This is a genomic window from Pseudomonas sp. LARHCG127 (assembly GCF_052871455.1).
The window spans coordinates 236,403-293,683 of sequence record NZ_JBIXJT010000003.1 but is presented as its reverse complement, the minus strand read 5'-3'; the positions used below and the strand labels follow the sequence as shown (position 1 = coordinate 293,683).

Sequence of the window (57,281 nt, the reverse complement as noted above, 5' to 3'; positions counted from 1 at the left end):
GCGTGGTCAAGCATTGGCACGACCACCGTTTCGAAGGGTTGCTGTGCACCTACCTGGAAGAGCTGGGGGACGGTCATCCGTCACAGAACCACGTGGTGCTTTATCGCAAGCTGCTCGCCGAACACGACCTGTCGGACGCCCCGGACATCGACGATGACCTGTATCTGCAAGGCGCCGTGCAACTGGCCCTGGGTTATGCCGGCGACGAGTACCTGCCGGAGGTCATCGGCTACAACCTGGGCTACGAGCAATTGCCCCTGCATCTGCTGGTCAGTGCTTACGAGCTGAGCGAGCTGGACATTGATCCGTACTATTTCACCCTCCACGTCACCATCGACAACGCCAGCACCGGCCACGCCCACAAGGCCGTGCAGTCGCTGTTGCAACTGATGCCGATGGAAGCCGACCGGGAGGCCTTCTGGCAACGAGTCACGCTGGGTTATCGCCTCAATGACCTGGGGCAGGGCAGCCGGGCCATCATCGGCGCGTTCGACCTGGATCGCGAGGTGCTGGACATGCTCGAACGCAAGCGCCCGTTCGGCCAGCACATGCACTCCGACTACTGCAAGTTCGAAGGCAAGACCGTCAACCAGTGGCTTTCGGAACCGGGCCAGTTGCAAGGGTTCCTGGCCGCGATGCAAAACAAAGGCTGGATCAAGCGTCATGAAGATCCGCAAAACAGCCGTTTCTGGACGCTGATCGATGGGCCAGGCGCGGCCATGTTCGGGGTGTTCAGCCCCTACGAAAAACAACTGCTGCGCGACTGGATTGCCGGTGACTGGCGGGATGAGGGCGCGAAATCCGCTGCCCGGCGTGGTTCGGGCGCCGTGTGTGAGCCCGTGACGCCGATGGACGATCCCGATGTGCAAAGCCTGCAACTGGCGCTGCAAGGCCGCACGCCGGACGAGCAGATGCAGGCCCTGGTGCCCTGGCTTTGCGCCCGCTGCCACAGCCATCCGGCCGGACTGTTGGCGACTCGCCGGTTCATCGAACTCAAATCCGCACTTCGCTAGGGAGCCCTGCATGACTGAGGAAGCACGCCTGTCCGAACCGGACCTTGCGCTGTTACAACTGGGCCGACGCCTGCAAGCCGACGGCTACCGTTTCGTCACCCCGACGCCGCTGACCCACGAACGGGTCAACCAGCGGCCCGGCAATGAGCGTTCCAAGACCTTGCGGGACGTGTTCGGCTGGTCGCGTCCGTTTGCGCCGGGGCTGATCAGCGCCGACGAACAGCGGCAACTGCAAGACGCCCAGGTGCTGGAAGCACGCGATGGCTTGCTGTATAGCCGGGTGCGCTGGTCGAGCCTGGATGGCTTGCTGTTTGCCCATTCGCAATTTCCCACCCAGGCCAATGATGCGGTGTTTTTCGGCCCTGACAGCTACCGCTTCGCCCAACTGATCCATACTCATCTGCAGCAGAACTTCACCGCCGTGCAGCGCGCCGTGGACATCGGTTGCGGCGCCGGTGTCGGTGCCATCGTGATTGCCCGCGCCCGCCGTGAAGCGCAAGTGCTGGCCGTGGACATCAACCCTCAAGCCCTGCGCCTGTGCGCGGTGAACGCCGCGCTGGCGGAGGTGGCCAACGTCGAGGTCAGCCGCAGCGACGTGCTGCAAGACGTGGTCGGCGACTTCGACCTGATCGTCGCCAACCCGCCATACATGGCCGATCCCGCCGAGCGCGCCTATCGCCACGGTGGCGGAACATTGGGCGCCGGGCTGTCGCTGCGTATCGTCGAGCAGGCCTTGCCCCGGCTCACACCGGGCGGCTCGCTGGTGCTCTATACCGGCGTGGCGATGGTGGACGGACGCGACCCGTTCCTGGAAGCGCTGGGGCAGTGGCGTGACTCAGCGGATTTCGGCTGGACCTACAAGGAATTGGACCCGGACGTGTTCGGTGAGGAATTGCTCACGCCGGGTTATCAGGACGTGGAAAGGATCGCCGTGGTGGCGTTGGTTGTAACCCGCATTGGCGCAGGTCTCGGCGGGGCTATCGGAGGGACTATCGATGAACAGGCGCATGAAGTTCGGCGTTGAAGAGGAGTATTTCATCACTGATTTGCAAACCCGTTGCATGCCGGGTGAGCCCCCCGCGCATGTGATCGCGGCGTGCCAGGCCGAGCTGGGCAAGCATTTCGCCCATGAAATGTTCCAATGCCAGGTGGAGATGGCCTCGCCCATCTTTCGCAGCCTGCCCGAAGCGGCCGATTACCTGGCCCAGGTGCGCAGCGGCCTGACCAAGCGCTTGGCCGAGCATGGCCTGGGCCTGCTCAGCGCGGGCTCGCATCCGATGGCCACCCAAGTGCTGCAGCCCACCGATGAGCTGCATTTCCAGCAATTGTTCGATGACTATCAGCGGGTGGCGCGGCGCAGCGTGCTCTCGGGCCTGCACGTCCACGTGGAAGTGCCCGCGACCCAGGACCGGGTGCGGGTGATGAATGAGATCCTGCCGTGGTTGCCAATGTTCTTGGCCCTGAGCGCGTCGTCGCCATTCTGGAACGGTGGCAACAGTGGTTTCAGCAGCTATCGACAAGTCGCTTGCGATGAATGGCCGCGCATGGGCGTGCCGGAGTATTTCGAAGATGAATCGGCGTTTGCCGGCTACGTGGACATGCTCATGCGCACCGGTTCCATTCGCCAGGCCAGCGATTGCTGGTGGGTGATACGACCTTCGTCACGTTATCCCACGCTGGAGCTGCGCATTTGCGATGCCTGCCCTCGGGCAGAGGACGTGCTGTGCCTGGTCTCGCTGTTTCGCCTGATGGTGGCCCATGCCGTCACGCTGCGCCGGCCCGGCGCCCACTACAGCCAGATGTCCCAGTGGATCCTCAAGGAAAACCGCTGGCGGGCCAAGCGCCACGGGATTCTCGCGGAGTTTATCGTCGAGGGGCAGGAGCAACCGATGCTGATCGGTGAATGGCTCACCCTGGCGGAGCAGACCTTCGGTGAAACCGCTGCCGAGTTGGGCGTCCAGGACGTGTTCAAGCAGGCCCGCCGGATCGTCCAGGAAGGCTCCAGCGCCGATCGACAGATCGTGCTCTACGAACAAGGCCTGCTACTGGGTGATTCGGTCGAACAGGCCTTGAGCCGCGTGGTCGATCAGTTGCTCGCGGAAACCGCCGGGATGCCCGTCGCCGATCCAGCGTTGCAGCAAGTGGCAGGTGGTCCATGAGCAGCAAGACCCTGGATGACTACAACCGCATGCGCGATTTCGCCGCCACCCCGGAGCCGGCGGCGAAACGCTCACGAAAATCGGCAAAAAGCGCCCATGCCCTGCAGTTCTGCATTCAAAAGCACGATGCCACGCGGCTGCATTATGACTTCCGGCTGGAGCTGGACGGCGCGCTCAAGAGCTGGGCAGTGCCCAAGGGGCCCTCCCTGGACCCGAAGGCCAAGCGCCTGGCCGTGCATGTCGAAGATCATCCGCTGGATTACGCGACGTTCGAGGGCAGTATTCCCGAAGGCCACTACGGTGCCGGTGACGTGATCGTCTGGGACCGGGGCGTCTGGATTCCCCAAGGGGATCCCCACGAGGCCTATGAAAAAGGCCGGCTCAAGTTCGAGCTGCAAGGCGAAAAGCTCAGCGGCCTGTGGAACCTGGTGCGTACCCACATGCCCGGCAAGCAAGAGCAATGGTTCCTGATCAAGCATCAGGACCCGGCCGCCCGCCCCGAGAGCGAATACGATGTGGTCCAGGCCGAGCCGGACAGCGTGCTCAGCGATCGCACCATCGTGCCCAAGCGCCGAGGCAAGGCCGCGGCGGCCAACGCGGTGAAAAAACCGGAAAAAGCCGCCCAGCCTAAATCACCGAAACGCACCTCGAAAACCACCCTCAGCGGCGCAGTCGCCGGGCCGCTGCCGGAAACCCTCAAGCCGGAGCTGGCGACGCTGGTGGAAAGCGCACCCGACGGCGAATGGCTCTATGAGATCAAGTTCGACGGTTACCGGGTCATGGCACGCATCGAAAACGGCGACGTCAGGCTGCTGACCCGCAACGGCCATGACTGGACCCACAAGTTGCCAAGACAGGCCGAGGCCTTGGCCGCGCTGGGGCTGGAATCGGCCTGGCTCGACGGCGAGATGGTGGTGGCCAACGACGACGGCGTGCCGGACTTCCAGGCCCTGCAAAACGCCTTCGAGGCCGGCAGCAGCGGCAAGATCGCCTATTACCTGTTCGACATGCCTTATCTCAATGGCATGGACTTGCGCAAAGTGCCGGTGCAAGAACGCCGGGCCGCCTTGGCCGCGGTACTGGAGCCCAACGAAAGCCCCTTGCTGCGGTTTTCCGATGCGTTTGAGGAAACCCCCGATGCGCTGCTCAACAGCGCCTGCCAGATGAGGATGGAAGGGCTGATCGGCAAGCGCGTCGGCAGTGCCTATGTGTCCAGGCGCAGCAATGACTGGATCAAGCTCAAGTGCAAGAATCGCCAGGAGTTCGTGGTGGTGGGCTTCAGCGATCCCAAGGGCGCGCGAAGTGCCTTTGGTGCCTTGCTGCTGGGGCTGCACGATGCCGACAGCGGCCAGTTGCGCTACGCCGGCAAGGTCGGCACCGGGTTCAACGAAACCACCCTTAAAAGCATCTACCAGCAGCTGTTGCCCCTGGAGACGAAAAAGCCCGCCGTGGTAAATCCGCCCACCGGCTACGAAGCCAAGGGCGTGCACTGGCTCGAACCGACGTTGTTGGCCGAGGTGGCTTTTGCCGAAATGACCAAGGAAGGCTCGGTGCGCCATGCGGTTTTCCATGGCTTGCGTGACGACAAGCCGGCCGAGGCCATTACCCAGGAGCTTGCCAAACCCGTGAAGAAAACCACCGCGACGAAGAAAACCAGCACCCAGGACGCGCCTGAAGCGACGCCGGCCAAGGGCAAGTCGAAGACAAAAGCCAAGACGCCGGCGATGGACGGCAAAGTGCGTATCACCCACCCGGACCGGGTCATCGACGCCAGCAGCGGCACCACCAAGCTGCAATTGGCCGAGTACTACGCCAGCGTGGCCGAATTCATCCTGCCGGAGCTGGCGGAGCGCCCGGTGGCCCTGGTCCGGGCGCCGGAAGGTATCGCCGGCGAGCTGTTTTTCCAGAAGAACCCCGAGCGCCTGGCGATTCCCGGCATCACCAGCCTGGACAAGGAGCTGACCGGGCAGCCGGTGATGATCATCAACAACGCCGAGGCGCTGATCGGCGCGGTGCAGATGAGTACGGTGGAACTGCACACTTGGAATGCCACGTCCGTCGACCTGGACAAGCCCGACCGTTTCGTACTCGACCTTGACCCGGACCCGGCGCTGCCCTGGAAAAGCATGGTCGAGGCGACGCAACTCACGTTATCGGTGCTCGATGAGCTGGGGCTCAAGGCGTTCCTCAAGACCAGCGGCGGCAAGGGCATCCATGTGGTGGTGCCGTTGACGCGCAAGCTGGGTTGGGATGAGGTGAAGGGCTTTAGCCATGCGATTGTCAGTCATATGGCCAAGTTGTTGCCGGACCGGTTCTCGGCGGTCTCCGGGCCGAAGAACCGGGTAGGGCGGATCTTTATCGATTATCTGCGCAATGGGCTGGGGGCTACCACCATCTGCGCGTATGCCGCTCGGACTCGGGAAGGGCTGCCGGTGTCGGTGCCGATTTTTCGAGAGGAGGTGGCTGAGCTCAAGGGGGCCAATCTTTGGAATGTGCACAATGTCCATGAGCGTCTGGCGGAGGTTGGGCACGAGCCTTGGGCTGGGCTTAAGAAGACCCGGCAGAGTATTACGGCTGAGATGCGTCGGCGTATTGGTATGAGGAAGATTTAAGGTATTGGGGTGTATATCCGTTACATCATGTGACTGAACCACCGCCATCGCGAGCAAGCTCGCTCCCACATTGGATCTTCAGCGGGCACGAAGTCCATGTACACCGTGAAATCTGTGGGAGCGAGCTTGCTCGCGATGAGGCCGGCACATCCAACATCTTTATTGCCTGAGAGCGCAGCCCGACTCAATAAACCTGCGAACGCAACAACTGCTCAATCGTATCAATCAGCTCATCATAGGAAACCGGCTTGCCAATGTGCTGATCAAACCCCGATTGCCGGGACTTCTGCATATCCACCGACGCCCCATACCCCGTCAACGCAATGGCCGGAATGTGTTTGACATGGGGCAACTTGCGCAATGCCTGCATCAGCTCATGCCCGTTCATCACCGGCATGCCCAAGTCAGAAATCACCACATCGAAACGGGCGTCCCGGGCGCTTTGCAAGGCCTCTTGCGGCAGGTCGAAGGCGAGGACCTGGGCGTCTTCCATCTCCAACAGCAGTTTGAGGGTATCCAGCACTTCGGGAGAGTCATCCACCAACAGCACGGTCAGGCCGCTCAGACGACCGGATTGCTCACTGCTGGGCGCTTGCTTGGCTTGTGGTTCTTCGAGCTTGCTCAAGGGCAAGCGAATGGTAAAGGTGCAGCCCTTGCCCAACCCATCGGACTTGACCTCCACGCTGCCGCCATGGGCCTCGGTCAACTGCCGCACCAGGGACAGGCCGATGCCCAACCCTTCGCGTTGATGGGTCGCGTGTTGGGTCTCGGCCTGGCCGAACAGGTCGAATACTTCGTTCAAATGCTCGGCCTCGATGCCCACGCCGGAGTCCTTGACGTCCAGTCGCGCCATGCTGCCGTCCTTGCTGGCGATCAACTGCACGCGGCCACCGTTGGGGGTGAACTTCAGGGCATTGTTCACCAGGTTCCAGATGACCTGCTCCAACCGGGTCGGGTCGGCGTTGACGATCAGCTCGCCGGGCCCCTCGGGCAATTCCAGGGTCACCTTGTTCGGGTGATTGTCATTGATCACCACCGTGTAGATATCCTGGAGCACCCGGCCCAGGTCCACGGCCTGGCGCTTGAGCTTGAGCTTGCCGGTGCGCACCCGGGCCACGTCCAGCAGGTCATCGATGATCCGTGCCTGGCTGGCCACGGCGTCACAGATGGTGTTGACGGCCTTGGCCGCGGCGCTGACGGTCTTGGTCACTGGCAAACGCCGCAACAACTCGGCGTTGAGCTGGATGAGGTTCAGCGGGTGCTTGAGTTCGTGGGACATGACTGCGAAGAACTCGTCCTTCAGGTGGCTGGTGTTCTGGGTTTCCATCAGCCGTTGGGTCTGTTCCTCGTGCAGGCGCTTGTGCCCGGTCAGGTCGCGGGCGATTTTCACGTAGCCCTGCTGGTGGTCGCCTTGTAGCAAGGTGACCTCGCCACTGCAGAAGAAGCGGCTGCCGTCCTTGCGCAGGTGCCAGCGCTCGTCCTCGCTACGCCCGTTGGTCCGGGCCAGCCTCAATTCGTTTTCCGGCACGCCGTCGGCGCGGTCCTGGGGCGAGAAGATGAAGTCGTAATAGGCGCCCTCGGCTTCGGCCTTGGAATGGCCGAAAATCAATTCGGCCCCGGTGTTCCAGCGGGTGATCACGCCATGTTCATCCAGCAGGATGATCGCGTAGTCCCGGGTGCTTTCGGCCACCAGTCGCATGCGTTCTTCTCCCAGGCGCAGTTCTTCTTCGGCCGCCCGGCGCTTGCTGATGTCGATGAAGGTCAACACCGTGCCGTCGATGTGGTCCTCGCTGGAGCGGTACGGCAGCAGCCGGGCGATGTACCAGCGGCCGTCGTTGCTGCTGACTTCCCGTTCGATCATGTTCAAGGACTCGAACACTTGCGTGGCGTCCGAAGCCATGTCGGCGTAATCCAGGCGATGGGTGATGTCCAGCAGCGAGCGGCCGGTGTCCACCGGCAGCATGCTGAAGATCTCCGTGGCCCTTGGCGTGAACCACTTGATGCGCACGCTGCGGTCGACGAACACCGTGGCGATGTCGGTGGAGGCGATCAGGTTGGTGAGGTAGTCGTTGATCTTGTCGGTTTCTTCGACCTTGGTCTTGAGCTCGTAATTGACCGTCAGCAGTTCTTCATTGATCGACTGAAGCTCTTCCTTGCTGGTCTCCAGCTCTTCGGTGGCCGAGCGCAACTCTTCGTTGATCGCCTGCATTTCCTCATTGGAGGCCTTGAGTTCCTCGCTGGAGACTTCGGCCTGCTCGATGGTGTCCTGCAGATGCAGTTTGGTGCGCTGCAGTTCCCGTTCAAGGTTGGAGAGGACCTGGTTTTCGGTCTGGTCGGTGTTGGATTCAAGCTGTTCGGCCGCGTCGACTTCCACCTCATCGAACACCACCAAGACAAAGTCACCGTCGGACTGGTCGTCGCGATAGGGCTGGGCCAGCAGATCCACCAGGAACCGTCGGTCATTCCGCTCGAGGTTGACCTGGCGCGACTTGACCGCCTGGCCACTTTGGTTGACTTGGAACAGGGTGGTGCGGATTTCCAGGCGCAACTGCGGATTGATCAGCGTCAGCAGGTTGCGCGACATCTCACCGCCGACATGGCGCAGGAAGCGACCGGCGCTTTCAGAGATGTGCAGGATGTCGGCGTTGGCGTCGACGATCATGCTCGGCGGCGCGGAGCGTTCGATGGCGCGCAGGTGGATGTCGGCAAACGACACCTTGCGTATCGGGGGGGCCAGGGGCGTCGTCGGGGAGGCCGTCGTGCGCACATAACCGCCGCGAGGCATGGTCGGTGTACGGCGGCTGCTGGCGGTGCCGTACTTGCTGCGGAAGATCCGGTTGCGCTTGTCCACTGGCGTAAACAGCTCATGGCAGGCATCGGCCGACTCCGACGAACCGAGGAACAGATAGCCCCCCGGTCGCAGGGCGAAGTGGAACATTTGCAGGATTTCGCGCTGGACCTCGCGGTCGAGGTAGATCAGCAGGTTACGGCAGACGATCAGGTCGATCTGCGAGAACGGCGGATCCGACAGCAGGTTGTGCTTGGCGAACAGCACCCGCTCGCGGATCTCCTTGCGCACGCGGTAGTTGTGGCCATCCTTAAGGAAGTATTGACGCAGCCGGGTCGGGGGCACGTCGGTGATGATCGCCTCTGGGTACGCGCCGTTACGGCCCGCAGTAATGGCGCGTTCATCGATATCGGTGGCAAACACTTGCAGCTTCGCGGGACTGGCGTCATGCACCAGTTGATCGCTGACCAGCATCGCCAGGGTGTAGGCCTCCTCACCGGTGGAACAGCCCGCCGACCAGACGCGTACTTCCTCTGGAGGCACGCTGCCGGGCTCGACGGGTTGGAGCAGGCTGGGCAGCACGTCCCGCTCCAGGGCTTCGAATGCCTCACGGTCACGAAAGAAGTTGGTCACGCCGATCAGCAGGTCGCCGAGCAAGGCCTTGGTTTCATCCGGATGGTTCTGCAGGTAGCTGTAGTAGGACGGTAAATCCGCCTGGGCGGTGACCTGCATCCGCCGTTCGATACGGCGCAGCACCGTGGCGCGTTTGTAGTGCTTGAAGTCATGGCCGGTACCGGCGCGCAGTTGCACTAGGATGTCATGCAGTGACTGCTCGGCCGCGGCGGCCTCGCGCTCGGAGGTCGGCGGCTGGGTGTGAATTTCCGGGTCATTGGCGGTGGGCAGGCGGATTGCCTGGGAGTTGTGCCACAGCTCCAGGAGCTTTTGCGGTATTTCCGCCACTGGCAGCACCAGATCGACCATCTGGGTATCGATGGCCGCCTGGGGCATGCCATCGAACTCGGCATCTGTCGGGGATTGGGCGATGGTCACGCCGCCTTGTTCCTTGATTCTCGACAGGCCCACGACGCCGTCGGAGCCGGTGCCCGACAACACCAGGCAAAAGGCCCTTTCCTTGTGCACATCCGCCAAGTCGCGGAAGAACAGGTCGATGGCCACGTGCCCGCCCTGGCGGGGTTCGGCCGGGGTGACATGCAGATAGCCGTCATTCATGTGCAGGCTTTGGGCGGGGGAAATCACGTAGACGTGGTTCTTGCGGATCGGCACCGTTTCGGTGACCTGCAGCACCGGCATCTTGGTCGTTTCCTGGATGATCTTGCCGGCCAGGCTCTGATGGTCCGGCGCCAGGTGCAGGACGATGACGAACGCCATGCCGTTGTCCTTGGGCATGTGCTCGAAAAACTGCTTGATGGCCTGCAAGCCGCCCGCCGAAGCGCCGATTCCCACCACCGGGAAGTTCAGGTCACTGGGGCTCAGCTCTCGTCGCTGTGGCACGTTGGGAGAGCGCTTGCTTGGCGATGACATAATTCTTGGCCTTAAAGGGCGGGGCAATCCAGTCCCGCCACATCGAATTCAGGGGGGCAAAACTCGCAGGATAATCCGGTTGCACAAAGATTGCGAAGACCGGGCACTGCAAAGCCGCCGTCACCGGCATTGTGCGCCCCGAAAACGCCCTCAGCCCACCGGCACACGCAGATATTCCGGCTGCAGGTAGTTGAACCAGAGCAGGATCATTTCCACCAGGATCGTCACCAGGACCAGCAAACCGACGCCCCAGACACTAGCCGAATACAGCAGGCCCTGTTCTTTCTTGAGGCCCATGAACTTGGGCAATCCGACGAACAGCAGGAAGGTCGAGTAGGCCGACGCCAGCAACAACACCGCCACGGCCAGCCAGCGGCTCGGATACAACCCGAAAAACCCGGCCAGGAAGTAGGGCGTGGCGGTGTAGGCGGCGAAACCAATGCATTGGTTGACCGTCGGACGCACCTCGAAGGTCCGGGACATCCAGCGGATGAACAGCCCCATCAGCGTGACGCCGACCACGATGGTCAGGTACAGCAGCGCACACAGCTGGAACGCGCTGGCACTGCTGAGTCGTACCGTTTCGTTTTCGGCCAGGCTCCAACCGGTCCAAGTGGTGCCGATGAACAGGCACACCGCTGGGATCAGCGCGAGCAACAGCAAGTGAGCCAGGTAGTGGCGTGGATGCGCCTGTTCCTGTTCGCGAATGTCGGCCCAGGCGAACTCAGGATGCGTGAACAGTTTGACGAAAGGTGCAGACATGACGACCTCCTGATCAGGACGGCCCCTGCATGAGGCCCATGTAGGTTTGAGGTACGGCTACAGACAGGGGTTTCATTTATTTCCAGGATCTGGCTGACGGTGCGATAAAGGGAATGAATCAAAACGGCAGGGGTCAACCCATCAGCATCCCTGAAGGACCGTTTGCCATGACTGTTGCCCAAACCCTGGTTGATTATCTGCGCGAACATGACCTGCGCCTGACCACGGCCGAATCCTGTACCGCCGGGCAGATTGTCACGCTGCTGGCCGAGGTGCCCGGCAGTGGTTCACTGATCGAAAGCGGCTACGTGGTGTATTCCCCTGAAGCCAAGCAGCGCTTGCTCGGTGTCAGCCCACGCACCATCGAGACGTTCAATCTCACCAGTCGGGAAGTCGCCGAGGAGATGGCTCTTGGTGCCTTGCGCGATGCCAATGCCAACGTAGCAGTGGCGACCACCGGCCTGCTCGGGCCAGAGGATAAGGACGGTATTCCCGCCGGCACCGTCTGTTTTGCCTGGGCGTTCGAGGTGAACGGCCAGCGCGCCTTGTTCAGTCGCCGCGAGCGGTTCTTCGGCAACCGCAGCCAAGTGCAATTGTGGGCCGCCGAATACGTGTTGCAGCAATTGCCCACTTTTCACCACCGCGCCGTGGCGGGTGAGCGTCGATAGGGGCCGACCATGACCGATCAAGACGAGCAGGACGATCACCGCAGCCGCCAATTCCCGGTGCGCGAAGACATGGTCTTCCAGCACAAGGTCTGGCGTTTTGAGCGAGTGGGCTGGTACGTATTGGTGCTGCTGGTGATCCTGACCTTGCTCGGCCTGTTTTCCCGAGGCCCGTTGAGCGACCGGGAGTTGTACAGCAGCGACGGTAGCCTGGGCGTTGAATACCAGGCGTTCCACCGCAACGGCTCCGCGAATGCCATGACCATCCGGCTCAAGGGCCAACCCAACGCCGTGCTGGAAGTGGCGTTGGGCGGCGATTGGCTGGAAGGTTTCGAGGTGCAAGCGCTGCAACCGCCACCGATGCGTTCGGCGGGCGCGGGGCAGGGCATGACGCTCTGGGTCCAAGCGGACAAGCAAGGCCAAGCCAGCCTGTATCTGTCATTGCTCGGCGAAGGGTTCGGCACCTATCACAGCCGCATCGCCACCCCTGGCGGTGCCACGGTCAGTTTCAAACAGTTCATATTTCCTTAGGTGACTTATGGATTCGGTACTGCGAGCCGCCGCGTTGTATGCGGCATTGATGGTGTTGTTCAAGATCGCCGGACGGCGTTCCCTGGCCGAGATCACCACGTTCGACTTCGTGTTGTTGATGATCATCGGCGAGGCCACTCAACAGGCGCTGTTGGGCGATGACTTCTCGATGACTAACGCGCTGATGGTGATCGTGACGCTGATTGCCATCGATGTCGGTTTTTCATTGCTCAAGCTGCGCTCCCAATGGGTTTCACGGCTGATCGATGGCGGCCCGACCATCATCGTCGAGGACGGGCGCATCCTCCGTGGTCGGATGCGCCATGCGCGGTTGATCGAGGCGGACATCATGGAGGCCGCGCGCTCCAGCCAAGGCATCGAGACCCTGGAGCAAATCAAGTTTGCGATTATCGAGCGTAACGGGAAGATTTCGGTGATTGCCAAGGAGCCGTCCTGAGCACCGTCACTAGACACTTTTTGTGGCAAGGGGGCTGTTGTGGCGAGGGAGCTTGCTCCCGCTGGGTCGCGAAGCGGCCCCCAACGACCAGACAACTCGGTGTTGGCAAGAATTGAGGGGCTGCTTCGCAGCCCAGCGGGAGCAAGCTCCCTCGCCACAGGTAAAACACAGGTAAAACGCAGGTAAAACATTGCGCTTTGCTTAAAGCATCGGCTTGCCCCCGGTAATCCCATAACGGGCCCCGGTGATGTAGCTGGCTTCGTCCGAGGCCAGCAGCACATAGATCGGCGCCACCTCAACCGGCTGGCCAGGACGGCCAAGGGGTGTCTGGGAGCCGAAATTCTGCACTTCTTCCTCGGGCATGGTCGCCACGATCAGCGGCGTCCAGATCGGTCCCGGCGCCACGCTGTTCACCCGGATGCCCTTGGGCCCGAGCATTTGCGCCAGGCCGCCGGTGAAGTTGGCGATGGCGCCCTTGGTGGTGGCATAGGCCAGCAGCGTCGGCTTGGGCATGTCGGAGTTGACCGAGGTGGTGTTGATGATCGAACCACCAGGCTTCATGTGCGGCACGGCGGCCTGGCAGATCCTGAACATCGCCGTGATATTGATATCGAAGGTGCGCACCCATTCCTCGTCGGGAATTTCCTCGAGGGTTTCGTGAGTCATCTGGAACGCGGCGTTGTTGACCAGGATGTCGATACGCCCGAAGCGGGCGACGGTTTCATCGACGATCTTGCGGCACAGGCCTTTGTCCGCCAGGTCACCGGGCAGCAACAGGCACTGGCGTCCGGCTTGTTCGACCCAGCGCGCGGTTTCCTTGGCGTCTTCGTGCTCGTCCAGGTAGGCAATCGCCACGTCCGCGCCTTCACGGGCGAAGGCTATGGCGACGGCGCGACCGATGCCGCTGTCGGCGCCGGTGATCAGGGCGATCTTGTTCGCCAGGCGTCCGGAGCCGGTGTAGCTCTGTTCACCGCAGTCCGGGTACGGATCCATTTTGCGCTGGGTGCCGGGTACCGGCTGGCTTTGTTTCGGAAAAGGCGGGAAAGGGTAGTCGGCCATTGTCGTTCTCCAGTTGGGTTGCGATGGAGGGTGGACTTTGGGGTGTCGGGCGGAGTTCGGTCGGATTGTCCGGTCAGTCGATGAGCGTGACGAGGGCTGTTTCGTCGGTGAATAGGCGGCATCGGGCGAACATTGGAGGTTGCGGTATTCTCCAACCCACGTACGGATTTGAAAGAGGAGCAGGGCCATGTTCAGCCACATCCAGATCGGCGCCCGCGACCTGCCGAAAATGGTCGCTTTTTATGACGCAGTCCTCGGCTGCCTGGGACTGGAGCGCATGGCGAGCGAAAACGACTCGGGCCCGCCGGGGGAAGGCTGGCGCCAGCCGGGCAAGCACTGGCCCCAGGTGTTTGTCCAACTGCCGTTCAACGGCTTGCCCGCGACCTGGGGCAATGGCATGCAAGTGAGCTTCGCCGCCGACTCCCCGCAAACCGTCCGCGCTGCCTGGGAACAGGCGATGGCCATGGGCGGTACCGACGAAGGCCCACCCGGTCCGCGGCCGCAATATTGCGAAGGCTATTTTGGCGCGTATTGCCGCGATCCGGAGGGGAACAAGCTGTGTTTTGTTTATGCGCCGGATATGCAGGAATAAAGCGCCGATCCAACGCGCGCAGAAGCCCCTGTGGCGAGGGAGCTTGCTCCCGCTGGGCTGCGCAGCAGCCCCCTCAATTCTCACCAACACCGAGTTGTGTGGTCGTTGGGGGCCGCTTCGCGACCCAGCGGGAGCAAGCTCCCTCGCCACAGAGGCTTCTGCGTCGCCGGTTGGATCAACCCCTGGCTTTCAGGCTGCGCTCCATCCGCGCAATCCCTTCCTCCAGCAGCGCCCGCGGGCAGCCGAAGTTCAGGCGCACGAACTGCCCGGCATCGTCACCAAAATCCAGCCCGGCACTGAGCCCGACCTTGGCTTCCTTCAAGAAGAATCCTTGCGGGTCATCCAGCTCCAAGCCTGAACAATCCAGCCAGGCCAGGTAAGTGCCCTGGGGCACGGTCATGGTGATGCCCGGCAGGCGAGTGTTCACCGCCTCGACCAGGTAATTACGGTTGGCTTGCAGGTAGGCTTTGAGGGCTTCCAGCCACGGGCCGGCCTCGCTGTAGGCCGCGCGGGTCGCTTCCAGGCCCAGGGCATTGACGCTGTCGACCATGCCTGCCCGGGCGCTGTTGACCCGTTCGCGCAGCTTGGCGTTCTGGATGATCGCGAACGAGGTTTTCAGCCCCGCGATGTTGTAGGCCTTGCTGGCGGACATCAGGGTGATGGTGCGCTCGGCAATCTCGGGGCTGAGGGACGCAGTCGGTATGTGCACGCGACCGTCGAAGCACAGTTCGGCATGGATCTCGTCGGAGATGATCCAGGCGTCCTGCGCCAGGCAAATGTCGGCCACGGCCTGGAGTTCTTCACGCTCGAACACTTTGCCCAGCGGGTTGTGGGGATTGCTCAGCAACAAGGCGCCGCCGCCCTGCAACGCTTCGCGCAACGCGGCCAACGGCGTATGGAACTCACCGTTGACCGGGGTGAACGGCAATTCCACTTTGTTCAACTGCCAGTGACCAGGGGCGTGGCGCAGCGGCGGGTAGTTGGGCACCTGCACCACGACGTTCTGCCGGGGTTCCACCAAGGCATGCAGCGCCATGTTGAAACCTGGCTCGACGCCGGGCAGGAACACGATCTGCTGAGGCTCGACGCGCCAGGCGTACTTGCTCCACAGGTCAGCCGTGATGGCTGCACGCAGATCGTCCTGGGCGACGCTGTAGCCGAGCATCGGATGTTCGAGGCGCTTGTGCAGTGCGTCAATGACCATCGGCGGGGCGGCGAAATCCATGTCGGCCACCCACATCGGCAACACATCCGCCGGGTAGCGGCTCCATTTGGTACTGCCGGTGCCGTGGCGCTCCAATACGGTGTCGAAATCGAAAGTCATGGGGGTTCCATCAGTCAGTCATGAGATGGCGGACATCATAAAGCAAAGGCCGCTGAGAAAAGCTTGGTGGCGCAGTGCCACTAATTGATGATAATCAGTTAAAGTTCCCTCTCGAAACGCCGCTAAGCCATTTACGGCATTTGGTAACGGACCTCCAAGTCTTTGAAAAGGACGACCCCCATGACATCGCCCGTGCGCTTTAACGACCACCACCGTAAAGCCGACCGCATCATGCTGGGGCTGCTTTGGCTGGCGCTGCTGTATTCCCTGCCTGGCCTTCCTGCACTCGACGTTCACCCAGGCGTTGCTGGTGGGGGCGACCACCTGCGTGGCGAGCACCGGGCTTTATCGCGTCCTGGCGGGCACGCGGGCCATGCGCTGCGTCATTGCGGTGGCGTTGATGGTCATGGCGGCGCTGCATATCAACCAGACCCACGGCGTGACCGAGTTCCACTTCGGGATCTTCGTGCTGCTGGCCGTGTTGACGTTCTACCGTGACTGGCTGCCGATTGTCGTGGCCGCCGCCACCATCGCGGTTCATCACCTCAGTTTTCACTGGCTTCAACACCAGGGTTATCCGGTGTTCGTCATGGAGACTCACGGCGGCTGGTCGATGATCTTCCTCCACGCGTTCTACGTGGTGGTGGAAAGCGTGATCCTGATTTACCTGGCGAACCAGAGCCTGGCCGACGCCACGGAAAACCAGGAGGTGCTCGACAAGGTATTGGCAGCGGCCGCTCAGTTGAGCCATGACACCGACAGGCAGCGCGGTGAGGGCGCCAAGGTTTCTTCGAGCGAGCGTTTCGATCATTTCCTCCAACAGGTCACCCAACTGGTGGACGGTGTGGTGCGCGACACCCGCAACCTCTCGGACCTGGGCCAGGACTTGTCCCAGGTTGGCCAGACCCTGGAAACCGGCGCCCGCCACCAACTCGATGAAGTGGCACAGATGAGCGGTGCGATCGGCCATCTGGTCCAAGCCATGGAGAACATCGCCGGCCACGTCGACCAGACCTTGCTGCGTGCCGGCCAGGCCAATGAGCAGGTCAACCGCGGACGCAGCACGGTTGACCAGACCCGGGAAGAGATCGTCGAGCTGGCAGGGCGCATCAACCTGACCAACGACACCGTGCAGGTGCTGGCCGAGCAGGCCCAGCAAATCGGCCAGGTGCTGGATGTGATCAACGGCATCGCCGAGCAGACCAACCTGCTAGCCCTCAACGCCGCCATCGAAGCCGCCCGTGCCGGCGATCAGGGCCGCGGGTTCGCGGTCGTGGCCGACGAGGTCCGCACCCTGTCACAAAAGACCTCGACGTCCACCACCGAGATTCAACAGATCATCGCCAAGCTGCAACAAGGCAGCCGCCAGGCCGCCGCCGCGATGCAAGACAGCCGCGACGGGGTAGAACGCTGCGTGTCCGCCAGCCAAATGGCTTCGCAACTGTTGCATGCCGTGGTCGAAGACATCGCCGTGATCAACCATTTCAACGACCTGATTGCCAGCACCACCCAGGAGCAATCCCAGGCGTCGATAGGCATTAGCCAGCGTCTGCAAAGCGTGCAGGCCGTGGCCGAACGCAACGCCGACAACATCGGCGTCCTGACCCGCAGCAGCCAATGCTTGCCACCGTTGGCGGAGCGATTGGCGGTGCTGGGGCAGGCGTTTCATGGGAAATCCGGGGCGGCCTGAGCGCAGGACTTACCGCCTACATACCGGTAGAAAACGCCGGAGGCTGTTCAAGGGCCCGCCTTATCTCGCGACATGCAACGTCGTACTGGCTGAGCAGGCGCAACGCCCAATCAGCACGTTCGCGAATGCGCTTGTCGTCTTCGTTGGCCGGCGCCTGGTCATTGAACATCGATTCCACGTTTCGAATGATCAGGTGTTCAGGCAAATAAAGGAGCCGGCAATTCTTGTAACTCGACGCACGCAACTCGGCGATCGGGTACGCGCCGCCCAGGCCCGCCGAGACACCCACCAACAGCGCGGGTTTGTGCCCGAGCTCGCTGATCCCCGCGTACAGGAAGAAGTTCTTCAGCGCCGGGCAGGCCATGCCGTTCCATTCCGGACTGATCACGATCAGCGCCGTCGCTTTGGCAAGGATCGTTTGTTGAGCGGGCCACAGCTGGTCGCGGTCTTGTTCCGGCCAAAGCGGCAGTCGGCTGGTGGCCAAGTCAATCAAGTCGCTGGCCTCCCACAGGTTCAGATCTGTCAGTCGCTGTCGCAGATGATTTGCCACTTTGAGCGACTGGCTGCCCGCCCGATTGGAACCCGACAGCACGACGATACGGCGGCTCACGGCGTCACCTCCGGTTGGACGCGGGTCTTGGGCGCGGTACGGCGAGCGCGTACGACGGGCCAGAACAATTCTTCTTGCCAACTGATCGGCGACAGATGCTCGATGCCGTAGGCCGGCGGACGTCGGCGCGTGATCTTTGCGGTCCCAAACAAGACGTCCCATAGAAACAGCAGGTTGCCGAAGTTGCCTTTGTAATGGGTGACACCGTCCTCGGCCGTCAAGCCATGGTGGGCCGAGTGGGTGGCCGGGGTCGAAATCGTCCGCTCCAGGATCCAGACCAGGGGCCGCAACACGCGAACGCCATACAATTTGTCATCCCAGGCCACGCTGCTGTGCGCGGCGAAAATGACGGTCATCTTGATGATCAAATAGACGTAGTAGACCGGCGCAAGGCCCAGGTAGATCAGCATGCCGGACAGCCAGATACCGGGCATGAGCAGGTAGTAGAAGCTGTTGTTGCGGTAAACGATCCGGACACTCATGTAGGGCGCGGAGTGATGGGCACGATGCAGTGCGTAGAGGGCGGGCACCCGGTGGGTCAGGCGATGCCACCAGTATTGCGTCATGTCGTCCAGCAGCAGGAACAACACGAAACCCGCGGCCCAAGGGATTGCCACCAGCGCATCCTTCATCTGCGGGGCAGCCAGGCCGAGCAGCTTGCCGCTCAGCCACATGACAGCAGGGAAGGTGATTGCCACCAGGATCCCGGAGCCGATGACTTCAATCAGTACGTCACGCCTGCCGGCCGATGACTGGCGCAAGGCCGAGCAAGCAAGTTCCAGCAAAATGAAGGCGAGGAATATCCCGGCCACGACAGCGGAAGGATTATTGGCGAGCATTGTTGTATTCATGGCACTCTCGATTAAGGCCCCAGCGGGCAATGCCATTTCATTAGAAGCCAGCGAGTCAGCCCTCCCAATGCGCGAAACGGACAGAATCGAGCGAGAAGCGGTCAATCGCTCACCCCAACGCTTTCACCGGGGCAAATTGGGCCAGGTGCTGGAGCGTTTCCTGGACAGTCATGCGGGCGGGAAGCACAAGGACTACAACCTGATCGAACTGGATCAGCTCTGGCGCGAGGCTGCACGGGTCGATCCGGCGATCGGCTTGAACTTGTTCGGGTTATTCACGCCGCAGGACTGGCACGTCCTGGCCTACCTTTGCCTGTACAGTCCTGACGTCCTCTCGGCCATGCAGCTCTGGGCGCGGTACGCACCGCTGGCCGCTGACACCGACACGGTGCGCTTGGTCAATGATGAGAACGGCCTGGGGGTCGAGTTGAATGTCGACGCGCCGGGTGATCTGGCGCGGTATGTGGTCGAGCACTACGGCGTGATGGCCATTACGCAACTACGACAAGGAACGGGGAGGGACGTACAACCGGTTCTCGCCCAATTCGCCCATTCGCGACCCTCGTACTACCTCCAGTACAGCCACTGGTTCGGCGACCGTGTCGAGTTCGATTGCACGGTCAACTGTTTCTACTTCGATGCCCCCAGCACACGTCTGCCGATGCAAACGCGTCATCACGGACTGCTGGAGCTGCTGACTCAGGAACTCGACCGTCGGTTGGCCACGCATCGCCACTTCAGCGGTTGGTCGGCCCGGCTCGCCGAGGGCGTTCGACAATCGCTGGCCAAAGGCGAGACGCCGACGTTGGTGGATCTGGCGCACGCGCTGCACCAGACGCCCAGGACGCTGCGCCGGCGCCTTGAAGAACAAGGCACGACCTTCAGGCAATTGCTCGACCAGGTGCGCGCCGAACTGGAGCAACTCCTGGAAATGCAAGGCGAACCTAAAGCGCAGATCGCCGCCCAACTGGGCTACAGCGATACGACCGCCTATCTGCATGCACGAAACCGGTGGCGTGCGGTGAAGTAAGCCACTCCGCGTATTGCAGGCGTGTGCACATCGTGGCGAGGGAGCTTGCTCCCGCCGGGGTGCGAAGCGCCCCCAAAACCCGTGGAGCGGTCAACCTGGCGCACCACGTTGACCGCTCCACGCCCATCACGCCAATTTGAACGGCAACTCACGCAACGGTTTACCCGTCAGGCTCGCCACCGCGTTGGCAAACGCGGGGGCCAACGCCGGCAGGCCGGGTTCGCCCATTCCCGTGGGTGGCTCGGCGCTGGGCACGATGTGGACGGCGAACTCCGGCATGTCGGTAATGCGCGGCACGCTGAAGTCGGCAAAATTGCTCTGTTGCACCACGCCGTCCTTCAGGGTGACGGCGCCACCGGGCAGGCACATCGACAGGCCCATCAGTGCCGCGCCTTGGACCTGGGCCTCGACGCTGCGTGGGTTGACGACCAGGTTGCAATGCACGCCGGCGGTCACGTTGTGCAGCACTGGACGGCCATCCTGTACGGAGGCTTCGACCACGTAAGCCACCACCGAACTGAACGACTCGTGGACCGCCACGCCCCAGGCACGGCCCGCCGCTAGCTGGCGCTTGCCGTACTCGCTCTTGTCCACCGCCAACTGCAGCGCTTCGCGATGGCGTGGGCTCTGCTCGCCAAACAACTTCATCCGGTACGCCACCGGATCCTGTTTGGTGGTGCGGGCGATCTCGTCGATCAACGTCTCCATCACAAACGCCGTATGGGTGGAGCCCACGCTGCGCCACCACAGTACGGGCACGTTGAGCTTGGGATGATGAACCGTCAGGCGCATGGGCAGCGGATAGGGGTTGCGCATGCCCTCGGTGGCGGTCGGGTCGATGCCGTTCTTTACCCGCCCGCCAAATACGGTACCGGTGATGATCGATTGGCCCACCAGGGCGTGGTCCCAGGCGAGGACCTTGCCGCTGTCGTCAAAACCGATACGCGCACGGTGCAGATGCATGGGGCGGTAGTAGCCGCCCTTGATGTCGTCTTCCCGGCTCCAAAGGGTGCGGATAGGGGCATTGACTCCCGCCGTGCGGGCGGCCTTGGCGACTTCGCAGGCCATTACCACGAAATCGTTGGTGGGCACGCCGCGCCGGCCAAAGCCACCGCCAGCGGTCTGTACGTTGACCTGGATCTGCTCGGGCTTGAGGTCCAGTACCTTGGCGGCCGCGGCAGCGTCGCCGCCGGGGAACTGCGTGCCGACCCACAGTTGAGCGCTGTCCTGGGCGAGTTGCACCGTGCAGTTCAGGGGCTCCATCGGGGCGTGGGCGAGGTAGGGAAACACGAACTCGGCGTCCAGTTGATGCGGTGCGCTGGCCAGCGGCGTCATATCGGCATCGAAGTGCAACGGGCCGGGCTGGCTGGCCAGCTCGCGGTATTGAGCCAGTTGTTTTTCGCTGTCGACTTTTTCCACGGTAGAAGTGTTCCATTCCACCTTCAGTGCATCCCGGGCCAATTTCGCCTGCCAGTAACCGTCGGCGACCACGGCGACACCTTCGGCGCCGCCGTCCAGCGGCACGCGCAACACGGCTTTGACGCCTTTCGTGGCCCGCGCGGCGCTGTCATCCAGGGAGGCAATCCTGGCGCCGAACACCGGTGGTCGAGCGACGACCGCCGTGAGCTGCCCCGGCAGGTGCATGTCGATGCCGAAATCCTGTTGGCCGCTGCTCTTGGCCTTGGCATCGATGCGGGTGGTGGCCTGGCCGATGATGCGGAAATCCTTGGGATCCTTGAGCGTGATCTGCTCAGGCACAGGCATCGCCATGGCGGCTTCGGCCAGTTCGCCGTAGCTCGCCTTGCGGCCCTCGGGCCCGAGTACCATGCCGGCCTGTGTACGCAGGCTCGCCACGTCCACATTCCAGCGGGCGGCAGCCGCACTCAACAGCATGGCGCGCGCACGGGCGCCGAGTTCGCGGTACTGGGTGTAGCTGTTCTTGATCGTGTTGGAGCCACCGGTGAGGTGAATGCCGAAGGCCGGGTCCATGTAGGCGGCGTCGTTGCTGCCGTTGCGACTGCGCACCAGGCTCCAGTCGGCATCCAGTTCCTCGGCGAGAATCATCGGCAGGCCGGTCTGTACGCCCTGGCCGAACTCCAAGCGGTTGATGGTCACCGTGACTTCGCCATTGGGCGCGATCTGGACGAATGCGGAGGGTTGCTGGGTCGGCTTGAGCGACGTTACCGCAGCGCCATTGGCCTCCTGCGCCAAGGCCAGGTGCGGGAACGCGCCCAAGGCCAGCCCGCCGATGCCGACGATCTTGAGAAAACTGCGCCGGGGCAGGGCTGCTGGGCCGTCAACCTCGCCGCGTTCGAGCATCTGTTGCAAGGCGCGGGGGAGCTCGTTCGGGAATATCTCGTTCAACATGGTCGGCTCCGATCAGGCAAGGGTCTTGGCGGCATCAGCCACCGCGGCGCGGATACGGGCGTAGGTGCCACAGCGGCAGATATTGCCGGCCATGGCCGAGTCGATCTCGGCCACCGTGGGCTGCTTGCCCTTGGGCTGGGCCTTGAGGAAAGCCGTTGCGCTCATGATCTGGCCGCTCTGGCAGTAGCCGCATTGCGCCACGTCGTGCTTGACCCATGCGTCGTGCACGGCGCTACCCACCGGATCGCTGCCGTTGGTGGCCGCTTCGATGGTGGTGATCTTCTTGCCCTCGGCGGCGGCAATGGGCGTCACGCAGGAACGAATGGCCTGGCCGTCCAGGTGCACGGTGCAGGCACCACACAACGCCGCGCCGCAGCCGAACTTGGTGCCGGTCATGCCCAGCGTATCGCGCAGGGTCCAGAGAATCGGGGTGCCAGGGTCTACGTCGACCGTGTATTCACGGCCGTTTATGTTCAGGGCGCTCATAGGGGGACCAGCTCCAGATGGTTTGGCTCTGGTTAACTATAGGAAGGAATGATTGGGGTGGGTTGCACGATCCGGGCTGATTCTTGCCTGATCTTGCAAACCAACCCGGGATATCAGTCTCCAACCGTAGTAGAACCCTGTGGCTAGATGCTCTGGGCAAAGCCATGGCGTTCTGCGGACCACACCACGGCCAACGTCAGCAGCAGGAGAACGATCAAGACCGGCGCAAACGCCACGACCCCCAAGTGATCGAGCAGCAGACCACCGACGATCCCGCCGCCGGCAATGGCGAGGTTCCAGGCCGTGACCAGCATGGACTGGGCAAGATCCGCCGCGTCCCCAGCCGTCTTGGCGATGGCCGTCTGGAACAGTGTCCCAGCCCCTCCGAAAGCGATTCCCCACGCCGCCACCGCGACATAAACCGCTGCAGGCGTGTCGCTCATGGCGCCAAGTGCCAATGCCGCGAGGGCGAACAGCACCGTGCCGGCCAGCGTCAACGCCCGCAGGTGGCGATCGATCAGCACGCCGACGACCCAGATCCCCAGCAACGACGCGACACCGAAGACCAGCAGGACGAGATCTATCCGCTCGCCCAGGCCCGCCGTCGTCAAAAACGGCGCGATATAGGTGAAGAGAATGTTGTGCGCCAGGACAAACGCCAGCACCACGAACAACACCGAGCGAACGCCCGGAAGGGTGAAGACCTGACCCAAGGCAAGGCGCTTATGGGTGGCTTGTCCAGGGTAGTCGGGCACCTTGAGACGGACCCAGACCATCAAGGCGACGGCGAACACGCTCATGATGGCGAAGCTCATCCGCCAACCGATCAGGTTGCCGAGCAGCGTGCCGGCGGGCACGCCCAGGGATAACGCCAAGGGCGCACCTACCATGGCAATCGCAATGGCCCGGCCTCTCTGGTGCTCGGGCACCATGCGCGCGGCGTAGCCGGCCAGCAAGGCCCACAGCAACCCGGCCGATACGCCACCCAGCAAGCGCGCGACCATCGTCAAACCATAGTGGGTGGAAAGGGTCGTGACCGTGTTGGCAACGGCGAAACCGGCAATGGCCAGCAACAACAGCGACCTGCGCCGCATGCCTTGAGTCGCGGCGGTCAGCGGTATGGCTGCCAGCAAGGAACCTATGGCGTAGACCGTGACCAACTGGCCGGCTAGGGATTCGGAGATCGCCAGCCCTTGGCTGATCTGTGAGAGCAGGCCGGCGGGCAAGGCTTCGGTGAGTATCGTCACGAAGGCGGCGAGCGCGAGGGCAAACAGTGAACCGATGGGGAGCGGTGCGGTGTCTTGAGCAACCTCTGCATCGATATGGGTATTGGCAATCGTCATGGGGCACCTGCCTGAAGCGCTGATAAGTGTCGAACACGGTAAGTGCGCCTCTTTTGCAAGACAAGAATGCTAGAGTGCTGAACACATCGGAAAAAATGTCCGCAATGGAGGCTGGCTTGGAATCACTGAGCGGGATTGATTTTTTTGTGCGTGCGGCCGAAACCCGCAGTTTTTCAGAAGCGGGCAGGGCGCTGGGCATTTCGTCTTCGGCGGTGGGCAAGAGCGTGGCGCGGCTGGAGGAACGGCTGGGGGTACGCTTGTTTCATCGCAGCACGCGCAGTATCACGCTGACGGCGGAAGGTGCGCTGTTCCTCGAACGTTGCCGGCGCATTCTCTGCGAAGTCGAAGCGGCCGAACAGGAGTTGTCGCAAACCCGCGAAGCACCCCGGGGCAAGCTGCGCGTGAGCTTGCCGCTGGTTGCGGATCTGGTCATGCCGACGCTGATTGCCTTCATGCGTCGCTACCCCAGTATCGAACTGGATCTGGATTTTTCCGACAGGCTGGTGGACATCATCGAGGAAGGTTTCGATGCGGTCATTCGGACCGGAGAACCGAACGACTCTCGGCTGATGTCTCGCCCGTTGGGTACGTTCACCCTGGTTGTGGTCGGGTCGCCCCGGTACTTCGCCGAACACGGCACCCCCCAGGTGCCGGCGGATCTGCTGCGTCATGCCTGCCTGCTGTATAAATTCCCCAGCACTGGCAGGATGCAAGTCTGGCCGGTAAACGGGGATGGGGCGCCGGATCTCAATTTGCCGGCGACCCTGGTCTGCAACACCACCGAGGCGTTGCTGCATGTCGTGCACGATGCGTTGGGGATTGCTTGCGTGCCGGACTTCACCGTGCGTGAAGCCATCGCCAGCGGTGAGCTGGTCACCGTCCTGGATGACTTCAACCGGTATCAGAACACCTTCCGCATGCTCTGGCCTTCCAGCAAACATTTGGCGCCGAAACTGCGGGTGTTCATCGATTTCATGAGCAGTGAATTATTCAAGTGACGCTTGGGCGCTTTTGTGGCGAGGGAGCTTGCTCCCGCTTGAGCGCGCAGCGTTCATCGCTTTTTGGGGGCCGCTGCGCGCCCCAGCGGGAGCAAGCTCCCTCGCCACAGGACCGTGCCGTTCTCGAAGCCCTCGTGGCCCTGTAGCTGAACCACCGCCATCGCGAGCAGGCGCAACATTCAGGTCTATCCCAGCCCCTCGTGGGAGCGAGCTTGCTCGCGAAGAGGGCAGCCAATCCAACACTCATTTAGCTGGACCACCGCCATCGCGAGCAAGCTCGCTCCCACAGGGGAATCAAGGCGCCTTGTTCTCGACCAGGCAGTTCCCACCATCCACCACGATGACTTCGCCAGTGAGGTAGCTGGCCTCTGCCGACGCAAGGAAAGCCACCAATGCCGCCACCTCCTCGGGACGTCCGGCCCGGCCCATCGGCGTGTAACCGGCTGCCTTGGCTTCCTCGTCGGTGGTCGAGCCCGTGGCGATCCAGCCGGGCGCGACGCTGTTGACAGTGATCCCTTGCTGGGCGACTTCCAGCGCCAGGCTCATGCTCATGCCAACCATTGCGGCTTTCGCGGCGCTGTAAGCCGCTTCACCGGGGTTGCTGCAGCGGGTGCCGGTCGTGGAACTGATGTTGACGATGCGCCCGTAACGACGCGCCCGCATGCCGGGCAGGACCGCCCGCGTAAGCAGAAAGGCCGTGGTGAGGTTTCGCGCCAATGTCAGGTTCCAGGTGTGCAGGTTCATGGTCGCCAGGTCGGAAAAAAACTCCGGACTGCCTTGCATGGCCATGCCTGCGTTGTTCACCAGAATATCGACCTGCCCCCAGACGGACTCCGCCCACGCCATAAACTCATGGACCTGGTCTTCATCGGTAAGATCGAGCGCCCGTCCTTCGACGTCGAACCCTTCGGCACGCAACTCTGCGACGCGTTCGAGGATGCGTGCACTGCTGGCGGTGATGATCAGTCTGGCACCGGCGGCACCCAACCTGCGGGCGATTGCCATGCCGATTCCGACCTCACTGCCAACCCCACTGATGAGTGCCACGGGGTTCTTTCCGATGACGTGCGGCATGGTGCCTCCAAAGGGTGTAAATGATTGCCGGGGGGCGCAGCGCTATACAAACACCCTGATCATCGCCCGAATGCCGCAGTCATCCCCAACAAGCGCTTTTGCCGCCAGGCCGGTGCGCTGGTGGGGAAAAGCGCTTCGGTGGGACGAAAGCGGGCGAGGCCGCAGGCGGCGGCGATGCGCTGGCTTTGCTGGCCGTGGACCAGGGCTTGCTGGAAACTGTGTTCGCCATGGGCCAGCCCCAGCATATAACGAGTACCCACCTGGAAATCGCCACCATTGGCTTGCCACCAGCTTTCGATTAGCTGCGGGTCGGGCCAGGGCAGGTTTTCATCGGGGTCCATGGTCACATTGGGATCTTCGGGATTGTCGTTCGGGCCTGCATCGAAATCCGGCAGGGCCTGCAGTTCCAGGTCGAGTAGCGCCAGGTCCGCGCCAGTGATCAAGCTGAAGGCTTCGCCGGCGACGCGGGCATGGGGCAAGTCGCTCATCTGCTGGATCAACCAGGGGACGCAAACCGGATCGCCCAGCAGCCCAAGGGCCTGGATGCCGATGCGCCGATCCCTGGGATCCTGTACCCATTGGCGTATCCAGGCGATGCTGGGCTCGCGCTCCTGCCAGGCCAGCAACACGCAAAGCGCCCGGTATTGAAATTCGCCCGGTCGTTCGGCAAATGTGCGCAGAGGTTCCAAGGCCTGCTGATCACCCATTTGGGCGGTGGCCCAATTGGCCCAGAAGCGCGTGGCGGCGTCTTCATGCTGACGGTGGGCACGAATCGCCGACAGCAGGTCACGACGACGTAGCTCGCCAGCGGTGCGGGCGGCACGTGCCTGCACGCTTGGGTCGGCGTCGGACAGTCCGGCCAGTAGGGCAGGGCCTGGGTCGTGGCGATGCATGCCACAGGCCGCAAGGCCGAGGCGACGGAAAAGGGGCTCGGGAGAGGCGAGCATGCGTTCGATCCAGGGCGATACCCGGTCCCAGTCGAGCCAACCCAGGGCCATCAGGTAACCGCGCTCGGTTTCCAAGGCGCTGCGCAAATGCGCGCTGAGCCGCGACAGCGCTTTGCCATTGGCCGTCTCGAAAGCCAGCACCACGCCGGCGAACATTTCGCCGACAGCGTGCGGGCCGAGCTGGGCCAGTAGCGTTTCCAGGCCGCCAGGGGCGGCGATTCGCAAGCCGTCGAGGTGAGCGTCGAGGCGGTTATCGAGGTTGTCTAGGTGGGCGATGTCGTAATGCGGTGCGCGCAGGGCATAGTCGCGCAGGATGGCGAGGAAGCTGGCTTCTTCGGCGTGTTGGTCCAAAACAATGGAAGTGACTGGCATGTTGAATGTTCTGCCTCCAGCGGTTCTTCGACAGGAACCTTCGAATGACTGGCCAGACGTTGGGCTCCCAATTGCTACGTGCCCTTGGCACGCGTCACTTCATGATCGTTTGCCATTGATCATCGCGGATCAACCCAATCGTCCTGTCCGCAAAGGACCATACCCCTTCGTTGCTGCTTCGAAGCACTGTGAACTGGAGGTCTGCTTCCTCTATATCCAAGGCAATCAACGTCTGTCCGACGACTTTGTCCACACCGGCCAAATGCGCTGCATATATTTCATCGTGATAGGCCGCGACTCCCCAGTAGCTTCTGCTCGTGTCAATCGGCTGAATAATGGACCATTGATCTGCAACCCCGATCAGTACAGTTCCGTTCTTGCCTACGATGACATAGTGACCGTTGTCCAGCCGGCAGATACTGGTAAGACTTGCGTTGGTGGGTAGATCAATGACCGACCAGTTCTTACCGTCGAAATGCGCAGCGTAACCATCGGAAGTTACAGCGACAAAGTCGCTGCGACCGCTTCCAGCGATATCTTCAATTGTCACTTCCTGATGGCCAACGCTTAACTTCGGCAGCGTCTCGAACGTATCGCCGGACAAGCGATAGACCTGGCCGACCGATCCTGCGCAGATCACCTCATCACCCAGGATACGAATTCTGCGCAGTGGCCCAATGTCACTGACGGCAGCGTTTGCGTAGGCCTTTCGTGAGGCTTTGAGTTCCTCTTTTGTTGTTGGCGATTTCCAGTCGAAACGCACGACTGAGCCATTCTCTCCCAAGACGTAAGCAGAGCCGTCAATAGCGGCATCAACCGAGAGAATAGCTTCTGCAGACAATCCGAACTCAAGCCAGACATCCTGCTTTCTAACGCCGATCCTGTTCTTTGGGTTGTCATAATCGCCGCCAACGGTACAGGCCGCGATGATGATGCCCGCGACCGGACTAACACCCTCTTGAATAAAGGCCCCTTCAATAAACTCCGCATCTGATATTCCGTTCATCTTCACTCGATCCCCGTGTTTGTTAATCGTCCAAGACTATGGCGGCTGGCGGTTGTTTCGCTCTGGGCAGCGGATCGTTGGGTTTCACCGTCAATTCCATCTTCTGGTGGCCATCCTCCAACTGCTTTTGCAGGCACTCCTTGTCACATCCTTTGGCTCCGGGTGGAACATTGACTTTGCCAACCGCCGACTTCGCGCCTACCTCGCAACCGACGGCCAGGGTATAGGCCTTGCCTCGGTTGGCAGGATTAGCGAGCCAAGCATTTCTTTCTACGGTGTAATTGCACCCTACCTGCCCATGCTCGGTACGTAATGAATGGCTATGGCCCTCCACACAGAGACAGGGGGCCTTGTCCGATTCATAGTTCGTCGTTGCGTCGGTGGAGCTTCGGTTGACATGTGCGACGAATTCCTTGGATGGAAGCAGGTGGTGGCCTGTCATCGGTTTGCCATCCGCGCCGTTGCAACAACGGTTCGGGGTTTTCGGCATAACCAGGCATTTACGGCTGCTACAACACTTGGCGCTTTTGTCTTCGGCACCCGAGCATTGGGTCTTGATATCCTTTGCCATGGGTTGGCAAGGGTGACCAGCGGTATCCATCGCAATTGCATCTTGATAAGGCCAAGGGCCGGTGTTGCTTGTCGATCCGTGGTTATGGGTGGTCAGGTCCATATTTCGCACGACGTTTTCAGCTTCAAACTTCACATTCATCGACCAGGCTGTGAAATAGACTTTCCCTTTGATCTTGCCGGTGATGATCCCCTTTTTAGGCGCGTTTCCAGCCTCATCGCCATAACTGGTCTTGAAATAACTCTTATCCTTGAGCATGGCCTCCTTGCCACTGATCTTCACCGTTCGCGTGCCCCGGGTGGTGTCCTTGGCCAAGCCGGTATTGGGATAGGGAATCGGTACTCCCAGAGGGGTAGGCGGGGCCTGGGGCGGGGTGAAGCAGACATCCGGGAAGCAGGCGATCGATTTACCGTCGGCCGCCTTGCAGGAAACCTCCATATTGTTGGCGAAGACTTCGTTGGCCATCAGGCGGCCCTCACGATCTGGTAGCTGAGCAGGGCGACGGCGCGTTCGCCGGCGTCGTTACCAAGGTGATAGAAGATATTCGGACCTTCGCCATAGCCCTTGCGGCTGGCGGCCAACGCCACGGCGAGCATGGCCGGGCCGATGGCAGCGCCGACTTCGCCGATGCAGTCGGCCGGGTGCCAGAGATGGAAGAATTCCTTGCGCACGCGCAGGGTCCGGCTCAGGGCCAGGGAGGCTTCCTTGAAGTAGTATTGCTCGCCGGAGATGTCGGTAAGCCGATAATCCATTTGCTCCAACACACAGCCGGCTTCGCTCAGGGCCGCTCGTACGGCTTGGGTCAGGCCTTCGGCGCGCAGGGGAATGTCTTCGCCCTCCACGGTGGCCTTCTCCACGCCGAACCCCAGGCCGATGCAGGCCAATTGCGGCTCTTCGCTGGCAACGGGGGCGGCCAGGACCACGGCGGCGGCGCCTTCGCCGGGGATAAATCCGTTGGAGTTCTGGCTGGTGAGCAGGCGTTCGCGTGCTTCGAAAGCGGCCAGCGTCGGTCCGTTCAAGAAGGAGTCGACGCCAGCAATCAGTACGTGGCGATGGCCGCCCTGGTAGATCAACGCACGTGCATTGAGCAGGGCCACGGCAGCGCTGACTCGGCCGCGGGCGATGATATTGGAGTCTGGATGAAAGCGCAGGCCCAGTTCAGCTTCGATGTCCTGCAACAGTGTTCGATCCAGGCCATCCAGGCGGCCGGGGCGTTCGGCTTCGGCCACGCCCAGCAGCAACGGGGTCTTTTGCGCGTCGACCCCGGGAGTACTCTGTAACGCCTCGGCGATGGCGCGGGCGGCCAACTTGATCAGCTTGGTGCGGCCGCGCCAGGGCTGTTCCAGCGGGACGCTGGCCGCGATCAGCCATTCGCCACCTCGGTCGATGAAACGGGTTTCCTGGAAGTTGTCGATGGCGCAGCGGATCGCCGCGCAGCTCGCGGGTGCGCTGAGGCCAACGGCGCTGACCATGCCGGAGCCGATGATGCAAAGGGCGGTCATCCGTCCGTCTCCTCGGGAGCGCGCCTGGCTTTTACCAGGGAGGAGAGCGACGGGTAATAATCCTTGCCCAGTTCACGGGCGCGCCACCAGCCCCTGGACATCGTGCCGACCAGCACCTGAGCGATCTCGAAGAGGTTGCGCCGCAGCGGACGGGAGATACGCCAGGTCAGTTGCACCTGGCCCGCGTCTGTGTCGACCAGCAGGGTGTCGATCACCGCCTGCACAGTTTCATGACCGCCTTTTTTCAGAAAGAAGGTCACCGGCACGTCCATTTCGGGGATGCGAAAGCTCGCGCGCTCCCGGGGCGTGAGGTTGAGCAGTAGCACCTCCTCGCCGCCACGCAGGTAGGGAATCTGCTGATCGTCAGGGGCCGCCTGAAAGTAGCGGCTGTCGAAATCCTGCGGCAGAAACGGAAAACTGTCGGCCAACCAGGCTTCGTCGTACGTACCGGCAAAGCGGGCGCGTTGCGGCCAGCTGCGACCCAGGGGGCCGAGAGCCATGGGGCGGAAGTCGCCGGAGGGGCTGTCGATCGGCTTGCCCAGTTCCTCCGTATTCGGCATTGGCTTGTAAGCGACTTCAGCACTGTCGATGCTGCCTGGGAACCAACCGCAACCGCTTGGGTTGTCCGGGTAGCAATGACGCATCTCCGGATTCTTGGCCATGGGATGGGAACCTCCGTAGGCCTGGGCATAGGAGATGTCCTGCTCGGTAAACGGCTGCGGTAAACCGGGTGAAACCCCCAATAGCCCCGGTTGCCATTGCCGCGGGCCGAGGACGGAAAAGGCCTTGCTCATCTGACCGATGCGAATGCCTGCGGCCAACTGCGTCACGGGCCGCCCGCCCGGGGCGTAGGCCTTGCCGCGTACCAGCACATCGCAGAACGGCTTGATCGGGGCGAAGTCCATTTCCTGCAGTGGGGCGCTGAGCCCCGGCTCGCCCAAGAAAGTATCGGCCATCAGCAGCGGTTGCTGAGTGTCGGCGAGTGTTGCCGCACGGCCATCCAGCGGCAAATTGAAAGTGCCTTTGGCCACGATCACCAGGGATTCACGGCCATCAGGCTCCAGGCCTTGTGTGTAGGCAGCAAGCAGTTTGCTGGCGTTGAGCAGTTCCATGAGTCGACTACCTGCCTAGTTGATCTGCACCGAACCGCCCTTGATACGGTTCACGCCGGATGACCGGTTCGAGAGGTAGGTCCCTCGAATCAGCACCTTGCCCTCGCGCGTGAGGGTGATGCTCGCCTTGCCACAGCGCAGGACGATTTCCCGCTCTGCCGTAAACTCCAGGCGTTCGCCGTCCAAGTGGGCGACGGCTGGCGTCGTGGTGTGCGGCAGGCGCTGGATGCGACCGATCACCAGCGGTCGGCTCAGGTCGCCGGCCTCGAACATCAGGGCGACCTGGGCGCCGATGTCTTCACGGGAGAGCGGCGTGGTGGTGCGCGCGGCGAGGCCGGTTTCGCCGAGGCAGCCCGGGAAGGCCACCACCGGCGCATCTGCACTGGGCACATCCAGCAGCACCCCGATCACGACGCCATCCACGCGGGCGGGGGTGGCGGTAGAGGCAGCGGGTAAATGATATTCAACGGTCATGGCGCCCACTCCGTGGCTAGTTCTGCAGGATTTTCTGGCCTTTGACGACAACGTTCTTGTTCGCCTTGATGTTGATGGCGCCGGAGCCGTCGATGGTAATGTTCTTGCCGCTGATCACAATGGTGCCGTCCTTCTTCAGGGTGATGCTGGCCGCGCCCGTGGTCAGGCTGATGGAGTCGCCAGCGGTGAGGGCGAAATGCTTGCCGACGTCCAGGGTGTCGTTCTGCTTGATGTTGGTGCTGCGGTTCTGGGTGACGTCGCGGGATTCGTTCTGGCCGATCTGGGTACTCTGGTTGCCGTTGATCTCGATCCCTTCGTTGCCCTGGACCGTTTCGTTACGGTTGCCCTTGATACCGATCGTTTCGTTGCCGCCCACGTCCTCGGTGCGATTGGCGCCGATGGTGATCGTCTCGTTGGCACCGACCTTTTCCGTGCGGTCCGCGCCGATGGTGATGGTCTCGTTGCTGCCCACGTTCTCGGTGCGATTGGCGCCGATGGAGATTTTCTCGTCGCTACCGACATCCTCGGTGCGGTTCACACCGATGGAGATGGTTTCGTTATTGCCGACCTTTTCCTTGCGGTCTACACCGATGGTGATGGTTTCGTTGTTGTCGACGGTTTCGGTGCGGTCGTGCTTGACGTGCACGGTTTCGTCGTTGTCGATGGTCTTGCGGCGGTCGTGGCCGACCCAGTGGGTCTCGTCGTTCTCGACTTCGATGTCCTGGTTCTTCTCGGCGTGGATAAACAGCTGTTCGGCGCCTTTTTTATCCTCCATGCGGATTTCATTGAAGTTCGCCGGTGAGCCGCCCTTGCTTGAACGGCTTTTCGTCCCGCTCTGGGTGGCATTGGCGGGCAGCGCGTAGGGCACGGTCTGTTCGGCGTTGTAGACACGGCCGGTGATGATCGGTCGATCCGGATCGCCTTCGAGGAAACTGACGATGACTTCCTGGCCGATCCGCGGAAGCTGCACGGAGCCCCAGTTCTTGCCGGCCCAGGCCTGGGACACGCGAATCCAGCAGGAGCTGTTTTCGTTGGACTGGTCATGACGATCCCAATGAAAGTGCACTTTGACCCGGCCATATTGATCGGTCCAGATCTCCTCGCCACTGGGCCCCACCACCACGGCAGTCTGCGGCCCTCGGACGATGGGCATCGGCGTGAGGGGCAGGGGGCGGAAGGTCTGGTTGGCATCCATGCAGTCCAGCTCGCTGACGAACTGTTCGGCGACCTCCGACTGCCCGCTTTCGTAGGCGTCCTGACGAATCTGATAACGGGCGATCACCACCAGGTACTCGCGGTTCTGATCCTCGCGGTCGTAACCCGTCAGCGTGAACAGATGACCGCAACCGATCCCGCGGGCGCGGCCACGCAATTGCACGCGCTCGAACTGGCTGTGAATGGCTTCGATGCGGGTCCGCGCGTAGTGATCGCCATCGTTGCTCTGGACGTATTCACCGGGGTAGTCGTAGAGCGGGTAGTCGGCGTTGGTGTGGTTGCGCGGTACGCTGGAACGCACCTCAAGGCTGGCGCGTGGGCGCAGGAAGTCATAGTCGTTCAGCGCCAGTGAGCCGGGCTGTACTTCCCGCGCCAGTTGCCAGTCGTAGAAATGATCGCGCTCGCGCATTTGCCGATCGGGCGGGTAGAAGGGCACCGAGGCATAGTTCGCCGCCGTGGAATGAGCGCCATAGGCATCGGCGAGGACCAGCACGTGACGGCCCTTTTCATGGCGAAAGTAGTAATAGATGCCTTCCTGCTCCATCAGCCGACTGACGAAGTCGAAGCTGGTTTCGCGGTACTGCACGCAATACTCCCACTCGCGGTAGCTGCCGCTCAGGCTGTCTTCGAAATCGGAGAAACCGAGGTCGCGGAACACCTGCTTGATGATGTCCGGCACCGTCTTGTTCTGGAAAATCCGGCAATCGGAGGTGCGCGTGAGCAGCCAGAACCAGGGTCGCAAGCTGACGCGGTAGCCGGCGAACTGGCCGTGCCCGGTCAATTGCCGGCAACTGCAGACGATGCCGTGGAAGTAGCGTTTGCCGCCGTCATACAGTTCCAGGGTCAGGCCCATCGGCTTGCCCAGCAATTGATCGAACGTGATCGCCCGATCTTCGGAGGTCAGGTCCAATTCGTAGTGAAACAACCGCCCCAGTTCTTCGCTGCCTTCCATGCCCTGCAGCACCAGGACATCGCCGCCGAGCGGACTGTCGACCTGCACCAGACGGCTGTTTTGCGTGATTGCCATGAACGACTTCCTTTGGCTCTTGTTTGGGTGTCAGTGGGCCGTTGCAAGGAAGGTGGCGCCGTAAGGGTCGTCGCCAGGGGAGATGCCAGGGGAAATTGAATCCAACGATTGCTGTACATCCACCACAGGGGTGATCTCCTTATCGGTCTTGCGGTTTTCAATCAATGTGAACGTACGAGCGGATCCGTATCCTGGGGATGAACGTTTGTCCGGCGTCGTTTGATGGCGCCTCGAGCCGTTGGGTAACGTTCCGGCGTCAGCCAGATTGGCAGATCTTGAGGTCAAGATAGGTGACTGAAAGGTCATTTGCTTAGTTTCGTTAGCTATATTAATAATTCTAAATTCGAATAAAGAACGATGAACATGGCGATCCGCAGCTACACGAGGTGACTCAAATGAAAAATGGAGAGGCCAAGCATGACTACGTCGATCAAAACTGATGAGGATCTGACATCCCGTACCCAGCAATTGCCGAACACCCAGCAACGTTCAGTGCGCTGCTGTATGCGAGAAGTTCTTCCTCGGCTTGTAGCGCGAGAGGTAGTGCGGAAAAGCTTCAAGCGTGAGGCGTTGGTTTCGTGGAACGCCTACAAAGAAACGGGCGAGCATTTGACTGGTGCTGAGATTAGAAGTTGGCTGAAAACATGGGGAACTGAGGAAGCGTCGGATCTTCCTCCATTTCACGATTGATTGTTATCACTTGTGTCCGGGTCAAGGGGAGTACGGGTTATTGATAAGGCAGACGATTATTCCTGGAGCTTGCTCCGTCAACTCTGGCACGCCCCCCTGAGAGTGGTTAACAGTCTCTGAATGACTTTCTGACAAAAATGTCAGGAAGCCGTCAGCCTCCAGACACCTTCACTGCCTAGACTCACTGGGTTGCCTTGCTTCCGTAGAGGAGTCACCTGATGCGCCTGCTCATTGTCGAGGATGAAGAAAAAACCTCCTCCTACGTCCATCGTGGCTTGACCGAGCTCGGCTACATCGTCGACGTTGCCACTAATGGCATCGATGGCCTGCATTACGCGCTGGAATGGGATTACGACGTGGTGATCCTGGATGTGATGCTGCCGGGCAAGGACGGCTACGACGTGCTGCAAGGGCTGCGCCTGCACAAGAAAACCCCGGTCATCATGTTGTCCGCCAGGGGAACCGTGGATGACCGCATTCGAGGGTTACGCGAGGGCGCCGATGATTACCTGGGCAAACCATTTTCATTTGCCGAACTGGTCGCGCGCGTCCAGGCCTTGATCCGTCGCCGCGCCGGTGACACGGCCGACCTGACGCATTTGCGCATCGACGATCTGGAGGTCGACCTGCAAGCACGCAAGGTGACCCGGGGTGGGCTGAGGCTGGACCTGACGGCCAAGGAGTTCTGTCTGTTGAGCCTGTTGGCGCGACATCAGGGCGAGATTCTGTCCAAGCTGATGATTGCCGAGCAGGTCTGGGACATGAATTTCGACAGCGACGCCAATGTGGTGGAGGTCGCGATCAAGCGCGTGCGCGCCAAGGTGGACGCGCCGTATCCGCGCAAGCTGCTGCATACCGTCCGCGGCATGGGGTATGTGCTGGAAAGCCGGGAAGAACCTGGCAGGCAAAGTGGTGCGTCGTGATGAAGATTTCCATCGCCAAGCGGCTGGCCCTGATGTTTGCCCTCGCTGTCCTGCTGATCATGTCGATCAGCGCGACACTGCTGCGTTCGTCCTTGAAGCAATCGCTCGATGAACAGATGCAAAACGAACTGGTCCTGCGCCATTCGGTGCTGGACCCGGTGCTGGCGAAATACGATTCGCCGACGTTCTGGGTCGGCTTGCGCCAGAAGCTCGACGGCCTGACGCCCGCGGATGAACGGGTCCGTTATTGGATTCTGGTGGATAACCCGGCCTTCAGCTATGGCGGGGCGATGCCGGACGGCCAGGATTGGTCCAAGCGCGCCGATGGACTCTTCAGCCTCCAATTGCCTGGGCGAGAGCGTGAGTGCCCCATGATGGTTTTGCTCAAGACCATTCCCGCCATGGGCAATCGCCCGGAGCTGCGCTTCATCGTGGGATTGGACTCGACGCCGTTCAGGAAGACCCTGAACCATTTCACCAAGATACTGATCTTGACCTCGGCGTTGGGCATCGGCCTGGTTGCGCTGCTCGGTTACTGGATCGCGCGTTTCGGCCTCGGGCCGGTGCGGCGCTTGAGCCGTCAGGCCAATAGCCTGCCGCCGGGGGATTCGAAGCAGCGGCTGGACACTGAGGCGTTGCCCGCGGAATTGCAGGAATTGGCGGTGTCGTTCAACGGCGCCCTGGCGCGCCAGGAAGCGGCGTGGTGTCAGCTCGAAGGGTTCAACGCCAATGTCGCCCACGAGTTGCGGACACCCCTGACCAACCTGATCGGCCAGACCCAGGTGGCCTTGGCCCATGGACGAGATGTGGGTGAGCTCCAGGACTTGCTGCAATCGAACCTCGAAGAGCTGGAACGGATGGGCGGCATCGTCAACGACATGTTGTTCCTCGCCGGGGCGGAAAGCGGGCAGCGGGCCACCGAACTCAGTGATGTCTCGCTGTATGAAGAGGCGTCGAAGACGGTGGAGTACCTGGAGCCGGTGCTGCACGACAAACAACTGAGCGTGGTGATCGAAGGCGACATGCGCGTGAGCATCGACCGACGCCTTTTTCACCGTTCCCTGGCCAATTTGATACAGAACGCGGCGCGCCATGCGGTGCCGGCCAGCACCATCCAGGTCAGCCTGGTTGGCGACGGCACGCAGGTCGAGGTGAGCGTTTCCAATGCCGGCGAGCCCATCGACACGGTGCACCTGGAGCGTTTGTTCGAGCGTTTCTATCGCGCCGACGCCGCCCGGGCGCGAAGCGATGCGCACCATGGCCTGGGCCTTTCCATCGTGCGAGCGGTGGCGTCCATGCACGGCGGGCGTGTGTTCGCCCACAGCGAAAATGGCTTCAATACCTTCGGCTTTTCCTTGATGAACCAGGCGGCGCCTTAGTCGTCGCCCCCCGCGAGTAAAAGCCCGCTCGCGTTTGCAATGCTGTTCTCTTAAGGCAATCGACAAACCCGTGGCGAGGGAGCTTGCTCCCGCTGGGCTCTGTAGGAGCTGGCGAAGGCTCGGGCCGCGTTCGGACGATCTTTTGATCTTTCGCTTGAGGTTCAAGTGTCTGGAAAAAGATCGCAGCCTCGCTCCGCTCGACAGCTCCTACAGGCCGAGCGGGAGCAATCTCTGGCCACAGGTCCATCATTTTTCTTAAGTGAACAGCATTGCGCCCGCGTTGACATCTTCCCGTCAGCCAGCAGTCACCTTGACGTCAGTCGCCCCCTCCTAGAGTGCTACGACCATCCCAACGAGGACCGTGTCGTGGAGCCCACTATGAATATTCGAAACCTGTCGATTGCCGGCCTGCTGGCCGTCGTCTCCTTGAGCGGCTCGCCGCTGCTCGCCAAAGAACAAACGCAGATTCCGGCCTACGAATATGGCATGCCGCTGGACATCGCCAGGGTCATCCATATCGAGGAGGCGACATCGCCGGTGTGCGAGGTCGTGCAAGCCAAGATGACCTATTTGAACAGCCAAGGCATCAAGAAGCACGTCAGCTTTCTGCAGTTGGCCGAGGCGTGCTCCAAACAGTGACCGTCCGGCGATGCCGGTTCATTTCTTCAGAAAGGGACTATCACCATGTGGAATAACACAACAACACCCACCCTCGGCCGCGTGAGTGACAAGGGCCGGCTGGCGAGACGGGCGAGAACCCTTGCCGCCGGCATCGCGCTGCTCGCTTCAGTGAGTGTCGAGGCGTCCGATCGCGTAGCACCGAAACCGGACTGGTCGACCCATGACATGCCGTCCCAGAAAGGCCGGATTGTCCTGGTCACCGGCGGCACCAGTGGCATGGGCTACGAGGACGCGCTGGCGTTGGCACGTGCCGGCGCCGAGGTCATCATCGCCGCGCGCAACCCGGAGCGCGGCGCCCAGGCCATCGCGCGTATCCGTGAGTCCGTACCCGACGCCAAGGTGCAGTTCGAGAACGTGGACCTGGCCGATCTTTCATCGGTGCGCGACCTGGCCCAGCGTCTCAATCAGCGGCTGCCGCGCCTCGACGTATTGATCAACAACGCCGCCGTCATGGCGCCGCCCGAGCGGGGCACGTCCGCCGATGGCTTTGAGCTTCAGTTGGCCACCAACTACCTGGGGCATTTCGCACTGACCGGCCTGCTGGTGCCGCTCTTGCGTCAAAGCCAGGATGCCCGCGTGGTGAGCCTGTCCAGCATTGCTGCGACCCGGGGCACGATGAACCTCGATGACCTGCAGAGCGAGCAGAAATACGACCCTTATGCGGCCTACGCGCAATCGAAACTGGCGGTCCTGCACTGGGCCTTTGCCTTGCAGCGGCGCAGTGACGCTGAAAACTGGGGCATTCGCAGCATCGCGGCGCACCCCGGCGTGGCGGTCACCGAGTTGGTCGAACGCGGTCCTGGCCTGGACAGCGAGTTCGGTCGGCGCTGGGCCAAGGACCGCGACGCGTATCACTCAGCGGCTCAAGGGGCGTTGCCGACGTTGTACGCCGCCACGGCTGCGCAAGCCGTGGGCGGAGCGTATTACGGCCCGACCGGGGACGCTGAAAGACGCGGTCCGTTGGGCTTCGCCAAGACGCCGCCCGCCGCAAGCGCGCAGGCGGATGCCGAGCGGCTCTGGGCCGTCTCCGAGCGCCTCACCGGCGTGACCTATCGCTGATGCAACCCTGGGCGCGGGCGTCCGTCCCGCGCTTGACCTTTCTTATTTGCCGTCTCCCTGGAGTCCCTATGAGTGCGCCTTCCTATTTGCACCGGCTGAGTCTCGCCCTCAATGCCCGCGACGGTGAGTTGCGTCCGGCGCTGTGCGGGTTCCTGCTGTTCCTTTGCCTCTTCACCGGTTACTTCATGCTGCGCCCAATCCGTGAATCGATGGGCATCGCGGCGGGAGTGGAGAACTTGCAATGGCTGTTTACCGCGACCTTCCTGGTCATGCTGGCGGCCGTACCGTTGTTCGCCTGGCTCAGTTCCCGGGTACCGCGCCTGCGCCTGATCGACTGGGTGTACGGCTTCTTCGGCTTCAACCTGCTGATGTTCGTCGAGCTGTTCCAGTTCCAGCCGGACAGCGTCTGGCTGGCCCGGGTCTTTTATGTCTGGATCTCGGTCTATAACTTGTTCGTCGTCTCCGTGGCCTGGAGCCTGATGGCGGATGTATTCGACAGCGAGCAGGCCAAGCGTCTGTTTGCCTTCATCGCCGCAGGCGCCAGCGTCGGCGGCCTGTTGGGGCCGGCCCTGAGCGCGTTGCTCATCGGTGCGCTCGGCGCTTCGGGGTTGATGTTTCTGGCGGCCTTGTTGCTCGGCGTCACGCTGGTGTTGAAACGGGCGTTGATGGCATGGCGCGAAAAGGGCGGGGCTGGCCGTCTTGGCGCCGCGCCGACGCAAAATCCCCGGCAGCCCTTGCAGGGCAACCCGTTCAGCGGTTTGACGGCCGTGCTCGGGTCGCCTTACCTGTTGGGCATTGCCGGGTTTGTCGTGTTGTTGGCGACGGTCAGCACTTTTCTCTATTTCGAGCAGGCGCGCCTGGTGGCCGAGCATTATCCGGATCGCGAAGCGCAAGTGCGCATCTTCGGCACCATCGACATCGTCGTGCAGGCCGGGGCGTTGCTGTTCCAGCTGTTCATCACCGGCCGTATCGCGCCGAAGCTGGGGGTGCGCGCCTTGCTGGCCATCGTGCCGCTGCTGATGTGCATCGGCTTCCTGGGCCTGGCGTTGGCGCCGGGGTTCGCGCTGCTGGTGGCGCTGATGATCGTGCGGCGGATCGGCGAGTACGCGTTCGTCCGACCGGGCCGGGAAATGCTGTTCGCGCCACTGGATGCCGAGAGTAAATACAAGGCCAAGAACTTCATCGACACCGTGGTCTATCGCGCGGGTGACGCCATGAGCGGCTGGATCAAGAGTCTGCTTGACCTGCTGGGGCAAGGCGCCGGCCCGGTCGCTGTGGTGGGCGCGGGTTGCGCGTTGCTGTGGGGCTACTTGGGTTGGCAACTGGGACGACAGGCCGATTATGCCGCTTCCAGGGAACAGCGCTTGGCGGTCATCGCGGCCAGGGATAAAGACCGAGCCGACCAGGAGGAATCCCACTCTATTGTCCATGGCGTTGTTGCGGCGAGTGAAAGGTGATGCGGATGAGTGTGAAAGATAAGGTACTGGCAGTCGGTGCGATCGTTGCCTTATCGGCATGCTCCAGCGTGTTTACGGGCAAAGAAAACGCTTTGGTCGGGACATGGCGCATGGTCAGTGCAACCGTTGAGAGCCAGGGCAGCAAGGCCGATGCTTACGGCCCCGACCCTCATGGCTGGCTCGTCTTCACCCCAGAGCTGACGTTTGTCGAAGTGCTCACTGACCCCCGCGTGCCGGTGTTTCGTTCCAATGTGCGTGGTGAAGGCACCGATGAGGAAAACCGGGCAGCGATGGCGGGGAGCATCGGTTTCTTCGGGCGATATACCGTCGACCAGAACGGTGATTTCTCAGGCAACATTGTCAAAGGGTCTACGTTCCCGAACTGGGTGGGCGCTGTGCGTACCCGGGACGACCTGCAGTTGAAGGTCGACGGCGACCGGATGGTGGAAGACTTTCGCCGTCCCGATGGGGCGAAGGTGCACATCGTCTTTGAGCGTGTACGGTAACGCTGTTCACTTAAGGCAATCGACAAACCCGTGGCCAGGGATTGCTCCCGCTGGGCCTGTAGGCGCTGTCGAGCGAAGCGAGGCTGCGATCTTTCCCCCGGCACTTGAGTCTCAAGGGAAAGATCAAAATCAAAAGATCGCAGGCTTCGCCAGCTCCTACGGAACCCAGCGGGAGCAATCTCTGGCCACCGGTTCATCATTGGCTCGCCGTTAGCGTGGAGCGAGGTGCAAGGCCTGCTCCATGCTCGCCAGTTTGATTTGGGTTTCCTCGTATTCATCGGCCGGTCGAGACCCCTGGACAATCCCGCAGCCTGCGAACAAGTGGCAATGCAAAGGTGTCATCAGCGCCGAACGCAGGGCCACCAGGAAATCGCCGTTGCCCCGGGCGTCCAGCCAACCCACGGGCGCGGCGTACCAGCCCCGGTCGAAGCCCTCGTGCCGGCGAATGAAGCCCATGGCCGTCGCCGCTGGCAAACCTCCAACCGCTGGGGTGGGGTGCAAGGCCTGGATGCCGTCCAGCAAACTACACCCCTCCACTAGCCGGGCGCTGATCGGGCTGCTCAGATGCTGCACCGTGGCCAGTTTCAGCAGTTCGGGTCGGGTGGCCGCTTGCAGGTCGCTGACGATGCCACTCAAGCCTTGCAGGATGGTCTGCACCACCAATTGATGTTCATGCAGTTCCTTGGGATTCGCCAACAGGCCTGCGCCCACTTGCTGGTCTTCCTCGGGCGTTGGGGCGCGGCGCGCGCTACCGGCGAGGGCATGGGTGCTCAGGTGGCCTTCCCGACAACTGAGCAGCCGCTCCGGGGTGGCCCCCATGAAACAGCTGCCTGCGCGGTGCAAGGCGAACAGATGGGATGAGTTGCGCCGCTCGTGCAGCCGGCGCATGACGGCGCCGCTATCGAGGGCGGCGTCCAGCTGATATTCAATATGGCGGGCGAGCACCACTTTGCTCAGCTCGCCGCTGTCGATGGCCTGCAAGGCGTTGGCGACCTTGGCTTGCCACTGGGGCGCGGGCAATGCAGTGCGTTCGATCACCTCCGGGTGCGATGCGAGCGAGCGTGGCGACGCGAAAAGCTGTTGGTGCGTGGCCAGGCTGGCGCGCGCCAATGCGGCCGGATCGCTGCCGGGGTCCACCACGCACTGGCAACGCAGCCAGCGGCCGTCACTGTCTTCGCTGAGCAGCCATTGGGCCAGGTGAAAGCTGGCATCGGCGAACGGCGCCCAATGCGGCGCGCAAGGTTGTTGCGTGTCGAAACGCATGCCGCCCAGCAGCAGCGGTGGATGGGGGCCGTCGATCACCGCGTCGGCACACAGCGCGAACCATTGGCGGTTCACCTCGGCCAATCGCTGGGGGCCCGTGGCTTCGATCTGCCAGGCGCAGCCCAGACCGAACAGAGCCAGGTCCGGCGAGTGAGCACGCCAGAAAAAGCCCTGCCGGTGCGTTTCGTAAAGCGCCAACGGATCAAGGTTCGGTGCGGGGCGCGAACTCACGGCGACAACGGGCCGCTGATGCTTCAGGGCGAGCTGGTGCGCAGCTTCGAACACACTCATTAAGGCTGCTTCGTTCATACGGCCGCGCTCTTTTTTTGCAGCCAGAACGCCGTTTGTTCCGCGATGTACCAGTGGATGACCTGATTGAACAGACCCTCGACGAATTCACCGTCCAGCCCGGCCTCCTGCGCCCACTGCCGGCGCTGTGGCAACATCGCCGCGACGCGGTCCGGTGCGGCGATACTGGCCTGGTCGGGTTTGAACGACGAGGCCGCCTTGACGTACTGCATGCGCAGCCCCAGGGCATCGATGATCTGCCGGTCGAGGGTGTCGATGGCGTGGCGAATGTCCGGCAGGCCGGTGCAGTGTTCCGGGGTTTTCATACCGAGTCTCCTTGAAGGTAGGCCGTGCGTTGCAGCACGTGATGGATCACGGGGCGCGGCTGTTGCTTGAGGTAAAAATGATCGCCGTCGAACTGGCGGATATCCGGGGTGTGTTCGCTCAGGTCCGCCCAGGCCCGGGCCTGGTCAAGGCTGACATCGGTGTCGGCCAGGGCCAGCAGTACGTCGATGGGCGCCGCCAAACGGTCAAGCCGCGCCGGTTGCCAGGTTTCGATGGCCTGGTAATCGCTGCGCAGGGTCGGCAGGAACAACCCGCGCAGTTGCGGGTTGCCCCATAGGCTCGTGGCCTCGGCGTCCTGGCGCAGGATGTCGGCGATCAGCGCGGCATCGTCCTGGCGGTGCAGGTCACTGACGGGTTGCCGATGCGGGGGCGGGTGGGCCGAGACAAATACATGCTCGGCACCGACGCCTGCCGCCTCCAACTGCACACCGACGGCGTAGGCCAGCGCCGCGCCCATGCTGTGGCCAAACAGCCACAGCGGGCGGGAGGGCAGACTCAACAGGGCCTGGCTAATGTGTTCAGCCAGGCGGGCCAGGCAGGCAATACGCGTCTCATTGAACCGTTCTTCTCGTCCGGGATATTGCACGGCCAGCAAGTCGATATCCCCTGGCAGGTGCGTCAGCCAAGGACGGAAGAAACTCGCGCTGCCTCCGGCGTGGGGCAGGCACACCAGGCGGGCCCGGGGTTGGTCGCCCTGACGCAGCACGCGTAACCACGGTGACATTTCGCTGCTCATAAGGCCTGCACCTGTTCCGCCAGGGCCTTGCGGTTGACCTTGCCCAGGCGCGTCAGCGGGAACTCGCGCAGCACCTGCAAGCGGTCCGGCAGTTTGTAGGCGGCCAGTCCACGCTCGCGCAGCCAGGCGTTGATCGTGCCCAGTTCGACCTGTTCGCCATGGGCCAGCACACAGGCGCAACTGCGCTCACCCAGCAGCTCATCGGCCAAGGCCACCAGGGCGACATCGCGAATCAACGGATGGCCCAGCAACAGATTCTCGATTTCCTCCACCGGAATTTTCTCGCCGCCGCGATTGATCACATCCTTGGTCCGCCCCTCGACGATCAAATGGCCCTCGGGCAAACGCCGCACCAGATCGCCGCTGCGGTAGAAACCGTCGGCGGTGAAGGCGCGCAGATTCTGTTCGGCGGCGTTGTAGTAACCGCGAATGGTGTAGGGGCCGCGCACCAGCAGTTCGCCCACGGCGCCTGGGGCGACCGGCACGTCATCGGCGTCGACGATGCGGATCTCATCGTTGGCGGTGAGCGGCAGGCCCTGGGTTTCGAAGATGCGTGCTTGTGGGTCATCCAGCGGCGTGAAGCACAGCAACCCTTCGGCCATGCCGTAGACCTGTTGCAGGCCACAGCCCAGGGCCGGGCCGATACGCGCGGCGATCTCGGCCTTGAGCCGCGCGCCACCGACCTGTAACCATTGCAGGCTGCTCAGGTCGTGTTCGGACCATTGCGCCATCTCCAGCCACAGCAGGACCAGCGGCGGGATCAACGCGGTGTGGGTGATGCGTTCGCCTTCGATCAGTTCGAAGGTCGTGTCCGGGCTGGGCTCCGGCGCCAGCACGAGGGTGGCGCCGACACCGAACACCCCGAATGCGCCGGGTGAGGCCAAGGGGAAGTTATGGGCCACGGGCAACGCCGCCAGATAGCGGGTGTGGCTGTCGAAGCCGCAGGCGCGGGCTGCCAGGCGCGCGTTGCAGGCATAGTCGTCATGAGTGCGCGGGATCAGCTTGGGCAGGCCAGTGGTGCCTCCTGACAGTAGCAGCACGGCGACTTCCCGTGAGTCTGGCGCGGGCAGCGGACGAGAGTCGGCAACGCACTCGCCCAGCGCGACGAATTCCTCGGCCGCCCCGACCACAAAGACCTGTTGCAGGCTCGGTGCTTGTTTACACAGGGCCCGTGCCAGCGGTCGATAGTCGAAGCCCAGGTGCCGATCGACGATCACATAGGCCACGGCCTGGCTCAGTTGGGCCAAGTGGACCAGTTCATGTTCGCGATGGGCGGGCAGGGCGAACACCGGAATCACGCCCAGGCGCAACAGGGCGAACGTCAGGCTGAAAAATTCAGCGATGTTGGGCAGTTGCACCAATACCCGTTGGCCAGCGCGCAGGCCTCGGTCGGCGAGCCCGGCGGCCAAGCGGTCGGCCTGCAGATCGAGCTCGGCGTAACGCCAACGTCGATGGCCATCCACCAGCGCCTCTTTGTGCGGCGTGCGCAGCGCCTGCTCGCGCAACAGCTGGCCCAGGGGCACGCCTTGCCAATAACCGTGTTCGCGATAGCGGCGAATGAAGTCGTCGGGCCAGTCGGTGCATCCATCAAGCATGGCAATCTCCTTGAACGGTCGGGCAACCCAGTAAACGGGCGCCGTGCAGAATCAGCGGGTGCGCCAGGCCGGCGATTCGCACCGCCTGTACGCCGGTGTATTCGGCCGCCTGGATACGCAGCAACGGGTCGTCGCCGGTCAGCAAGCTGAGGGCGGTGTGGTCGGCGGGATGGACGCCCATGTGGATTGCCGCCAGGCCCGTGGCGCCGTTGGGGTGAATCATTTGGGGCGGATGCTGGGCCGGCTCATAGGGCGTGACCAGGAAGGGCAGGCGGTCGTGGCGTGGATAGACGAAACGAAAGCGCGTCTGGCGGCCATCCACGCAGGTACGCCGCCAGCTCACCGTGCGACCCATGGCCACGCCGCAGCCCGCCAGGCCCTTGAGGCGCAGCGCCAGGGCCGGGGTGTCGCACAGCAGCGCCAGGTCGCAGAACCCTTCGCCCTGGGCGGCCCAGCGCAACATCCGCCGCCCGGCGCCACGGCCGGCCAGGCAGTCGATGGGCCACTTGAACAGCCAGGCGTGACGCGGTGTGGTGAGCAACTCGATGATCGGCCCCTGGCTGAACCAGATGTGCGCGTGTTGCGCGCGCGCCTCGGCAGTGGCGTAGGTGACTTCGAAACCGGCGGCGCGAAAATTCGCCACGGCCTGGTGCAAGTCGCGCACCCACAGCAACACGTGGCTGCAATTGGACAAAGGTTGGGCAGTGTTCAAAACGGCAGCGCTCCGAGCAGTTGGGCGGTGTCGTCACCGCAAGGGGGTTGCACGGCGTCGACCAGCGCCTGGAGTTCGGCCAGGGGCAGCGCGCGGGGCACGGGTGGCTCGATCAAGGTGGGCATGCCGATCAGGTTGTTCATTTCGCGCCAGGCCATGGACACCTCGGTGGCCCAGACGCCGCTGTGCAGGCGCCGCGAAGGTTCGTCGATGTCGCGGCATAACGCGTCCAAGGCGACGCTGACCGCGTCGGGCCAGACCTGGTTGAACACCTGCCGGTAGCTCAGGGGTACCTGCGGATCGAGCAGCACCATCGTTGGCCCGGCCAGCCGTTCGCTGCCGGGGCCGGCCATGATCAGTCGGTCAGTGCTGTCCCTCGGTGCGTGCAGGCGCGGATTCCACAGCACAGGGCCGTGGGTGTCGCCCAGGCTCAGCACCCCGGCTTCGCAGCCGACTTCGAGGCGATGCAGCAGGAACGAGTGGTTGTCCGGGTCCTTGGGGTGCACCTGGTTCTGTATTCGCAAGCTGATGGGGACGCCATTGAAACGGGCATCGAGCCGGGTGAACGGATGTTCCCCGGCCGTAGGGGCCGGGGCCGCGAACGACCAGGGCCGTAGCCCACCGGCCAGGCGCCCGAGAATATCCACCAGCGGGTAGGCGACCTGGCTGTTGCAAGCGGCTTCGATGTACGCCAGCCCCTGTTGATCGCGCAGGTAGGCGGCCACGGCGAGAAAGCGCCGGATCGCCAGGATATTCGGGTACAGCGTGTTCACTGCATAGGCGGCCTGGCCCTGGCGCGCGGCCTGCATGCACGCGGCGATTTCGCGGTGGTGCACCGGATGCTCCTGCAACACATGGATGCCGCGGCGCAAAAACTGTTGAGCCAAGTCACCGCCAGCGCCCCCGGTTGCCCCGGAGCGCACCACCACGCAGGCGATATCGACCTCATCCGGCACCTGTTCGACGGTCTCGTACAGCGCCACCCCGTAATGCTCGGCGCAAGCTTTCGAGTAGGCGTTGCCGCGGGACAGGATGCCCACCAGTTGGTAGCGATCATGGGCGCGGGCCAAGGCTTGCAGGTAGATGCGGCCGAACGCGGTGCCGGCCACGATCACGCGTTTGCGCGCAGGGGCGCTGTTCATGGGCAAGTCTCCGGGAGGCGAGCCCACTGGGCCAGCGTAGGGTCGTCGGGCAATTGGTCGAGTAGTTCAAGACCCAAGACCGGCTCTTCAAGGTGCGCGGCCAGTGCCGCGCGGCTCAGGCGATGGGTGGGTACCTGGGCGACGAAGACGCGATGGCCCAGGCGCGCCAGTGGGTGTCCGACGGCGGGCAGGCTGCGCTTGCCGTGGAATCCGCTCCTGGCCAGCGCGGTTTGCCACTGGGTGAGGTTCAGGAAGGTGGTGCTGCTGACCTGACGTTCATCGTCGGCCTGGTTGAGCATGAAGGCCTGGGAGGCCATCACCCAGAATTCCTCTTGCGTGGGTTCGCTGAATACCAGCCAGCCGCCTGGCTTGAGCAGGACGAGCAGGTTCGCCAGGGAGCGCTCGGTATCGCGAGCGGCATTGAGCACGCCTCCGGCGATGATCAGGTCCCACTCCTGGCTGCGGTAACCCTGGGCCAGGGCAGGGCGGTCGATGTCGAACACGCCGTGGCGAACCCACGGCCAGTCTTGCAGGCGCTCGGCGGCCTGCTCGCTGAAATAGCGCGACACGTCGGTGCACAGGTAGTCCACCGCAGCATCGGCCAAGGCCGGCAACACCGCCTGGGTGGTGGACCCGGTGCCGGCACCGACTTCGAGCACGCGCAACGGCACATCGGCGCTCTGGCGTGCGGCCCAGGCGCCAACCCAATGGGCTACGGCGCGATGCTGGTACTGGGCCGCCAGGCTTTCGCGGTACAACGCTGCCGCGCGTTCGGTGCGCCCCTCGGGAAACAACAGGTGCACCGCCGCGCAGTCGCCGCGCATCAGCGCCGGTAATTGACGGGCATTGTCCCGTGCATAGTCGAGGGTGCCGCTGCCGCCGGTGTTGCGCGCCCAGTCCAGGGTCAGTTGCGTCCAGATGCCTTCGAGGGCTTCGTCGCTCCAGGCGCTGGTGTCGAGGGTCGGGTGCAGGCGGGTGCCTTGGCGGCGCAACAGACCTTGCCCCTGCAACACGTCCAGCCAGCGCGCGATCAACGGCCGATGACCCGGCGCGATGCCCCCATGGGCCAGCCCCTGGGCGACATCGTTCAACGGGGCGGGCAACAGACCACAATGGTCCAGGCCGTTGAGCATCGACAGCAACGCGGCGTGGCCCAGCCGATCATTGAGCCGTACCGCTTCGACGAGTTGCTCGCTGGAAAACTGCAGGTCGAGGGCCGCTTCGGTCGCATCGAGGTGATCCTCGACCCAGGTGGCCTCGCAAGGGTGAGGCACGGCGAACAAGGTCTGGCCGTGCAGCGCGACACTGCTCACGTCGGGATGCCCGAGGGCCCGCTCGCGCCAACGTTGATGTTCGAGCTTGACGCTGGCCAGGTCGCGCCATTCGCCGAGGGCATCCGTAAACCCCTGGACGCCGCAATTGAGCTGTGCCGCCGCCCGCTCGGCCAGTTGCCAGTCGCCCGGTTGCGCCGTGATGAACAGCACCTGTTCCAGGTAGCTCAGGTCGGTCAATGGCAACGCGGGGAAGTCCAGCAGCCGTTCCAGCTGTTCGGCGTTCATGACCGCCACGGCGGGGCGTTGGCGTTCGATCACCGCCAACAGGCGTGCCGGGGAGCGCTGATGTATGCCCAGGTCCGTCAGGGCCGGTAAATGCCAGGGAAATGCGCCGGCGGGTAGCTCGATCAGCAGGATGTCAACGTGCAGCGTCATCATGAAACTCCTACGGCGTGAAACAAACGTTGCCCGGCGGCCGCCAGCGGGTCGGTGGCCGCGGGCCAAACTTCGAGTAATTGGAAACCCTGGGCCTGCAAGGCCTGGCGCCATGCATCAGGCGGGATGAACACTTCATCGGCACTGCGCAACGGCGCACCGGCGGGCGGCGACAGCAGCAGGTGCATGAAGGTCAGCATCGCCGGGTTGTCCGCGATGGACTCACTGAACAACAAGCTCCCGCCGTCCCGCAGGCAGGCGCGTATCCGCCCGAGGCTGCGGGGCAAGTCACGGGCGTTGTGCAGGACGTTGCCAGCGACCACCAGGTCCTGGCTGCGGGCCTCGATGCCTTGCTCGGCGAAGTCCCGGTCCAGGTCGAGCAAACCGACGTGCATCCCCGGTTCCAGGCGAAACTCACGCTGGGCTGCCCCGGTGAAAAGCGAACTGATGTCGGTAAAGCGATAGTCCTTTTCCCGCGCTTGCAACGCTGCCAGCACGGCGCGGGTGGTGCAGGCCGCGCCACCGCCCAACTCCAGCACCCGCAGTACATCGCCGAGGGCACGGACTTCGCTTGCCCGTGCGGCGAGGGCTTGATTGATCGCCGCGGTGAAGTGGTTGCGCTGGTAGGCGCCCAGCACCGCGACGGGGTCACCCGATTGCACCAACAACGGTGCCAGGGCGAGTTGGTCGCGCAGCAGGTCGGGCAGGCACTCGATGACCTGGCGGTGCAGGGGCGCCATGCTGGCCGGGAAGCCCAGTTCGGCGTACAGCCCGGGCAAGTTTTCGACCGCGGCCGGGGGTGGCGTGCCTTGCCAGGCGAGGCGTCCGGCGTCTTCGCGCAGCGCACCGGCGCGGGTCAGCGCCGCCAGCCAGCGCCGCACGATCCAGGCATGGCGGGGCGCCGTGCCCAAGGCCTGGTTGATCTGATCGGCGCTGCGCCAGACTTGCACCGGCAAAGCCTGGGTGTGCAGCAACACCTGGGCCATCCCCCCCAGGCTCACGTGTTCGAGTTCATTCAGGGCGCTGTTCATAGGCAACCTTCTTCAACGGTGTGCAGGTGATCGAGCGGGCCGGGCAGCAGATTCAGGGCACGGATCGCCGAGGTGCGTTGCAGGCGTTCAAGGCTGGCGGCGGGTGGCAACACCTGGGCGGCGTAATGGCAGCCAGTGCTGATCTCACCGTTCGCCACGCTGACCACCGTGGCGGCGGCCATTGCTCCGGTCAGCGACGCGTTGCCTGTGCCGCTGAGCACCAGGCTGCGGGTGCGTGCCTGCCCGTCCCACACCCCGTCGAGTTGCAGCAGCAACGTGACGAAAGGGGCCTGGCCACTGAGGTCCAGCCGGCTGGCCTCGCACAACCGCTGCACCGCATCGGCGCGCGGCAGGCTGTGGGCCAGGTCCAGCGTCTTGAGCACATGTCCATCAGTGATCACGTTGAACCAATGGCCGACGTCCAGGCGCAGGTCCATGGCCAGGCATTCGCCTTCCCGATTCAAATAGGGCAGCAAGTGAACCTGGCCGGGGAAACACGGCAGCAGCACATCCCGGCTGCGGCGCAGCGCCCGACTGCAACGTCCGTTGCGCCAGGCCGCCAGGGGTTCGCTGGTGCCGTCCACCGCCCCTTGCAGGAAGTCGTCGGCGGCCACGGCGGTGAATTGGTCACGCAGGCCGAAATAGCTGGTCAGTCCCTGGACCCCAGAGAAAGCCTGCTGGGCCAGCCAACGGGGCAGCAACCCGGTAAGCCCTGGTTGCAGGCCGGCTCCGAGGACGGCGCAACGGTTGTGCCACTGGCTCGGCTCAAGTGCCACCTCGCCGGCGGCATCCACGTAGTGCGCATCGGTTTGCAACGCCGCCCGGGCGGCCCGATCTTCCAATCGCCAAGAAGGACCGGCGCAGTTGAGCATTACGTCGCAGCCATGGGCGAACCCGGCCAGGGCAGCCGCATCATTGAAGTCCACCGCGGTCCAGTGCAGGCGCGCGTCGGGCCATTGCTGCTGGAGCGATGCCAGGCAGCGGGCCCCGTTGCGGGCGTCACGCCCGCCCAGGCGCAGTTCGTTCACGCCCAAGCTCAACAGCGCCCGAGCGCTGGCCAGACCGACATCGCCACTGGCACCCAGCACCCCGATCAGCATGGCTGGGCCTGCGCATTCAGGCGCCAGCCGCCGGCACGTTGGCGATCACGCCAGAACCCGGCGTAACGCCCATCGAGGGCCAGCAGTTGCGAGTGAGTGCCTGATTCCACCAGGCGGCCCTGGTCCAGCACCAGAATCTGCTCGGCGGCCATGATGGTCGGCAGGCGATGGGCGATGACCAATACGGTCGAGCTTTGCTTCAGGCTACGAATCGCCGCTTGTACAAAGGCTTCGTTCTGGGGATCCAGGGCGGCAGTGGCTTCATCCAGCAGCACGATTGGGGCGCGCTTGAGCAAGGCCCTGGCCAGGGACACCCGCTGGCGTTCCCCGCCGGACAGTGAAGCGCCGCCTTCTCCCACCGGGGTGCGCCAGCCCTGGGGCAGGCGCGCGACGATTTCATCGACGCCGGCCAGTCGCGCCGCTTCAGCCACCTGCTGCGCACTGGCGTCCGGCCTGCCGACACGGATGTTGGCTTCGAGGCTGTCGTCGAACAGGTAGACGTCCTGCATCACCAGCGACAATTGCGCCATCAACGCTTCGTTGGACAGTTCGCGCACATCGACGCCGCCGACCTTGACCCTGCCTTCGATCGCATCGAAAAACCGCATGAGCAGGCGCGTGACGGTGGTCTTGCCCGAGCCCGAGGCGCCGACAATCGCCGTCATCGAATGGGCCGGTGCAGTGAAGCTCAGGTCGCGCAGCACCGTCGGGCCGCTGGCGTAGGCGAAGCTGACGTGTTCGAAGGCAAAGCTGCCGGGGGCGGTCAACGGCTGACTGACAGTGGGTTGCGGCAATGGCGACTCGCGCAGGATGCCGACCAGTTGCTCCAGGTCATTACCGGCCATGCGCAGCAGGCCGCTGCGCGCCGCTGCCTCGGCCAGTGGCCCGACAAAACGGGCCGCCAGGGCCAGCAACGCGACCAGTTGAATGGCGTCGATGTCACCGCGAACGGCCAGGGCGACGCCCACACCCACCAGCAGCGCAAAGGCCAATTGCACGGTCAGGCCGCCGGCCAGCAGTTTGGGAAAGGTCTGGGCCAACATCGAACCACCGGCCTGTTTCTGCGCCAGGTTGGCTGCCTGCAAGGGCGCGTAGCCATCCTGGGTCCGGCCAAAGGCGCGCAGCACTTGCTGGTAGCGGGCGAACTCGACCACGCGGTTACCGGCCACGGTCGCGGCGGCTTCGACCCGGGCGTCGTTATTGCCGATGGCGGCAGCGGACCAGTGGTGGGTGAAGTAGATCAGCGGCGCGCACAGCACCGCGGTCAGGCCCAGGCGCCAGTCGAAGATGAACAAGGTCAGCGCGACTGTGGCCGGCACCACCACTCCGGACACCACCGGCCCCAGGTAATGGGCGAACAGGCCGGTGACCATCAACGTGCCGCTGGTGGCACTGCGCGACAGGCGGCCGATTTTTTCCGAATTGAACCAGCCCAGGGGCAGGCTGGCCAGGTGTTGGCCGAGGCGATCATGTAGGGTGGTCAGCACCACCAGCGCCAGGGCAAAGCCCTTCATCGCCTGCTGGTAATGGGCGATGCAGGTCAGCACGGCCATCGCCGCCAGGCCGGCCAGCCAAGCCAGCGCCGTGGCTGGATCACCGGCAAACAGCGCGCGCAGGATCGGCACCAGGAAAGCCACGGCCAGGCCTTGCAGCACGGCGCTGGTCACCAGCCACGCGAGGTATCGGTAAAGGCGGGCGGCATGCGCCGGCCCCAGTAACGTGACAAGACTGCGGATCACAGGGACATCTCCAACTCGGGGACGGAGTGCTTGGCGCCGGCGCGCCACAGCTGGGCATAGGCGCCGTTGGCTTGGAGCAGGGATTCATGGCGACCGCTTTCAAGCACGCGGCCCTGATCGAGGACGACGATCTGGTCCACGCCGCTGATGCTGGCCAGGCGGTGGGCGATCACCAGCACCGTACGGCCCCGGGCCAGGGCCGACAGGGCGTCCTGGATCAACGCTTCGGATTCGGGGTCGGCGTGGGAAGTGGCCTCGTCGAGGATCAGCACCGGCGTGTCGGCCAGCAGCGTGCGGGCGATGGACAGGCGTTGCGCTTCACCGCCAGAGAAAATCGCATCCTCGCCGATCACCGACTGATAGCCACGGGGCAGGGCCTCGATGCGCAGGTGAATCTGCGCCGAGCGGGCCGCCATCTCCACCTCCGCGTCGCTGGCCTCGGGGCGGCCCAGGAGCAGGTTGTCGGCCACCGTCCCATGCACCAGTTGCGCGTCCTGCAAGACGAAACCGACCTGCCGATACAGCTGGCGCGGATCGATGTCCCGCACATCGACGCCGCCCACCCGCACGCAGCCAGCCTTGACGTCGTGAAAGCGCGGCACCAGTTTGGCCAGGGTCGACTTGCCCGCACCGGACGCACCGACCAGGGCGGTCACGCTGCCAGCCGGACAGTGCAGGTCGACACCGTTGAGGATCGGGTGCTCGGGGTCGTAGCCGAACTGCACATGTTCAAAGGTGATGTCACTGCCCTGGGGCTGCTGGCCGACTTTCGGCGCGGGCAGTTCTTCGACCTTGAGCAGTACTTCGATGCGGTCGGCGGCCGCCAGGGCGGTGCGTTGGGCGGTCAGGCTTTGATTGATCACCAACAGCGACTGCGGAATCACCACCGCCACCAAGGTCTCGGCGAACAATTGCAGCGGCGTGATCCAGCCTTTGGCCAACAGCAAGGTGCCCACCCCCAGGCTCACCAGCAGAATCACCGGGACGCTCAAGGCCATCGAGGAAAACGCCTCCAGGCGCAGCAGCGGTCTGACCCAACCGGCGTATTGCTCGCTGAACTGGTTGACCGCCTGCTGATAGCTGCGATGGGCCTGGCCCACCTGGCCGAACGCCTTGACCACGGCAATGCCATGGACAAACTCGACGATGGCGGCGCTGACCCGGCTCATGCTCTTGTCCAGCAACTGCATTTTCGCGCCGAAGCCGCGCATCATCAGGGCGTAGGCCAGCACATACACCGGCAAGGTCAGTACCGCCAGCAGCGCCAGGCGCCAGTTCAGCGTGACCAGCCACACCAGCCCCGCCACGGGCATGACGATGGCCGCGGTAAGTTCCACCGCGTGGTGGGCGACCAGGTGATGCAGGTCTTCCAGATCGTCCTGCACCACTTTGCGCACCGCGCCCGAGGTGGTGTCGGTGTACCAGCCCAGGGGCACGCGTCCCAGTTTGCGCACCATGGCTTCGCGCAGGCTGGCTTGCAGGCGGTGGTCCGCCAGGTGGGTCAACCACAGGGCCACGCCGTTGGCCACCCAGCCCAGGCTCAAGGCGATCACCACCAGCGCCGCCCAGCGCCACAAGGCTTGAGTGTCGACGCCACCGGCCAGCAGCAACCGGCCCAGCTCGGTCAGGCCGATGAAGGGCACCAGGTTGACCAGTGCGCCGACCGCGGCAAACGCTACGCCTAAGTGAATCAGGCGGTTGACCGGACGTTTCAGGGTATCCAGAGCGGCGGTCATGAGTTTTTCCGTAGGGCGTCCAGCAGGTGCGCGGTGACGGTGTGGACGTGAGGCGGTTCGATCACGCTGAAGTGATTGCCCGGCACATCGATCAAGTCGAATCGTCCCAGGCACGCGTCTTCCCAGAACGGTGCCGCCAGGTGGCCAACGCCGCCGGTGATGCCGAACGATTGCTGCTCCAGGCAGCGCAGGTAGGTCATGTTGCCGAGGAACGGCGGCGGGTCGAACCGTGCCGCGCGCATGCTGTGGCGGCAGACGCGGAACAACGTCGGCACCAGCTCCGGGCCGATGGGCACCCCGGCCTGGCCCGACGCCAGGCGCGCATATTCGGCCAGGCGTTGTTCCTGGCTGCGCGCCGATTGTTGTCTCACCGCCAGCGCCAAGGCTTCAAGGCCCGGGTCGCCGCTCAAGGAAGCCATGGCCCCGGCGGGCACGCGGCGATTGTCACGGGCCATCAGCAGATCGATGGCGCGGTACACGTCATAGTCTTCGATGTGCGGGCCGAACACGGTTTTCACCGGATCCAGGTTCAGGTTGGGCACGAAGATCGCCTCGTAGGCCAGCTCTTCGTCGGTGTCGATGAACATCGGAATGCTGTCGATCAGGCTCAGGTCCACCACGTCCATGCCCCGTTCGAGCAGACGCCGGGCGACCTCGGTGGCGAGCAGCCCGCCCAGGCAGTAACCAATCAGCTGGAAGCGCTGGTGACCGTCGGCGATCAAGCGTTCTGCGTAATCCTGGGCCACGCTTTCGATCAGGCGCTTGGGCTCCAGGGCCAGGTAACGCTCGGTGTCGGCCACGGCAAAGCCGATCACCGGGCCGGCCTGTTGCTCGGCCAGGGCGCGCCCCAAATGCTGGAAGTAATCCAAGGTGCCGAGGGCGGCGTGGAACATCACCCGCACCGGGCCGACCTCGCCACCGCCAAACGGCACCACCAACGCATTGCTGCTGGAGGAACGCTGGGCTTCGCCGCCCGCCGCCGTGGGCACTGGCGCGGCTTCGCCGTGGTTGAGCAGGCGCGCCAGGGCGGTGACATTCGGCTCGTTGAGCATCTGCCGCAGCAGCGTGTCGTAACTCAAGGCCTGGGCCTGGGGCAGTTGTTCACGCAGTTGACCGGCGACACGGGCGAGGATCAGTGAATCGGCGCCTTTTTCGTAGAAGCTGTCGTCGACGCCAATTTGCGTCAATCCCAAGGCCTCGGCCCACAGCCGGCACAGCTCGGCGGTGAGGGGATCGGTCGGCGTCGCCTGGCCCGCGGACACGTGGGCATCAACGGCGGGGCGCAAGCCGGCCAGGGTCTTGCGGTCGACCTTGCCATTGGCGGTCAGTGGCAAGCGGTCGAGCACTTGCAGGTGCGCCGGCAGCATGTATTCCGGCAAGCGCTGGGCCAGGGCGCGGCGCAGGCTGTCGACGTCCAGGCGCTGGAACCCGGCCTTGAAACGGGCGGCGAACACCTGCATGCCGAGGGCCGCCAGCGGGTGATCGGCCTGGGGCAGGGCGGGCAGGCATTCACCGCCCAACGCCTGGATTCGCGCCTGCCAGGTCTGTGCGTCGCGTAGACCGCTACGGCCCAGGTCGTGGTCGTCGTTGACCGGGGTCATCATGAAGCCCTGGGTCAACAGGATCGGCGGCCATTCGCCGGTGGGTTCGCTGAACACCAACCAACCCCCGGGGCTGAGCAGCTCGGTGATTTGGCCGAGGGCTTTGTCGATGTCCTTGACGCTGTTGAGCATGCCGGCACACAACACGACATCGACGCTGTTGCTGGCCAGCCCTTGGGGGCGGATGTCCTGGTCGATGTCCAGCACGCCGTAGCGCACCCAGGCGTGCTCGGCAAACCGTTGCTTGGCCGCCGGCAAGAAAAAAGCGGTCATGTCGGTGAACAGGTAATCGACGTCCAGGCCATCGAGCAGGCCGATCACTGGCGCGCTGGTGGCCCCGGTGCCGGCGCCGATCTCCAGGATGCGCAGCGGCCCGTCGCCTTCATGGTGGGTGGCGAGGCGGTTGATCAGGGCCGCGATGCTGTGATTGTTGTAGCGCGAGACGGCGTCCCCGCCGTACAGCTGCAATGCCAGATCCTGTTGGCCTTGGGGAAACAGCAGGTCGAACGGGTTGACCTCGCCCTTAAGCAACGGCGGCAATTGCCAGACGTGGTTGAGTTGATAGTCGAACAGCGCCTGGCTGCACAGCCCCGAGGCGACGGCCTGTTCCACCCGGCCCCAGGCCAGCGCCGGCTCGGGTGCCGGTTGCGCCAGGCGATAGCGCGATTGTTCGAGTTGCAGCAGGCCCGCCTCGCACAGCACGCCCAACCAGCGGCGCACCAGCCAGTGATGGCGCGGCTGTGCCTGCAACGCGTGGAGAATGGCCGGGGCATCGGGTTCAGCCAGCTCGCCGCTGAACAAGCCGGCCTTGAGCATCACCTCCAGCATCGAGCTCAACGCCGCGGCACTCAGGTCTGCCTGGTATTCGCCAACCTGTTGGGCGTCAAAGGCGCCGACCTGGTTGTCGGCATAACGATTGATCGTCGTGAGCAAGGACGCGTCCGGCAACGGTGTTGGCGATGTCCGCGCGGCAGTGACAAAGGCCAGCAGGCTGCGCTCCCCGGTGGCTTCGCCGGTGACCAGGCTGATTGCGTTGTCCACGCCGGGGATGGCGAGCAATGCAGCGTCGATTTCACCCAGTTCAACGCGATGCCCACGGATTTTCACCTGGCCGTCTTCACGGCCGAGGAACTCCAGTTCGCCGCCGGGCAGGTAGCGACCCCGATCGCCGGTGCGATACAGGCGCTGGCCATCCACGGGATGGGCGAAGAACCGCGCGTCGCTCAGTGCCTGGTCGCCAAGGTAACCGTTGGCCAGGCCGACCCCTGTGATGTACAGGTCGCCAGGCACCCAGGTCGGGGCGTCGCGCCATTGGCTGTCGAGCACGCGAAAGCCCTGGTTGGCCAAGGGCAGGCCATAGGGAATGCTGCGCCAGGCCGGGTCAATCTCGTCGATCGGGTGCAGGTTGGA

At 63.2% G+C, this 57,281-nt stretch carries 46 protein-coding genes and 1 pseudogene (2 of these 47 cut by a window edge); 18 read left to right on the top strand and 29 right to left on the bottom strand.

What is annotated here, in order from left to right:
• The 4 genes in view from ACIPQ1_RS07110 to ligD are tightly spaced (at most 10 nt apart) and all read left to right on the top strand, a layout consistent with a single transcriptional unit that may run on beyond the window.
• Window positions 1-1,013: the 3' portion of an iron-containing redox enzyme family protein gene (locus ACIPQ1_RS07110; RefSeq protein ID WP_446533843.1), read on the top strand. 373 nt of this gene lie to the left of the window's left edge; the window shows 1,013 of its 1,386 coding nt (coding positions 374-1,386); the start codon falls outside the window, past its left edge; its stop codon occupies window positions 1,011-1,013.
• A 10-nt stretch (window positions 1,014-1,023) separates the two neighbouring features.
• Window positions 1,024-2,037, top strand: coding sequence for a methyltransferase (locus tag ACIPQ1_RS07105; protein WP_446533842.1), 1,014 nt, complete (start codon window positions 1,024-1,026; stop codon window positions 2,035-2,037).
• On the top strand, window positions 2,009-3,172 hold the full coding sequence (locus ACIPQ1_RS07100) for a carboxylate-amine ligase (RefSeq protein WP_446533841.1): 1,164 nt from the start codon (window positions 2,009-2,011) through the stop codon (window positions 3,170-3,172). Before ACIPQ1_RS07105 ends, ACIPQ1_RS07100 begins: the two co-directional genes overlap by 29 nt.
• Complete coding sequence (gene ligD, locus ACIPQ1_RS07095) at window positions 3,169-5,784, top strand: DNA ligase D (protein WP_446533840.1); 2,616 nt, start codon at window positions 3,169-3,171, stop codon at window positions 5,782-5,784. The genes ACIPQ1_RS07100 and ligD overlap by 4 nt, the downstream gene beginning before the upstream one ends.
• Before the next feature lie 184 nt (window positions 5,785-5,968).
• On the opposite strand, the gene ACIPQ1_RS07090 is transcribed toward ligD, so the two are convergent.
• On the bottom strand, window positions 5,969-10,114 hold the full coding sequence (locus ACIPQ1_RS07090) for a CheR family methyltransferase (RefSeq protein ID WP_446533839.1): 4,146 nt from the start codon (window positions 10,112-10,114) through the stop codon (window positions 5,969-5,971).
• A gap of 150 nt (window positions 10,115-10,264) precedes the next feature.
• Complete coding sequence (locus ACIPQ1_RS07085; RefSeq protein ID WP_446533838.1) at window positions 10,265-10,876, bottom strand: Yip1 family protein; 612 nt, start codon at window positions 10,874-10,876, stop codon at window positions 10,265-10,267.
• 167 nt (window positions 10,877-11,043) lie between these two features.
• Between ACIPQ1_RS07085 and ACIPQ1_RS07080 the strand changes: the two genes are divergently transcribed.
• From ACIPQ1_RS07080 to ACIPQ1_RS07070, 3 genes are read left to right on the top strand one after another with little or no spacing between them, the layout of a single operon-like run.
• Entirely contained in the window at window positions 11,044-11,544 is a 501-nt protein-coding gene (locus ACIPQ1_RS07080; RefSeq protein ID WP_250965073.1) for a CinA family protein, read from the top strand.
• Window positions 11,545-11,553: 9 nt separating this feature from the next.
• A complete protein-coding gene (locus ACIPQ1_RS07075) occupies window positions 11,554-12,072 on the top strand; it encodes a hypothetical protein (RefSeq protein WP_446533837.1) in 519 nt (172 codons plus the stop codon).
• A gap of 7 nt (window positions 12,073-12,079) precedes the next feature.
• Entirely contained in the window at window positions 12,080-12,529 is a 450-nt protein-coding gene (locus ACIPQ1_RS07070; RefSeq protein WP_186705687.1) for a DUF421 domain-containing protein, read from the top strand.
• Window positions 12,530-12,730: 201 nt separating this feature from the next.
• Here the strand turns inward: ACIPQ1_RS07070 and ACIPQ1_RS07065 are convergent, their stop codons facing one another.
• Complete coding sequence (locus tag ACIPQ1_RS07065; protein WP_434570502.1) at window positions 12,731-13,588, bottom strand: SDR family oxidoreductase; 858 nt, start codon at window positions 13,586-13,588, stop codon at window positions 12,731-12,733.
• Window positions 13,589-13,775: 187 nt separating this feature from the next.
• Here ACIPQ1_RS07065 and ACIPQ1_RS07060 point away from each other — a divergent pair, with 187 nt between their 5' ends.
• The gene (locus tag ACIPQ1_RS07060; protein ID WP_434570500.1) at window positions 13,776-14,180 is read left to right on the top strand and encodes a VOC family protein; all 405 of its coding nucleotides are present in this window, start codon (window positions 13,776-13,778) and stop codon (window positions 14,178-14,180) included.
• A 175-nt stretch (window positions 14,181-14,355) separates the two neighbouring features.
• On the opposite strand, the gene ACIPQ1_RS07055 is transcribed toward ACIPQ1_RS07060, so the two are convergent.
• Window positions 14,356-15,504, bottom strand: coding sequence for a MalY/PatB family protein (locus tag ACIPQ1_RS07055; protein WP_446533836.1), 1,149 nt, complete (start codon window positions 15,502-15,504; stop codon window positions 14,356-14,358).
• 180 nt (window positions 15,505-15,684) lie between these two features.
• Between ACIPQ1_RS07055 and ACIPQ1_RS07050 the strand changes: the two are divergent.
• Window positions 15,685-17,194: pseudogene (locus ACIPQ1_RS07050) on the top strand (methyl-accepting chemotaxis protein).
• 16 nt (window positions 17,195-17,210) lie between these two features.
• Here ACIPQ1_RS07050 and ACIPQ1_RS07045 read toward each other — a convergent pair.
• Together ACIPQ1_RS07045 and ACIPQ1_RS07040 are read right to left on the bottom strand one after the other, a co-directional pair.
• Window positions 17,211-17,804, bottom strand: a complete 594-nt coding sequence (locus tag ACIPQ1_RS07045; protein WP_446533835.1) for an NADPH-dependent FMN reductase — start codon at window positions 17,802-17,804, stop codon at window positions 17,211-17,213.
• A complete protein-coding gene (locus tag ACIPQ1_RS07040) occupies window positions 17,801-18,655 on the bottom strand; it encodes a sterol desaturase family protein (protein WP_411384700.1) in 855 nt (284 codons plus the stop codon). The genes ACIPQ1_RS07045 and ACIPQ1_RS07040 overlap by 4 nt, the downstream gene beginning before the upstream one ends.
• Window positions 18,656-18,722: 67 nt before the next feature.
• Between ACIPQ1_RS07040 and ACIPQ1_RS07035 the strand changes: the two genes are divergently transcribed.
• Window positions 18,723-19,685, top strand: a complete 963-nt coding sequence (locus ACIPQ1_RS07035) for an AraC family transcriptional regulator ligand-binding domain-containing protein (protein ID WP_446533834.1) — start codon at window positions 18,723-18,725, stop codon at window positions 19,683-19,685.
• A gap of 126 nt (window positions 19,686-19,811) precedes the next feature.
• On the opposite strand, the gene ACIPQ1_RS07030 is transcribed toward ACIPQ1_RS07035, so the two are convergent.
• From ACIPQ1_RS07030 to ACIPQ1_RS07020, 3 genes are all read right to left on the bottom strand, one after another.
• Entirely contained in the window at window positions 19,812-22,052 is a 2,241-nt protein-coding gene (locus ACIPQ1_RS07030; protein WP_446533833.1) for a molybdopterin cofactor-binding domain-containing protein, read from the bottom strand.
• 12 nt (window positions 22,053-22,064) lie between these two features.
• Complete coding sequence (locus tag ACIPQ1_RS07025; RefSeq protein WP_250965082.1) at window positions 22,065-22,538, bottom strand: (2Fe-2S)-binding protein; 474 nt, start codon at window positions 22,536-22,538, stop codon at window positions 22,065-22,067.
• 143 nt (window positions 22,539-22,681) lie between these two features.
• Window positions 22,682-23,881, bottom strand: coding sequence for an MFS transporter (locus ACIPQ1_RS07020; RefSeq protein WP_446533832.1), 1,200 nt, complete (start codon window positions 23,879-23,881; stop codon window positions 22,682-22,684).
• Window positions 23,882-23,997: 116 nt separating this feature from the next.
• Between ACIPQ1_RS07020 and ACIPQ1_RS07015 the strand changes: the two genes are divergently transcribed.
• Window positions 23,998-24,879 (top strand): LysR family transcriptional regulator, encoded by an 882-nt coding sequence (locus tag ACIPQ1_RS07015; RefSeq protein ID WP_250965084.1) that lies wholly within the window; start codon window positions 23,998-24,000, stop codon window positions 24,877-24,879.
• 294 nt (window positions 24,880-25,173) lie between these two features.
• On the opposite strand, the gene ACIPQ1_RS07010 is transcribed toward ACIPQ1_RS07015, so the two are convergent.
• The 8 genes from ACIPQ1_RS07010 to ACIPQ1_RS06975 form a co-directional block, all read right to left on the bottom strand.
• Window positions 25,174-25,953 (bottom strand): SDR family NAD(P)-dependent oxidoreductase, encoded by a 780-nt coding sequence (locus tag ACIPQ1_RS07010; protein WP_446533831.1) that lies wholly within the window; start codon window positions 25,951-25,953, stop codon window positions 25,174-25,176.
• Window positions 25,954-26,012: 59 nt separating this feature from the next.
• The gene (locus ACIPQ1_RS07005; protein ID WP_411384695.1) at window positions 26,013-27,272 is read right to left on the bottom strand and encodes a TIGR02270 family protein; all 1,260 of its coding nucleotides are present in this window, start codon (window positions 27,270-27,272) and stop codon (window positions 26,013-26,015) included.
• 94 nt (window positions 27,273-27,366) lie between these two features.
• Complete coding sequence (locus ACIPQ1_RS07000; protein ID WP_250965087.1) at window positions 27,367-28,278, bottom strand: hypothetical protein; 912 nt, start codon at window positions 28,276-28,278, stop codon at window positions 27,367-27,369.
• 22 nt (window positions 28,279-28,300) lie between these two features.
• Entirely contained in the window at window positions 28,301-29,314 is a 1,014-nt protein-coding gene (locus ACIPQ1_RS06995; protein ID WP_411384694.1) for a PAAR-like domain-containing protein, read from the bottom strand.
• Window positions 29,314-30,351 (bottom strand): hypothetical protein, encoded by a 1,038-nt coding sequence (locus tag ACIPQ1_RS06990; protein WP_446533830.1) that lies wholly within the window; start codon window positions 30,349-30,351, stop codon window positions 29,314-29,316. Before ACIPQ1_RS06990 ends, ACIPQ1_RS06995 begins: the two co-directional genes overlap by 1 nt.
• Window positions 30,348-31,463 carry a DUF2169 family type VI secretion system accessory protein gene (locus ACIPQ1_RS06985; RefSeq protein WP_411384692.1) on the bottom strand — a complete coding sequence of 372 codons (1,116 nt, stop codon included), beginning with the start codon at window positions 31,461-31,463 and terminating at the stop codon, window positions 30,348-30,350. The genes ACIPQ1_RS06990 and ACIPQ1_RS06985 overlap by 4 nt, the downstream gene beginning before the upstream one ends.
• 15 nt (window positions 31,464-31,478) lie before the next feature.
• The gene (locus ACIPQ1_RS06980; RefSeq protein WP_446533829.1) at window positions 31,479-31,937 is read right to left on the bottom strand and encodes a DUF6484 domain-containing protein; all 459 of its coding nucleotides are present in this window, start codon (window positions 31,935-31,937) and stop codon (window positions 31,479-31,481) included.
• A 16-nt stretch (window positions 31,938-31,953) separates the two neighbouring features.
• Window positions 31,954-34,179: a type VI secretion system Vgr family protein gene (locus ACIPQ1_RS06975; RefSeq protein ID WP_446533828.1), complete on the bottom strand. Its 2,226-nt coding sequence runs from the start codon at window positions 34,177-34,179 to the stop codon at window positions 31,954-31,956.
• A 417-nt stretch (window positions 34,180-34,596) separates the two neighbouring features.
• Between ACIPQ1_RS06975 and ACIPQ1_RS06970 the strand changes: the two genes are divergently transcribed.
• The 7 genes from ACIPQ1_RS06970 to ACIPQ1_RS06940 all read left to right on the top strand — a co-directional run bounded on the left by ACIPQ1_RS06970 (window position 34,597) and on the right by ACIPQ1_RS06940 (window position 40,874).
• On the top strand, window positions 34,597-34,869 hold the full coding sequence (locus tag ACIPQ1_RS06970; RefSeq protein ID WP_446533827.1) for a CopG family transcriptional regulator: 273 nt from the start codon (window positions 34,597-34,599) through the stop codon (window positions 34,867-34,869).
• Window positions 34,870-35,087: 218 nt separating this feature from the next.
• The gene (locus ACIPQ1_RS06965; protein WP_250963838.1) at window positions 35,088-35,792 is read left to right on the top strand and encodes a heavy metal response regulator transcription factor; all 705 of its coding nucleotides are present in this window, start codon (window positions 35,088-35,090) and stop codon (window positions 35,790-35,792) included.
• Entirely contained in the window at window positions 35,792-37,171 is a 1,380-nt protein-coding gene (locus ACIPQ1_RS06960) for a heavy metal sensor histidine kinase (protein ID WP_250963837.1), read from the top strand. Before ACIPQ1_RS06965 ends, ACIPQ1_RS06960 begins: the two co-directional genes overlap by 1 nt.
• Window positions 37,172-37,549: 378 nt before the next feature.
• Window positions 37,550-37,810 carry a DUF2790 domain-containing protein gene (locus tag ACIPQ1_RS06955; protein ID WP_446533826.1) on the top strand — a complete coding sequence of 87 codons (261 nt, stop codon included), beginning with the start codon at window positions 37,550-37,552 and terminating at the stop codon, window positions 37,808-37,810.
• 45 nt (window positions 37,811-37,855) lie between these two features.
• Entirely contained in the window at window positions 37,856-38,911 is a 1,056-nt protein-coding gene (locus ACIPQ1_RS06950) for an oxidoreductase (RefSeq protein WP_250963835.1), read from the top strand.
• Between the two features lie 68 nt (window positions 38,912-38,979).
• Window positions 38,980-40,368, top strand: a complete 1,389-nt coding sequence (locus ACIPQ1_RS06945; protein ID WP_446533825.1) for an NTP/NDP exchange transporter — start codon at window positions 38,980-38,982, stop codon at window positions 40,366-40,368.
• A gap of 5 nt (window positions 40,369-40,373) precedes the next feature.
• Entirely contained in the window at window positions 40,374-40,874 is a 501-nt protein-coding gene (locus ACIPQ1_RS06940) for a lipocalin-like domain-containing protein (RefSeq protein WP_250963833.1), read from the top strand.
• A 210-nt stretch (window positions 40,875-41,084) separates the two neighbouring features.
• Here the strand turns inward: ACIPQ1_RS06940 and ACIPQ1_RS06935 are convergent, their stop codons facing one another.
• The 12 genes in view from ACIPQ1_RS06935 to ACIPQ1_RS06880 are tightly spaced (each overlapping or abutting the next) and all read right to left on the bottom strand, a layout consistent with a single transcriptional unit that may run on beyond the window.
• The gene (locus ACIPQ1_RS06935; protein WP_446533824.1) at window positions 41,085-42,446 is read right to left on the bottom strand and encodes an isochorismate synthase; all 1,362 of its coding nucleotides are present in this window, start codon (window positions 42,444-42,446) and stop codon (window positions 41,085-41,087) included.
• Window positions 42,443-42,751 (bottom strand): isochorismate lyase, encoded by a 309-nt coding sequence (locus ACIPQ1_RS06930; RefSeq protein WP_411384686.1) that lies wholly within the window; start codon window positions 42,749-42,751, stop codon window positions 42,443-42,445. Before ACIPQ1_RS06930 ends, ACIPQ1_RS06935 begins: the two co-directional genes overlap by 4 nt.
• A complete protein-coding gene (locus tag ACIPQ1_RS06925) occupies window positions 42,748-43,506 on the bottom strand; it encodes a thioesterase II family protein (protein ID WP_446533823.1) in 759 nt (252 codons plus the stop codon). The genes ACIPQ1_RS06930 and ACIPQ1_RS06925 overlap by 4 nt, the downstream gene beginning before the upstream one ends.
• On the bottom strand, window positions 43,503-45,101 hold the full coding sequence (locus ACIPQ1_RS06920) for a (2,3-dihydroxybenzoyl)adenylate synthase (RefSeq protein WP_411384684.1): 1,599 nt from the start codon (window positions 45,099-45,101) through the stop codon (window positions 43,503-43,505). The genes ACIPQ1_RS06925 and ACIPQ1_RS06920 overlap by 4 nt, the downstream gene beginning before the upstream one ends.
• A complete protein-coding gene (locus ACIPQ1_RS06915; RefSeq protein WP_250963828.1) occupies window positions 45,094-45,813 on the bottom strand; it encodes a VOC family protein in 720 nt (239 codons plus the stop codon). The genes ACIPQ1_RS06920 and ACIPQ1_RS06915 overlap by 8 nt, the downstream gene beginning before the upstream one ends.
• A complete protein-coding gene (locus ACIPQ1_RS06910; protein ID WP_446533822.1) occupies window positions 45,810-46,955 on the bottom strand; it encodes a Gfo/Idh/MocA family oxidoreductase in 1,146 nt (381 codons plus the stop codon). The genes ACIPQ1_RS06915 and ACIPQ1_RS06910 overlap by 4 nt, the downstream gene beginning before the upstream one ends.
• Window positions 46,952-48,664, bottom strand: a complete 1,713-nt coding sequence (locus ACIPQ1_RS06905; protein ID WP_446533821.1) for a class I SAM-dependent methyltransferase — start codon at window positions 48,662-48,664, stop codon at window positions 46,952-46,954. The genes ACIPQ1_RS06910 and ACIPQ1_RS06905 overlap by 4 nt, the downstream gene beginning before the upstream one ends.
• Window positions 48,664-49,695: a class I SAM-dependent methyltransferase gene (locus ACIPQ1_RS06900; RefSeq protein WP_446533820.1), complete on the bottom strand. Its 1,032-nt coding sequence runs from the start codon at window positions 49,693-49,695 to the stop codon at window positions 48,664-48,666. The genes ACIPQ1_RS06905 and ACIPQ1_RS06900 overlap by 1 nt, the downstream gene beginning before the upstream one ends.
• On the bottom strand, window positions 49,692-50,795 hold the full coding sequence (locus tag ACIPQ1_RS06895) for a saccharopine dehydrogenase NADP-binding domain-containing protein (protein ID WP_446533819.1): 1,104 nt from the start codon (window positions 50,793-50,795) through the stop codon (window positions 49,692-49,694). The genes ACIPQ1_RS06900 and ACIPQ1_RS06895 overlap by 4 nt, the downstream gene beginning before the upstream one ends.
• Window positions 50,789-52,534 carry an ABC transporter ATP-binding protein gene (locus ACIPQ1_RS06890; protein WP_411384679.1) on the bottom strand — a complete coding sequence of 582 codons (1,746 nt, stop codon included), beginning with the start codon at window positions 52,532-52,534 and terminating at the stop codon, window positions 50,789-50,791. Before ACIPQ1_RS06890 ends, ACIPQ1_RS06895 begins: the two co-directional genes overlap by 7 nt.
• Window positions 52,531-54,270: an ABC transporter ATP-binding protein gene (locus tag ACIPQ1_RS06885; protein WP_446533818.1), complete on the bottom strand. Its 1,740-nt coding sequence runs from the start codon at window positions 54,268-54,270 to the stop codon at window positions 52,531-52,533. The genes ACIPQ1_RS06890 and ACIPQ1_RS06885 overlap by 4 nt, the downstream gene beginning before the upstream one ends.
• Window positions 54,267-57,281, bottom strand: partial view of an amino acid adenylation domain-containing protein gene (locus tag ACIPQ1_RS06880; RefSeq protein ID WP_446533817.1) — the 3' portion only. 2,460 nt of this gene lie beyond the right edge of the window; the window shows 3,015 of its 5,475 coding nt (coding positions 2,461-5,475); the start codon falls outside the window, past its right edge; its stop codon occupies window positions 54,267-54,269. Before ACIPQ1_RS06880 ends, ACIPQ1_RS06885 begins: the two co-directional genes overlap by 4 nt.

What these genes read in the sequence shown, in the direction of transcription:
- ACIPQ1_RS07105 (WP_446533842.1), top strand. Translation starts at nt 1,024, where the DNA reads ATGACTGAGGAAGCACGCCTGTCCGAACCGGACCTTGCGCTGTTACAA.
- ACIPQ1_RS07100 (WP_446533841.1), top strand. Translation starts at nt 2,009, where the DNA reads ATGAACAGGCGCATGAAGTTCGGCGTTGAAGAGGAGTATTTCATCACT.
- ligD (WP_446533840.1), top strand. Translation starts at nt 3,169, where the DNA reads ATGAGCAGCAAGACCCTGGATGACTACAACCGCATGCGCGATTTCGCC.
- ACIPQ1_RS07090 (WP_446533839.1), bottom strand. Translation starts at nt 10,114, where the DNA reads ATGTCATCGCCAAGCAAGCGCTCTCCCAACGTGCCACAGCGACGAGAG.
- ACIPQ1_RS07085 (WP_446533838.1), bottom strand. Translation starts at nt 10,876, where the DNA reads ATGTCTGCACCTTTCGTCAAACTGTTCACGCATCCTGAGTTCGCCTGG.
- ACIPQ1_RS07080 (WP_250965073.1), top strand. Translation starts at nt 11,044, where the DNA reads ATGACTGTTGCCCAAACCCTGGTTGATTATCTGCGCGAACATGACCTG.
- ACIPQ1_RS07075 (WP_446533837.1), top strand. Translation starts at nt 11,554, where the DNA reads ATGACCGATCAAGACGAGCAGGACGATCACCGCAGCCGCCAATTCCCG.
- ACIPQ1_RS07070 (WP_186705687.1), top strand. Translation starts at nt 12,080, where the DNA reads ATGGATTCGGTACTGCGAGCCGCCGCGTTGTATGCGGCATTGATGGTG.
- ACIPQ1_RS07065 (WP_434570502.1), bottom strand. Translation starts at nt 13,588, where the DNA reads ATGGCCGACTACCCTTTCCCGCCTTTTCCGAAACAAAGCCAGCCGGTA.
- ACIPQ1_RS07060 (WP_434570500.1), top strand. Translation starts at nt 13,776, where the DNA reads ATGTTCAGCCACATCCAGATCGGCGCCCGCGACCTGCCGAAAATGGTC.
- ACIPQ1_RS07055 (WP_446533836.1), bottom strand. Translation starts at nt 15,504, where the DNA reads ATGACTTTCGATTTCGACACCGTATTGGAGCGCCACGGCACCGGCAGT.
- ACIPQ1_RS07040 (WP_411384700.1), bottom strand. Translation starts at nt 18,655, where the DNA reads ATGAATACAACAATGCTCGCCAATAATCCTTCCGCTGTCGTGGCCGGG.
- ACIPQ1_RS07035 (WP_446533834.1), top strand. Translation starts at nt 18,723, where the DNA reads ATGCGCGAAACGGACAGAATCGAGCGAGAAGCGGTCAATCGCTCACCC.
- ACIPQ1_RS07030 (WP_446533833.1), bottom strand. Translation starts at nt 22,052, where the DNA reads ATGTTGAACGAGATATTCCCGAACGAGCTCCCCCGCGCCTTGCAACAG.
- ACIPQ1_RS07025 (WP_250965082.1), bottom strand. Translation starts at nt 22,538, where the DNA reads ATGAGCGCCCTGAACATAAACGGCCGTGAATACACGGTCGACGTAGAC.
- ACIPQ1_RS07020 (WP_446533832.1), bottom strand. Translation starts at nt 23,881, where the DNA reads ATGACGATTGCCAATACCCATATCGATGCAGAGGTTGCTCAAGACACC.
- ACIPQ1_RS07010 (WP_446533831.1), bottom strand. Translation starts at nt 25,953, where the DNA reads ATGCCGCACGTCATCGGAAAGAACCCCGTGGCACTCATCAGTGGGGTT.
- ACIPQ1_RS07005 (WP_411384695.1), bottom strand. Translation starts at nt 27,272, where the DNA reads ATGCCAGTCACTTCCATTGTTTTGGACCAACACGCCGAAGAAGCCAGC.
- ACIPQ1_RS07000 (WP_250965087.1), bottom strand. Translation starts at nt 28,278, where the DNA reads ATGAACGGAATATCAGATGCGGAGTTTATTGAAGGGGCCTTTATTCAA.
- ACIPQ1_RS06995 (WP_411384694.1), bottom strand. Translation starts at nt 29,314, where the DNA reads ATGGCCAACGAAGTCTTCGCCAACAATATGGAGGTTTCCTGCAAGGCG.
- ACIPQ1_RS06990 (WP_446533830.1), bottom strand. Translation starts at nt 30,351, where the DNA reads ATGACCGCCCTTTGCATCATCGGCTCCGGCATGGTCAGCGCCGTTGGC.
- ACIPQ1_RS06985 (WP_411384692.1), bottom strand. Translation starts at nt 31,463, where the DNA reads ATGGAACTGCTCAACGCCAGCAAACTGCTTGCTGCCTACACACAAGGC.
- ACIPQ1_RS06980 (WP_446533829.1), bottom strand. Translation starts at nt 31,937, where the DNA reads ATGACCGTTGAATATCATTTACCCGCTGCCTCTACCGCCACCCCCGCC.
- ACIPQ1_RS06975 (WP_446533828.1), bottom strand. Translation starts at nt 34,179, where the DNA reads ATGGCAATCACGCAAAACAGCCGTCTGGTGCAGGTCGACAGTCCGCTC.
- ACIPQ1_RS06970 (WP_446533827.1), top strand. Translation starts at nt 34,597, where the DNA reads ATGACTACGTCGATCAAAACTGATGAGGATCTGACATCCCGTACCCAG.
- ACIPQ1_RS06965 (WP_250963838.1), top strand. Translation starts at nt 35,088, where the DNA reads ATGCGCCTGCTCATTGTCGAGGATGAAGAAAAAACCTCCTCCTACGTC.
- ACIPQ1_RS06960 (WP_250963837.1), top strand. Translation starts at nt 35,792, where the DNA reads ATGAAGATTTCCATCGCCAAGCGGCTGGCCCTGATGTTTGCCCTCGCT.
- ACIPQ1_RS06955 (WP_446533826.1), top strand. Translation starts at nt 37,550, where the DNA reads ATGAATATTCGAAACCTGTCGATTGCCGGCCTGCTGGCCGTCGTCTCC.
- ACIPQ1_RS06950 (WP_250963835.1), top strand. Translation starts at nt 37,856, where the DNA reads ATGTGGAATAACACAACAACACCCACCCTCGGCCGCGTGAGTGACAAG.
- ACIPQ1_RS06945 (WP_446533825.1), top strand. Translation starts at nt 38,980, where the DNA reads ATGAGTGCGCCTTCCTATTTGCACCGGCTGAGTCTCGCCCTCAATGCC.
- ACIPQ1_RS06940 (WP_250963833.1), top strand. Translation starts at nt 40,374, where the DNA reads ATGAGTGTGAAAGATAAGGTACTGGCAGTCGGTGCGATCGTTGCCTTA.
- ACIPQ1_RS06935 (WP_446533824.1), bottom strand. Translation starts at nt 42,446, where the DNA reads ATGAACGAAGCAGCCTTAATGAGTGTGTTCGAAGCTGCGCACCAGCTC.
- ACIPQ1_RS06930 (WP_411384686.1), bottom strand. Translation starts at nt 42,751, where the DNA reads ATGAAAACCCCGGAACACTGCACCGGCCTGCCGGACATTCGCCACGCC.
- ACIPQ1_RS06925 (WP_446533823.1), bottom strand. Translation starts at nt 43,506, where the DNA reads ATGAGCAGCGAAATGTCACCGTGGTTACGCGTGCTGCGTCAGGGCGAC.
- ACIPQ1_RS06920 (WP_411384684.1), bottom strand. Translation starts at nt 45,101, where the DNA reads ATGCTTGATGGATGCACCGACTGGCCCGACGACTTCATTCGCCGCTAT.
- ACIPQ1_RS06910 (WP_446533822.1), bottom strand. Translation starts at nt 46,955, where the DNA reads ATGAACAGCGCCCCTGCGCGCAAACGCGTGATCGTGGCCGGCACCGCG.
- ACIPQ1_RS06905 (WP_446533821.1), bottom strand. Translation starts at nt 48,664, where the DNA reads ATGACGCTGCACGTTGACATCCTGCTGATCGAGCTACCCGCCGGCGCA.
- ACIPQ1_RS06900 (WP_446533820.1), bottom strand. Translation starts at nt 49,695, where the DNA reads ATGAACAGCGCCCTGAATGAACTCGAACACGTGAGCCTGGGGGGGATG.
- ACIPQ1_RS06895 (WP_446533819.1), bottom strand. Translation starts at nt 50,795, where the DNA reads ATGCTGATCGGGGTGCTGGGTGCCAGTGGCGATGTCGGTCTGGCCAGC.
- ACIPQ1_RS06885 (WP_446533818.1), bottom strand. Translation starts at nt 54,270, where the DNA reads ATGACCGCCGCTCTGGATACCCTGAAACGTCCGGTCAACCGCCTGATT.